Origin of the sequence: Promicromonospora sp. NPDC019610 (assembly GCF_044389365.1) — a bacterium.
Lineage (GTDB): Bacteria > Actinomycetota > Actinomycetes > Actinomycetales > Cellulomonadaceae > Promicromonospora.
Window position 1 is genome coordinate 1 of record NZ_JBIRXX010000005.1, and the last position, 55,994, is coordinate 55,994.

Below are 55,994 nucleotides of genomic sequence, written 5' to 3' on the forward strand. Positions count from 1 at the left end.
GCCCCCCCCGCGCCCACCCCCCTTTGCCCCTCCCCCCCCCCCCGGCCCCGGTGTTGGGGGTGCTCGTCCTGGCCCGGGGGTTCTCTCCCCCCCCCCCCACGTCCGGGGTGCGGGGTCAGAGCAGGTCCAGCAGGCCGCGGCCGAGGGTCGCGAGGCCGCCCGCATAGGCGAGCGTCACGAGCACCTTGCGCGTGGCGCTCGCCGAGACGCGCCCCACGAGCAGCTCGCCCAGCCCGACGGAGGCCAGGAGCGCGACGCCGATCGTCACCCACTCCCAGAGCGCGAAGGCGGGGAACGTGGCGTCGGCGAAGAGGAGCTTCGCCGTCATCGCGGCGACCGCGTTGGTGAGGAAGATCGGCTGCGCGGTGGCCGCGAAGTCGCGCGGGTCCCAGCGGTCGAGCACGGAGTAGACGGCGATGGGCGGGCCGCCGATCCCGGCGGCGACGCTGCCGAACCCCGCTGCCGCCCCTGTGACCAGCAGCGGCAGCCGCGCCTCGGGCGCGAAGGGCCGCTCGGCGCCGCGCAGGCGGGAGGTGACCAGCGCGAGCGTCATGGCGACCACGACGACGGCGCCCACGCCGATCTCCAGGGCGGACGCGCTCGCGTCCCGGATGACCAGGGCCGCCGGCACGCTCATCGCCACCGAGGCGCTCACCAGCCAGCCGTAGCGCCGCCAGTTCACGCGGCGGATGGTGCGCCCGAGCACGAGCAGCGCCATCACCGCGCCCACGAGGTTGACGAACAGGACCCCCTCGATCGGCCCGACGAGCAGCACGATGAACGGCCCGGCGACGAGCCCGAAGCCCATTCCCGCCACACGTTGCAGGGAGCCCCCGACGAGGATGGCGAGGACGAGGAGGGCGAGCACGCCCCCTACGCTAGCCACGTAGTTTCCGACCGGACTCCACGGGATTGGGGTCGTGGCGCGGGCAGACGTCGGGCCGGTGTGCAGGCCGGCGTACGGGCCGACGTGCAGGCCGACGACGGCGTCCGTACCGCAAAACCGTTGCGCCGGTGCCCGGCCCGCACGGCAGAATCGCGTCGTGGCCAAGAACTCGAAGTCCGCCCGCGCCAGCCACGGGACGCCCGCCGTCGTGACCCTCGAGAAGTCCGGCGTGCCGCACACGCTGCACCCCTACGAGCACGACCCGTCGAGCGAGATCGGCTACGGCCTGGAGGCCGCGCAGGCGATCGGCGTCGACGCGCCCCAGGTGTTCAAGACCCTGCTGGCCGACGTCGACGGGAAGCTCGTCGTGGGCATCGTGCCGGTGGACCGCAAGCTCGACCTCAAGGCGCTGGCCCGGGCGGCCGGCGGCAAGAAGGCGGCGATGGCCGAGCCCGCCGCGGCCGAGCGGGCCACCGGGTACGTGGTGGGCGGCATCTCGCCGCTGGGGCAGAAGACCCGTCACACCACGGTGCTGGACGAGTCCGCCGAGTCATTCGACGTCGTCTATGTGTCCGGCGGCCGGCGCGGGCTCGACGTGGGCCTCGCGCCGGCCGACCTGCTGACGCTCACGAACGGGACGACGGCCCCGATCGCCCGCGACTAGGTGCGACCAGGGGCGACCAGGTGTGACCAGGGGCTCGGCTCAGGCCGCCGCGGCCTGCTTGCGGTAGGTCGGCAGCAGCGCGTCGCTCGGGACGATCTGCTTGCCGAGCGGCATCAGCGAGACCGGGATGAGCTTGAGGTTGGCCCAGGCCATCGGGATGCCGATGATGGAGATCACCAGCGGGATCGCGGTGATGATGTGCCCCAGCGCGAGCCACCAGCCGGCGACGATCACCCAGATGACGTTGCCGATCAGGGAGAAGATGCCGGAGCGCGGGCTCTCGATGACCTCGCGCCCGAACGGCCACAGGGCGTATCCCGCGATGCGGAAGGACGCGACGCCGAACGGGATGGTGACGATGAGCAGGCAGCAGATGATCCCCGCGAGCATGTACCCGAGCCAGAGCCCGAACCCCGCGAAGATGACCCAGATGATGTTCAGCAGCGTTCTCATGGGACTCATCCTTCCGTAGAGCAGCAGGTCACGGAACCAGGCACCTCCCTGATCCGACCCTGAGCGTCCCGGCACGATCCGGGACTCCGCCGGGCCCGCACGCAGGCTCCCGTCCAGTCTGCCGACGTCCGCCTGCCCCGGCACCCCGAAATAGACTCGCCTCGTGCCCGACCAGCCCCAGCCCGCCACCCAGCCCCCGGCAGCAGAGCCTTTGGCAGCGCAGCCCACGGCAACAGAGCCTTTGGCAGCAGAGCCCCCGGCGACGCCCCCCAGCGCCCCCGGCACGGTCGCCGACCGGCTCGCGAGCGTCCGGGCCCGGATCGCCGCCGCGGCGGACGCCGCCGGGCGCCGCCCGGACGACGTGCGCCTGCTGGTCGCGACCAAGACGCAGACGGCGGACGCCGTGCTGGAGGCGCTGGCGGTCGGCGTCGACCTGATCGGCGAGAACCGGGTGCAGGAGCTCGTCGCGAAGGCGCCTGCCGTGGCCGACCGGGTGGCGGACGGCACGCTCCAGGTGCACATGATCGGCCATCTGCAGCGCAACAAGATCAACCAGGTGCTGGCCACCGCCACGGGTCTGGAGACGCTCGACTCGCTCGACCTGGCGCGCGCGATCTCGGAGCGCTGCGTGCGCGACGGCCGCACCGGCGACACGGCTCTGGACGTGATGGTGCAGGTCAACGTGACTGGCGAGGACAGCAAGTCCGGCGTCGGGCCGGACGACGCCGGGGCGCTCGCCACCGCCGTCGCCGCCCTGCCGGGTCTGCGCCTGACCGGGTTCATGACCATCGGCGCGCGCCTGGAGGGGTCGTCGGAGCAGACCGTCCGCGCGGGGTTCGCCCGGCTGCGCGCGATCCGCGACGAGGTGCTGGCGTCGGGGGCGCCGGGGACGGGTTCCGCGACGGAGCTGTCGATGGGCATGACCGGCGACCTGGAGCTCGCGATCGCCGAGGGCGCGACGATCGTGCGGGTGGGTACGGCGGTCTTCGGCCCGCGCCCGGCCCCCTGACGGGCGCCGTGACCGCCACCACTGTTTGACCCAGGTCACAGACGCGCGACCACCTCTGCGGCTAACGTCTTGGGGTCCCCCACCGACCCCGCCGACTCCTTGGAGTGATAGAGCCATGTCCACCGTCACCGTGCTGCGGCCCGCCACCGACGCCGACATCTCTCACCTGGTGAGTCTGAACAACGCCTCGATCCCCGCCGTCCCGGACACCCCGGCCGACGACATGACCGAGCTGCTCGACGCGTCGTCGCTCGCCCTGGTCGCCGTCGACCCGCAGGCACCGGCGGAGCCGCTCGGCTTCGTCGTGGCGCTCGACGGCGGCGAGGACTGGGACGGCGAGAACTACGCCTGGTTCGAGGAGCGCGGGCTGGACCACCTGTACGTCGACCGCATCGTGGTGGGCGAGGGTGCCCGCGGCCGCGGGATCGGCCAGCTCTTCTACGACGCGGTGTTCGACGCCGCCCGCACGGCGGGACACGACGTCGTCACCTGCGAGGTCAACCTGAACCCGCCGAACCCCGGCTCGATGCGCTTCCACGGCCGCCTCGGGTTCTCCGAGCGCGGGCAGCAGCTCACCAAGGGCGGGGACGTGCTGGTCGCCAAGCTCGCGGCCGACGTCCGCTCCGCGGGCCCGCGCCGCGCCGTCGCGGCCTGACCCATCGGGACCCGTGAGGTCGGCAGCCGGCTGCCGACCTCACGAGCCGATCCCGCTAGGCCGGCTCGATCCCCAGCCGCGCCAGCGCCTCACGCACCGACGGCCCGCTGAACCGCCCCGGCTCGACGGCCAGCGCCGTCAGCGCCGCCGACCGGTCGACGCCCGCCACGAGCATCACGAGGGCGGCCCGCAGGTCGCCGTCGGTCGCCGCGAGGGCGTTCGCGCACACGTCGGACTCCAGGTCCGTGGCCTGCGTGAGCAGGCGCACCAGGCGCTTGCGCAGCTTGGCGTTGGTCGCGAGCACCTCGACCATGAGGTTGGAGTAGGTCTTCCCGAGCCGCACCATGACCGCCGTCGAGAAGGTGTTCAGCACCATCTTCTGGGCGGTGCCCGCCTTCATGCGGGTGGAGCCCGTGATGGCCTCCGGCCCGGTGTTCACCAGGATCGGCACGTCGGCCTTGGGCGCCAGGGCGGCGAACGGGTTCGACGCGAGCAGCACGGTCCGCGCCCCGCGGTCGCGGCCCATGTCGAGCGCTCCCCCGACGTACGGGGTGTTGCCGCTGGCGGCGATGCCGAACACGACGTCCGCCGGCCCGACGTCGGACACGAGCGCGGCGCCGGCCTCGACGTCGTCCTCCGCGCCCTCGGCCGCCTTCTTGAAGGCGCCCAGGCCGCCCGCCAGGTGCGGCACGAACATCTCCTCGCCCACGCCGTACGTCGGCAAGAGCTCCGCGGCGTCCAGCAGGCCCATGCGGCCCGACGTGCCGGACCCGACGTAGTGCACCCGGCCGCCGGCGCGGATGCCGTCCACCGCCAGGTCGATCGCCTCCACGATGCGCGGGTGCGCCGCGCGTACCGCGGCGATGACGGCGGCGTCCTCGTCGGTGATCATGCGCACCATGTCCGCCGTGGAGACCACGTCGATGTCACGGGTGCGCGGGTTGCGCTCCTCGGTGGGTGAGACCGGGCGCGGCGCCGACTGTGCGTGCCGTTCGAATCCCGCCTCCGCGATCATCGGCGAGCCCCCTTCGTTCTGCTTGCGCTGTGCTCTTGGACTTCGTGCTCGTGCTGATCGATCTCGTACTGCTCGATCTCGTACTGCTCGATCTCGTGCTGCTCGATCTCGTGCTGCTCGATCTCGTGCTGCTCGATCTCGTGCTGCTCGATCTCGTACTGCTCGATCTCGTTCCGCGGCCCCACACCCCGCAGGCGCTGGACGGCCGCTGCCGCGTTCGCCCGACCTGTCCCGCACGCCACCACGACCGCCGGGCCACCACCGCTCAGCGTCCCGAACCAGTCGCCGACCGGTCCGGGAAGTCCCGTGTGCACCACCACCAGGTCCGGGCGCACCGCCCAGAGCCGCTCCAGCCGGCCCCGTTCGGCCGAACCCGGGACGGGTTCGCGGGTGATCACGACGAGCGGTTCGGCCGGGTGTGGCGCGCCCTCAGGAAATTCTGCGCCACGCTCGGTACCGATTCTGTCGAGATCCGCCGACACACCGTACCGGGTGAATCGGGCAATAAGCACTCCAAGTCCATCATCGTCCAGTCCGAGCCCCTTCGACAGGGGCTCGGGCAGGGTTCCGGGCAGCGGGTCGGGCGAACCTTCGGGCGGGACGCCGGACGGCGCGTCCTCCGGCGGCCACTGCCGCGCCCCCGGCCAGACCTCGGCGACCGCTGTCTGGACGTGCCGGGCCGTGCGGCCGGCCGCGTGGTCCAGCCGGAGGCGCAGGTCCACGACGTCGGGCCGGGCGTCCGGGCCGAGCGGCACGAGGTGCGCGCCCCGCACCCGCACGACGGCGTCCGCGATGCCCGCGCCCAGCTCGGCCAGGTCCGCGAGCGCCCGCCGCGCGGCGTCGGCGTCGGTGACCGCGCCGACGGCGGCCCGCCGGGCGCGGACCGCGGCGACGAGCGCGCGCGTCCGCGCCCCGGACTCCTCCAGCCGCTCCACGCTCACGCGTCCGGCGGCGACGGCCGCGCTCAGGGCCTCGTACGACTCGGTGTACAGGGCGGGGTCGAGGCCGAGGCAGAGCAGGTCCGCGCCGGCCTCGACGGCGCGGACGGCGGCCTCGCCGACCGAGCCGGTGAGCTCGCGCAGCGCGCCCATGTCGAGCGCGTCGGTCACGACCGGCCCGTCGTGCCCCAGCTCCCGCAGCAGGCGCGTCGCGGCCGGCTCGATCGACGCGGGCGCCGGGCCGACGGCGGGGAACAGCACGTGCGCGGTCATCACGGCGTCGAGCCGGGACTGGTCGCGGCGCGCCGCGTCGGGCCGCGCCAGGTCGCGGCGCGCCGGGTCGAGCCGCGCCGCGTCGGGCCGCGACACGTCGAGCCCGGGCTGCTCCGCCCCGGGCCGCCCCTCGGGGCACAGGGCCCGCGCGAACGGGACAAGGTCGCGGGCGCGGACGACGTCGAGCGGCTCGTCGACGACCGGCAGGCCCACGTGGGAGTCCACGGTGGTGGCGCCGTGCCCGGGGAAGTGCTTGCCGCACACGCCGACGCCCGCGCTGCGCACGCCCCGGGCGAACGCGATGCCGTGCCGGGCGACGCCGTCGGGCGTGGTGCCGAAGGCGCGCACGCCGATCACGGGGTTGTCGGGTTCCGAGACGACGTCGAGCACGGGGCCGAGCAACAGGTCGATGCCGGTCGCGGCGAGCACGCGGCCGAGCGCCCGGCCGGCGTCGAGCGAGATCGCGCCGCCCGGCAGCACGCCGAGCGCCGCCGCGCCGGGCAGGGACGAGCCGCGGGCGGCCTCCAGCCGCGACACGTCGCCGCCCTCCTCGTCGACGGCGACGACCAGGTCGGGCGAGATCGCGTGCAGCGCCGCGGACAGCGCGGCGGTGGTGGCGACGTCGGGCGTGTTCCGCGCGAAGTAGACGACGCCGGCCAGGCCGGCGCGGGCGGCGTCGGCCAGCCAGGCGGGCACGCCGGCGCCGTCGGGCCCGGCCGCGTTCTCGAACCCCGGCAGGAGCACGCCGTTGACGGCGCGCCGCGTCCGATCGGCCCCTGGCGTGGCGGTCACTCCTTCACGGCCCCCGCCGTCAGCCCCGAGGCGAGCCGGCGCTGGACCAGGATGAAGAAGACCATCACGGGCACGGTGATGATGGTGGAGGCGGCCATGATGGCGCCCCAGTCGTTGGAGTGGATGCCGAAGAACGAACGCAGGCCGATCGCCACCGTGTAGTTCTCGGTCGCCCCGCCGAGCATCGTCATCGCGAAGATGAACTCGTTCCACGCCGTGATGAAGCCGAAGATGCTGGTGGCGACCAGGCCAGGCGCCACCAGGGGCAGCAGCACGGACCAGAACATGCGGCCCCAGCTCGCGCCGTCGAGGTAGGCGGCCTCCTCCAGCTCGACCGGGACCGCCGCGACGAACCCACGCAGCATCCAGATCCCGAACGGCAGGGCGAGGGCGACGTAGACCACGATCAGGCCGGTCAGGGTCTCCAGGAGCTGGAGGTCGCGGACCTGCACGAACAGCGGGATGACGAGCGCCTCGAGGGGCACCATCTGCACGACGAGCACCAGCATCAGGATCTGGGTGCGCATCCGGAACCGGAAGCGGGCCACCGCGACGGACGCCAGCAGAGCGAGCGCCGAGGAGATGAGGACCGTGCCGAGCGCGACGAGCAGCGAGTTGCGCAGGAACGTGCCGAACCCGCCCTCCGTCAGCACGAACACGTAGTGGTCGAGCGTGGGCTCGGCGGGCCAGAAGCTGCTGGTGTGCCCGGCCTGCGCGTCGAGCGAGCTGTTCAGCATCCAGTAGACGGGGAACAGCGTGAACACGAGCAGCAGGGCGACGAGCACGCCCTTGCCGAGCTGCCGCAGGGGCGACCGGCGCGCGGTGCGGCGCAGCGGACGGCGGGCGGGCCGGGCGAGCGCGCCCCTGGTCGCCCGTACGTGGCCGGCCGAGCTCTGGCGGGTGGTGGTCATCGTTCCTCCTCCGCCAGGACGGTGCGCACGTAGACGGCGGTGATGACGAGCAGCAGCACGGTCAGCAGCACCGCGATCGCCGAGCCGAAGCCGTAGCGGTTCTGCCCGAACGACTCGACGTACGACCACACGCCCAGGTTGAGCACCGACCGGTTGGACCCTGCGCCGCCGGGCATCAGGTAGACCTGCGCGAACACCTTGAAGTCCCAGATGGTCGACAGGATGATCACGACGGCGAACACCTGGCGGAGCTGCGGCACGACGATCGAGAAGAACCGGCGGAACGACCCGGCGCCGTCCATCTCGGCGGCCTCCAGCATCTCCTTCGGCACGCCGAGCAGCCCCGCGAGCACCGTCACCGCGACGAACGGGAACCCGTGGTGGATCACGTTGAGCAGCACGATCGCGTAGAACGTCCACCGGTCGGTGAACCAGTTGGTCGGGTCGTCGAGCAGGCCGAGGCTCATCAGGACGTCGTTGAAGACCCCGCGGTCGGCGTCGAAGATCCACACCCACACGTACGTGCCGGTGACGGCGGGCATGGCCCAGGCGGCCATGATCGAGCTGGAGGTGACGGTGCGCCAGAAGGTGCCCAGCGAGGCGAGCAGGACGGCGACGGCCGTGCCGAACGCGACGGTGCCCACCACGGACAGCACGGCGAACCCGACGGTGTTGGGCAGCACCACCGTCCACAGCTCGGGCGTCGCCAGGATCTCCCGGAAGTTCTCCAGGCCGATCCAGTTCGGCTCACCCGTGGTGATCTCCCGCAGGCCGTAGTCCTGCAGCGAGAAGAGGAACACCCGCACCAGGGGCCACAGCAGCAGCACCGCCAGGACGGCCAGGGCGGGGGCGAGCAGCAGCCAGGGCCGCACGACGGCGGCCCTGGCCCTGCCCAGGCGCGGAACGGTGGCTGTCGCCAGGGTGTCAGCCAAGGGTCACTCGGAACCGTTCAGCAGGCCGGTCATCTCCTCGGCTGCGGCCGTGCTCGCCTCGGCGACGTCCGCGTCCCCGGAGAGGATCGACTGCATCATCGTGCTCGTGGTGGCCTTGGCCTGCACCGCGCCGTAGGTGGGTGCGGCCGGCACCGAGGCGCCGCCGTCCACGAACTGCTCGGCGAACGGCGCGACCAGCGGGTCGGTGCTCTGCAGCGTCTCGTCGAGCAGCGACACCTGGCCGGGGAAGTACCCGGACTGCTCCGCCCACTGCTGCGCGAACTCGCCGGTGGTCATCATCTCGACGAACGTCCAGGCGAGGTCCTTGTCGTCGGCCGTCTCGAAGACGCTCAGGTGGGAGCCGCCCAGCACCGACGGCGCGATGCCGCCGTCCTGGCCCGGGATCGGGACGGCGGCGAACTTGCCCTCCATGTCCGCGTTGGCCTCGACGATCGCGCCCGGCGTCCAGGAGCCCATGACCGCCATGCCCACGTCGCCCGCGGCGAAGGAGTCGAGCACGTCGGTCTCGCGCCACGTGGTGGCGCCGGCCGAGGAGTAGTCGCCCTCGGTGGCCAGCCCGGTCCAGAACCCGATGCCCTCCTGCGCCTCGGGGCTGTCGAGGCCCGAGGTCCAGGTGTCGCCGTCGAGCGTGGCGACCTCGCCGCCGGCGCCCCACACCCACGGGTAGACCGTGAACTCGGCGTCGCCGGGCACGGCGACGGCGATCTTGTCGGGGAACTCCTTCTTGAGCGCCGCCGCGGCGTCCTCGATCTCGGCCCACGTGGTGGGCGGCTCGACGCCGGCCTGCTCGAACAGCTCCGTGTTGTAGACCAGCGAGCGCACGCCGGCGTACCAGGGCATGCCGTAGAGCTGCCCGTCGTAGGTGCCCGCCTCGACCAGGCCCTCGACGAGGTCGTCGGTGACCCCGGCCGCGTCCACGTACTCGTCCAGCGGGGCGAGCGCGCCGGCGTCGGCGAACTCGGGGGTCCAGGTGGTGCCGGTCTCGGCGACGTCGGGAGTGGTCCCGCCGGCGATGGAGGTGACGAACCGGTCGTGGGCGTCGCCCCACTCGACGAACTCGACGTCGAGCGTCGCGCCGGTCTCCTCCTCGAACGCGGTCGAGACGTCGGCGAAGAAGTCCTCCGCGTCAGGGTTGGTGCCCTGCATGATCCACACGCTGAGGGTGCCGTCGCCCTCGCTGTCGCCCCCGCCGCCTCCACCACAGGCGGCCGTCGTGGCCGCGAGAAGCAGTGCTCCGGTGGCTGCCGCCACGGGTCGTCGCATCGCTCGAGTCATCCTTCGGCTTCCTTCCGCTGGTCCTGCACCGGGCGCCGCGAGAGTAGCCAAGTGGTATTTCTGAGAAATGAACTTCCCAATACGCGGCATTGCGTGGAGATTACTGACCGGGTGAAGTGCATGCTAGGGGTGTTACCAAACCGTGATTGCTCATCATGGCACGCCCCCTTTCACCCTCGACTAAGGCACGCGCGCGGTCCATTCCGGAGTGCCGAACTTCGACTCGACCAGCTTCCGGGCCAGCGCCCACTCGTCGGCCGTGACCTCGCCCGGCACGGTGCGGTACCGCTCGCGGAACGACGCCTCGAGCGCGTCGATCACCTCGGCCCGGCTGAGCCCCGTCTGCGAGCGCAGCGGGTCCACACGCTTGTTGGCGCTGCGGGTGCCCTTGTCGCTGAGCTTCTCCCGCCCGATGCGCAGCACGTCCGTCATCTTGCCGGCGTCCATGTCGTAGGCCATGGTCGCGTGGTGCAGCACGGCACCCCCGGCGAGCCGCTTCTGGGCGGCGCCGGCGATCTTGCCGGCGGGCGAGGCGATGTCGTTGAGGGGCACGTAGGTGGCGTCGATGCCGAGGCCGTGGAGGGCGCCGATGACCCAGTCGTCGAGGAACGCGTAGGACCGCTCGAAGCTCAGCCCGTCCACGAGCGAGCCCGGTACGTACAGGGAGTACGAGATGGTGTTGCCGGGCTCCATGAACATGGCGCCACCCCCGGAGATCCGCCGGATCACGCGGGCCCCGTGCCGTGCGGCACCCTCGGGGTCCACCTCGTTGCGCAGCGACTGGAACGATCCGATGATCACCGCGGACTCGTCCCACTCCCAGAACCGCAGGGTCGGCCCGCGGCGCCCGGCACCCAGCTCCTCGGTGAGCACCTGGTCGAGCGCGACGTTCAGCAGGGGCGAGACCGCGGGGGTGCGGATCACCTGGAACTCGTGGTCCTCCCAGGCCGTCGCGTGACCGAGCGCGCGGCGCGCGGCGACCGCCACGGCGTCCGCGTCGAAGCCCACGGCGGTGGCGCCGTCCAGGGCCCCGCGCACGGCCTCGGCGAGCTGCGCCTTGGAGGCATCGGCGGGCATCCCGTCGAGGGCCGCGCCCATGGCCTCCAGCGCCTCGTCGGGCTCGAGGAAGAAGTCCCCGCTCACCCTGGTGCCGGTCAGCCGGCCCGGTGGACCGGCCGCCCCGTCCACCCCGGCCCCGACGACCTCGGTCTCGACACGAACCAGCTTTCCGAGTGGAACCTTGAACTCTCCTCGCACGTGTTCACAGTAGGCGACGGTGCCTGTGGTGTCCGACGTCGGAGCGAGCCTTGGGTACGGAAGGTGCGGTCCGACGTCGGGCACGTCCGATATTTGGCGAGAAGAGGCGTCAGAACAGACCAGAATTTCCTCTTCTCTTTAGACAACCTTGCCCTGGTTTCGTGTCAGAATGACCTGGTGTCGGAACACTCACAGGGATTTGATGGAGTGGCGGTCGAGGGCTTTGATGCCTGGGTCGTCGCTCTCGACGTAGGCGGCAGTGGCTCGCGCCTGGTCGCAGAGTTCGGCAACTCCGTGAACCCCGAGCGCATCAGCCTCAGCGGCCGCGCCGTCAAGGTCAACCACCACGGCAGCGACGCCGCAGCCGTCGTCGCGTCCCTGTGCCAGTCGTTCAACGCGTGGGCCGCCCGCATGGGCCACCACGGCATGAGCGACGGCAGCACCGCGCCCGTCTCCTCCGCGGCGGTCGGCATCACCGGCCTGACCTCGCTGGTCGAGAAGCCGCTCGAGATCCACGACATCCTCGCCCGCGAGCTGCGGACCAACCGCACCGCCGTGGCGGGCGACGCACTCACCGCACACCTCGGCGCCCTGCGCGGGCGCGCCGGAGCCGTGCTGTCGGTCGGCACGGGCGCCGTGGCGTTCGGCTACGACGGCGTGAACCGCTGGCGCCGCGCGGACGGCTGGGGACACCTGCTCGGCGACCTGGGCGCAGGCGTCTGGGTCGGCGGCGAGGCGCTCCGCGCCGCGGGTCGGTACCACGACGGCGCGAGCCGTGGTGCGTCGAAGCGCCTGCTCGAGGCGGCCGTCGCCAAGTTCGGCCTCATCGAGAGCTGGCCAAACCAGTTCTACAAGAACGCGGAGCGTGCCAAGCAGCTCGCGTCGATGGCGCCCGAGGTGATGATCGCCGCGGCCGAGGGCGACGAGACGTCGATCCGGATCCTCGAGGAGGCCGGGCGGCACCTCGCCGACACGCTGGCGAGCGCGCTCGGCCGCGACATCCCACCGCTGGCCTCCACGACCGGTCGCCTGGTCCAGGAGGAGTCGCCGCTCACGGTGTCGCTCACCAAGCACCTCTCGGAGGACCGCCCCGACGTCTCGCTCGTGCCGAGCGGCGGCTCCCCGCTGGACGGCGCGCTCCACCTGGCCCGCCGGCTGCGCGAGGCGCCCCACTCCGTGACGGGGTTCCGGCCGTGGCTCACCATCCGAGTCGACGGCCACCACACCAGCCGGGACACCCCGGAGGACGTGGGCGGCACCGACATCCTCACCGCCCAGCTCTCGGCGACCGACCTGCCCGGTGACGAGCTTCAGTGAACGACGGCAGTTCATCCGCTTCGTCCTTCACTGATGTGCTGTGCCCGGATCCCCGGCACGGGTGTATGTTCACGACCCAGCCTCACCACACCATCCCGGGAGATGCGACATGACAGGTGACGTCCTCGTCCGACTCCGGCGCGCACTGCCGACGCTGCGGCCAGCGGAGGCGAGAGTCGCGCAGACGGTCCTCGACGACCCGAACACCGTCGTCGCCTCGACCATCACCGAGCTCGCCGGGCACGCGGACACGTCACAGGCCACCGTGGTGCGGTTCTGCCGCGCCGTCGGCTACGCCGGTTACCCCGAGTTCCGCATCGACCTGGCGCAGGCGACCAGCCGCCGCGAGGTCGAGATGGAGCGGTCCGGCATCGCCGAGGGCGAGATCAACCAGACCGACGACATCGAGGCCGTCGTCTCCAAGATCGCGTTCCACGAGGCACGCACCATCGAGGAGACCGCCCGCATGATCGACACCGAGGCGATCGAGCGGGTCGCCACGGCGATCTCCGAGGCCAAGCGGGTCGACGTCTACGGCGTCGGCTCGTCCAACCTCGCCGCCGCCGACCTCGCGATGAAGCTGCAGCGCATCGGCGTCTTCGTGTTCAGCTCGCCCGACCCGCACCAGCAGCTCGCGTCGTCGGCGCTGCTCGAGCCGGGCAACGTGGCCGTGGCCGTCTCGCACTCGGGTCAGACCCGCGAGACCAACCAGGCCCTGGAGATCGCCCGCAAGCGCGGCGCCCTCACGGCGGCGATCACGAACTTCCCCGACGCACCGATCGGCCTCGTGTCCGACGTCGTGCTGGCCACCACCGCCCGCGAGACGCAGTTCCGGGTGGGCGCCATGTCGAGCCGCATCGCGCAGCTCACGGTCGTGGACTACCTGTTCGTCCGCGTCGCGCAGCGCACCTACGACCGCTCGTCGATCGCCATCAAGGCGACGTACGACGCGGTGCGCGACCAGCGCCTCGACTTCGGGACCACCAAGGTGGACCGCGCGGCGGCCCCGGCCGCCCCGGTCGCCTGACCCCTGCTCCACCTCGCTGAGTGCGGGGTATCTGCGGACCAACAGCCGTTGATCCCGCAGATACCCCGCACTCAGCGCTGTCGTGTCAGGGACGCGGCTCCACGTCCGACTTGAGCAGGCCGTAGACGTACGCCTCCGTCACGGCCTCCCACGCGGCCTCGACCACGTTGGGGCCCACGCCGACCGTCGACCAGGACCGCTCGCCGTCGCTCGTGTCGATGAGCACCCGCGTGATCGCGTCGGTGCCGAGCTCGGTGTCGAGGATGCGCACCTTGAAGTCGATCAGCTCGAACCGCGCGAGCTCCGGGTAGACCCGGGACAGCGCGGTGCGCAGCGCCTGGTCCAGCGCGTTGACCGGGCCGTTCCCCTCCCCCGTCGTCACGATCCGCTCGCCGCCCGCCCGGATCTTGACGGTCGCCTCGGCCACCGCGGCGGCGTCGGGGGCGTGGACCGACGGCGGGGCGGCGCCCGCGGGGACGGTCTCCACGATCGTGCGCCACGACTCGACGGTGAAGAAGTCGGGCCGCTGCCCCAGCTCGGACAGCAGCAGCAGCTCGAACGAGGCGTCGGCCGCCTCGAAGGTGTAGCCCGCGGCCTCGTCGTCCTTCACGCGGTTCGTGACCCGGGAGAGCAGCTCGCCCTGGCCGGCCAGGTCGAAGCCCAGCTCGCGGCCCTTGAGCTCGATCGAGGCGCGGCCCGCCATGTCGGACACGAGCATGCGCATGTCGTTGCCCACCAGCGTCGGGTCGGTGTGCTGGTACATGTCCGGGTCCACCCGGATGGCGCTGGCGTGCAGGCCGCCCTTGTGGGCGAACGCGCTCGCCCCCACGTAGGGCTGCCGGGCGAACGGCGAGATGTTCGTGAGCTCGCTGATGGCGTGCGAGATCCGGGCGGCCTCCCGCAGGCCGCCGTCCGCCAGGAGGGACATGCCGCGCTTGAGCTCCAGGTTGGCCACCACCGTGACCAGGTCGGCGTTGCCGGTGCGCTCGCCGTACCCGTTCACCGTGCCCTGCACGTGGGTGGCCCCCGCCTCGACGGCGGCGAGCGAGTTGGCCACGGCGCAGCCGGTGTCGTTGTGCGCGTGCACGCCGAGCCGCTGGTCCGGCCCGACGGCGGTGCCCGCCCAGAGCTCGGCGACGATCTCGCCGACCCAGGTGGGCAGCATGCCGCCGTTGGTGTCGCACAGGGTGACCACCTCGGCGCCGGCCTCGAACGCGGTGTGGACGGCGCTGGTCGCGTACTGCGGGTCGTGCCGGTAGCCGTCGAAGAAGTGCTCGGCGTCCAGCACCACCCGGCGCCCCTCGGCGACGAGGAAGGAGACGGTGTCCGCGATCATGGCGAGGTTCTCGGCGCGGGTCGTCCGCAGGGCGCGCTCGACGTGCCGCACGTCCGACTTGGCCACGAGCGTGACCACGGGGGTGCTCGCGTCGAGCAGGGCGCGCACCTGCGGGTCGTCGCCCGCGCGGACGCCGGCCCGGCGGGTGGCGCCGAAGGCCGCGAGCACCGCGTTCTTCAGGGTGAGCTCGGTGGCGGCACGGGCGAAGAAGTCGGTGTCCTTCGGTACCGCCCCCGGCCAGCCGCCCTCGATGTAGCCCACGCCGAGCTCGTCGAGCAGCGCCGCGATCGCGAGCTTGTCGGAGACGGAGAGGTTCATGCCCTCCTGCTGTGCGCCGTCGCGCAGCGTCGTGTCGTACACCTGGAACGAGGCGGTGGTCATCGATGCTCCCAACGATGTGTCTGGCGATGTGTTCGGCGGCCAGGCTCGGAGCCGGGTCGTCGGACCAACAAAAAAAGACCCTCCGGGTGTGGAAGGTCTGCGCGTCCGGTGGGGTGTCGCCGGACGCGCTACAAAATGATGATCACCTGTCGCAGGGTGGAGCTCGGGGTGAGGCACTCAGTCATGCGGGTCATAGTGCCACAGCGCGGCGGCACGCGGAAGTGGTGTCCAGAGGCCGGGTCGACGGGACGTCGCGACGCCGTCGGGACCCCGCCTGGCGGCCGGCCCGGTAACTCCGGCCTTGTCGGAAATCTCTCTTCTCCCGACGATCTCGGAACTTTTGTTTGCCAATCGCCATAAGTGGGACTAGCGTGCTCGCGACGACGTCGTCGGAATGGGGAGCGATGATGCACCACGCCTCTGCACGCCACAATGCCTCCGAGCGGACCGGTATCTGGTTCGTCGGGGCCCGCGGCTCCGTGGCCAGCACGGCCACGGTGGGCCTCGCGGCCATCGCCGAGGGGCAGGCTCCGCCGACGGGCTGTGTCACCGCGCGGGAGCCCTTCGCCTCGGCCGGTCTCCCCGCGTTCGCCGACCTGGTGGTCGGCGGGCACGACATCTCCTCGGTCACGATGACCAAGCGCGCGGAGTGCCTGGTGGAGACCGGCATGATCGGTCCGCGGCTGTTCGCCGCCACGCACGACGCCCTGGAGCGGGCGGACGCCGAGGTGCGCCCCGGGTACGACCCGCACGCGGTCGCGGGCGGAGCCTCGGGCGGGGCCGCCGGCACCGCCGTCGGCGCGGGCCTCTCCCAGCAGGCGGTCGCCGAGCGGCTCGCCGCCGACATCACGTCGTTCCAGGAGCGGCACGACCTGGCGCGGGTCGTCGTGATCGACCTGTCCTCGACCGAGCCGCCCGTCGACGCGGCGCCCGAGCACGACGACGTCGACGCCCTGCTCACGGCCCTGGCCGACCCGGCACGCGCCGTGCTCCCCGCGTCCTCCGTCTCGGCGTACGCGGCGATCCTTGCCGGAGCCGCGTACGCCGCCTTCACGCCGTCGGCGGGCATGGGCCTGCCCGCGCTGACCCGGCTCGCCCGGGAGCGCGGCATCCCCGTGGCCGGGCAGGACGGCAAGACCGGGCAGACGTGGCTGCGCACCGTGCTGGCGCCCGCGTTCGCCGCCCGCGGGCTGAAGGTGCTCTCGTGGGCGGGCACCAACCTGCTGGGCGGCGGCGACGGCGCCACCCTCGCCGACCCCGACGCCGTGCGCAGCAAGCTCGCCAGCAAGAACCGCGGGCTGACGGCGCTGACCGGCAGCGACACCACTCCCCTGCACATCGACAACGTGCCCGACCTGGGCGACACCAAGGTCGCCTGGGACCACGTGCACGTCGAGGGCTTCCTCGGGTCGCGGCTCACGCTGCAGACCACGTGGAGCGCGCACGACTCGATGCTCGCCGCCCCGCTCGTGCTCGACCTGGCCCGGCTGCTCGCGCTCGCGCACGCCGCCGGGATCAGCGGGCCCGTGCCGGAGCTGGGCTTCTTCTTCAAGGACCCGTGGGGCTCCGACGTGCACGACGCCGCCGACCAGGCCCGCATCGTCGAGGACTGGGTGCGCGACGCCTCGGCCCGGGCCGGACGATGAGCCCCCGGCTGACGGGTGCTCGGCGGGCGGCGGGGCCGCCCGGGCTCGCCGACGTCGCCGAGCTGGTCCGGGCCCCCGCGGCCCTGAGCGTCGTGGGCGACACGCTGGCCGGGCTGGCCGCGGCGCGCGCGGGCACCTCGTCCGGCACCGCGGCCGGTACCACAGGCGGCGCACCGACGCCGCTGCGCGCCCGCCACCTCCTGCTGCCCGTCGCCTCCGCCTGCCTGTACCTGGGCGGCATGGCGCTGAACGACTACGGGGACCGGCACGTCGACGCCGTCGAGCGGCCCGAACGCCCCATCCCGTCCGGCCGGATCTCGCCGCGGGCCGCGCTCGCGATCGGCACGGCGCTCACCGCGGGCGGCGTGGCCGCCGCGGGCCTCGCGGGCGGACGCCGCGCGCTCGGCGTCGCCCTGCCGCTGGCCGCCTGCGTCTGGACCTACGACCTGGTCGCCAAGGACCGCCCGGCCGGTCCGTTCGTCATGGCGGCGTGCCGCGGGCTCGACGTGCTGCTCGGTGCCACACCCGGGCGCCTGCGGTCGGCGCTCCCGGCCGCCGCGGGGCTGACCGCGCACACGTTGGGCGTCACCCTGCTCTCGCGCGGCGAGGTGCACGGCACGACGCCGCAGGTCGCCGGGGCGGTCGCCGCCGGGACGGTCGCGGGCGCCGTCGCCGCCGCCGCGGTCCCGTTCACCGTCACGGCAACGCGCCCGGCCGTCCGCTGGACCACCGTCGCCGCCGCGGCCGCCTACGCCGCGGCCACCCTGCCCGGGCAGGTGCGCGCGGCCGCGCGGCCCACGGCCGCCAACGCCCGGTCCGCCACCCGGGCCGGGATCCAGGCGATGGTCCCGCTGCAGGCCGCCTGGGCGGCCCGCTCGGGGAGCCTGGGCACGACGGCGCTGCTGGCCGGCGTCGCCGCCGTCGGGCAGGGGCTCCGCCTGCTGGGCCGTGCCCGCGGCCGTGCCGGGGTGAGCATCACGTGAGACCTCCGTTCCTGCTGGGCTACGGCACCAACGGCTTCGGCGACCATCCCCTGCGGGCGGCCCTCGACGTGCTCGACGACGTGGGCTACGACGCCGTCGCGGTCACGCTCGGCTTTCCGCACCTCGACCCGTTCGCGGCGCTGGCCGGCGACGACGTCCGGACCCTGCGCGCCCACCTGCGGCGGATGCGCGGGGGCACCGGGGCCGCGGCGGTCGTGGAGACCGGCACCCGGTACCTGCTCGACCCGCTGCACAAGCACCGGCCCACGCTCGTGGACCGGGACGCCGCCCTGCGGATGCGGTACCTGGAGCGCGCGGTCGAGATCGCGGCAGACGTCGACGCCCGGTGCGTCTCGTTCTTCTCCGGCATCCTGCCCGACGACGCGAGCGCCGCCGACGGCTGGGCCCGCCTCCGGGAGCGCGTCGGTGCACTCGTCGAGTACGCCGGGGAGCGCGGGGTGCGGCTCTCGCTCGAACCCGAGCCGGGGATGCTCGTCGAGACGGTCGGCGACGCGCTGCGGCTCCTGAGCGACCTGGGGACGCCGCCCGAGCTGGGGATCACCGTCGACGTCGGGCACTGCCTGGTGGTCGAGCCGGACGGCGTCGAGGGCGCGCTGCGCGCCGCCGCGCCGCACCTCAGCAACGTACAGCTCGACGACATGCCGCGGACGCACCACGAGCACCGCCCGTTCGGGGAGGGCGACCTCGACCTGCCGCTCGTCCTCGCGACGCTCGCCGACATCGGCTACACGGGGGTCGCCGCCGTCGAGCTGCCCCGCCACTCCCACGACGCGCCCCGGCTCGCCCGCGACAGCCGGGCCGCCCTGATGCGGGCATGGGCGGACGTCACCGGCGCCCGCTCCCGCCGCCACACCGGCCCGACCGGCACGACCGGCACGACCGACACGACCGACACCGACTTGACCCAGACCGGCTCGACCAGCAGCGAAGGGGTTCTGTCATGACCGTCACCACATGCATACCCGCGGGTACGCCGGGCGCCACCTGGCTCGACGAGGCGCTCGCCGGGGTCGCACGCGACCCCGACAGCGTGACCCGCGCGTTCGCGTTCGCGGCCCGGAAGGTGGGGCGCGCACCACTGCACCCGGACACCGACCCGGCCGGCGTCGTGCACGGGACGGTGGACGACGCGGCGCGCGCCGCGCTCGTCGTCACGCTGGCCGACACCGTGGGCGTCGGCATGGGCGTGGGCACAGCCGTGGGCGCGGACGCCGACAAGGACTTCGCGGACCGCCTGGTGCTCCTGTACCGGCAGGGCGACGGCGCCGAGCGGCGGGGTGTGCTGCGGGGGCTGGACGCGCTCACCACCCTGGGCGACCTCGGCCCGGGCGGCGAGCCCACCCCCCTCGTGACCACCGGGCTGGAGCTCGCCGCCGACGCGCTGCGGGCGAACGACCCCAGCCTGGTCGCGGCCGCCGTCGGCCCGTTCGGGGCGCGGTACCTCGACCAGCACACGTGGCGGCACGCGATCCTCAAGCTCGTGTTCCAGGGCACGAGCCTGGCCGCCGCGAGCGGCCTGGACCGCCGGGCCGACGACGAGCTGGCCCGCATGGCCCGCGACTTCGCCGCGGAACGGCAGGCGGCGGGACGGTCCGTACCGGCCGACCTCGACCGCCTCACGGCTGCCCGCCCCGCGGGCACCCGCCCCACGAAGGCCCGCCCCACGAAGGCCCGGCCCACGGTCACGGCCACCACGGACACCCGGCTCAGCACCACGAAGGAGTGACGTTGCGCATCCTCGACCCGCACATCCACATGACGAGCCGCACCACCGACGACTACGAGGCCATGTACGCCGCGGGCGTGCGCGCCCTCGTCGAACCGGCGTTCTGGCTGGGTCAGCCCCGCACCAGCGTGGGCTCGTTCACCGACTACTTCGACTCCCTGCTGGGCTGGGAACGGTTCCGGGCCGCGCAGTTCGGCGTCCGGCACCACGCGACGATCGCGCTCAACCCCAAGGAGGCGAACGACCCGCGCTGCCGCGAGGTGCTCGCCGAGATCCCCCGCTACCTGCTCAAGGACGGCGTCGTGGCCGTGGGCGAGGTGGGCTACGACTCGATGACGCCCGAGGAGGACGAGGTGTTCGCCGCCCAGCTCCAGATGGCCGAGGAGGCGGAGCTGCCCGTCCTGGTGCACACGCCGCACCGCGACAAGCTCGCCGGGACGCGCCGTACGCTCGACGTCGTGCGCGAGTCCGGGCTGGCGCCCGAACGGGTGCTCGTGGACCACCTCAACGAGACCAACGTGGCCCTCGTGCGCGACGCCGGCGCATGGGCCGGGTTCTCGATCTACCCGGACACCAAGATGGACGAGCACCGCATGGTCGCGCTGCTCCAGGAGTACGGGACCGAGCGGATGATCGTGAACTCCGCCGCGGACTGGGGCCGCTCCGACCCGCTCAAGACCGTCCGGACCGGCGAGGCGATGCTGGCCGCCGGCTTCTCGGAGGACGACGTCGACCAGGTGCTGTGGCGCAACCCGGTCGCCTTCTACGGGCAGTCGGGCAACCTCGTGCTCGACCCCGTCCCGGGGTTCAGCGCGGGCGAGCCGCCGGCACCCGGCGTCGAGTTCGAGGGTTCGTCCGTGCTGCGCGGCGCGCGGGCCTGAGCGGACCGGACCAAGGGATGACGACAAAGGGATGACGACAAAGGGATGACCCAGATGCTGCTCTCCTACTGCACCAACGTGCACCCCGCCGAGGACCTCGACGGCGTCATCGACCAGCTCGCCCGGTACGCCGGGCCGGCGCGCGAGGCCGCCGGCCTCGACACGCTCGGCGTGGGCCTGTGGCTGCCCGCCGAGCTCGCGCACCGCCTGGACACCTCCCCGGCGGACCGCGACTGCCTGCGCGCGGCGCTCGCCGAGCACCGGCTCCAGGTGCACACCCTCAACGCCTTCCCCTACGGCGGGTTCCACCGCGAGGTGGTCAAGCTCGCGGTGTACTCCCCCACCTGGGCCGAGCGGGCCCGGCTGGACTACGTGCTCGCGTGCGCCCGGGTGCTGGCCGACCTGCTGCCCGACGGCGTCGACGGGTCGATCTCGACCCTGCCGCTGGCCTGGCGGGCGCCCTGGACGCGGGCCGACGACGACGAGGCCACCCGCGCCTTCGCCACCCTGTCCGCGGAGCTGCGTGACCTGGCCCGGCGCACCGGCCGCACCGTGCGGGTCGCGATCGAGCCCGAGCCCGGGTGCGTGCTCGACACGGTGGAGGACGTCGTCGCGTGGCTCGCCCCGCGCACCGGCCCCGAGTACCCGGCCGACCGGCGCATCGACCCCGAGCACGTCGGTGTCTGCCTGGACACCTGCCACCTGGCCGTCTCGTTCGCGGACCCGGCCGGCGCCGTCCGCCGGATCACGGACGCCGGCCTGCGGGTGGTCAAGGTGCAGGCGTCGGCGGCCCTGGAGGTCGCCGACCCGTCCGCGCCGGGCGCGCGGGACGCCGTCGGACGGTTCGTGGAGCAGCGCTACCTGCACCAGGTGCGCGAGCTCACGGCGGCGGGCGAGGTGCTGGCGTCCGACGACCTGCCCGTGGCGCTCGGGCACGAGCAGCGGCGGCCCGGCCTGCCGGGCGACGGCCCGTGGCGCGTGCACTTCCACGTGCCGCTGCACCACGAGCCCGCGGCGCCGCTGGTCGCGACCACTGACGTCCTGCGCCAGGCCGTCGCGGCGGTGTGCGAGGCGCCGCACGGCGCCGACGCGCACCTCGACGTCGAGACGTACACCTGGTCGGTGCTCCCGCCCGACACCCTGCCCGACGGCGCGGACGAGCTCGTCGCCGGGATCGCCGCCGAGCTCCGCTGGGCCGGCGAGCACCTTCTCGCGGCTCCGGTCGCCGCCGCCCCCGCCCCCGCCCCCGCCCCCGCCCCCGCCCCCGAAGGAGTGGACGCATGAAGCCCGTCCTGCTGCTCGACGTCGTCGGGCTGACCGCCCGCGCCCTGGCCCACATGCCGCGGCTGAGCCGGCTCGCGACGTCCGGCTGGCAGTCCGAGCTGGCCACCGTGCTGCCCGCGGTGACGTGCAGCGTGCAGTCGACGATGCTCACGGGGCTGATGCCGGCGCAGCACGGGATCGTCGGCAACGGCTGGTACTTCCGCGAGCTGGGCGACGTGTACCTGTGGCGGCAGCACAACAAGCTGGTCGCCGGCGAGAAGCTGTGGGAGGCGGGCCGCCGCCACGACGCCGACTACCGCGCCGACAACGTGTGCTGGTGGTACGCGATGGGCATGACCACGGACGTCACGGTCACGCCGCGGCCGATCTACCACGCCGACGGCCGCAAGTCCGCCGACGGGTACGTGCGGCCCGCGGCGCTGCACGACGAGCTGGTGGGCCGGTTCGGCGACTTCCCGCTGTTCCAGTACTGGGGCCCCACGGCGTCGATCGCCTCGACGCAGTGGATCGTCGACGTGACCCGGCACCTCCTGCGGACCCGGACGTCGCACCTGACGACGGCGTACCTGCCGCACCTCGACTACGACCTGCAGCGGTTCGGCCCGCGCTCGCCCGAGGCGGACCGCGCCGCGGCCGAGCTGGACGCCGCCCTCGCACCCCTGCTGGACGACGCCGAGGCGGCCGGCGTCACCGTCGTCGCCGTGTCGGAGTACGGCATCTCGCCGGCCAACCGGCCCGTGGACATCAACCGGGTGCTGCGCCGCGAGGGCCTCCTGGAGGTCTACGTGCAGGACGGCCGGGAGCAGCTCGACCCGTGGACGTCGCGCGCGTTCGCCGTCGCGGACCACCAGGTGGCGCACGTCTACGTGGACGACCCCGCCGACCTGGCCCGGGTCGCGAGCCTGCTGCGCGAGGTGCCCGGCGTCGACGAGGTGCTCGACCGCGAGGCGCAGGCCAAGTACGGCCTGGACCACGAGCGGGCGGGCGAGCTGGTGGTGGTGGCCGAGCCCGGCGCCTGGTTCACCTACTACTTCTGGCTCGACGACGACCGCGCACCCGAGTACGCGCGCGGCGTCGACATCCACCGCAAGCCCGGCTACGACCCCGCCGAGCTGTTCTTCAACCCGGCCGACCCGCTCGCCAAGGCCAAGGCCGGCCTCAACCTCGTGCGCAAGAAGCTCGGCCTGCGGTACGCGATGGGCACCACGCCGCTGGACGCCTCGTACGTGCGCGGCTCGCACGGCCGGCTGCCCGACTCGGCCGAGGACACGCCGCTCGTCCTGTGCTCGGACACGCGGATCCCCGAGGGGGTCTCGCACTGGGTGGAGGACGACGCGGGCCAGGTGCCGGCGTCGGCCGTGAAGAACCTGGTGCTGGACCTCCAGGGCGCGCGCTGACCCTGCGCACCCCACCCGTGTCAGACGCTCAGGTCCCCCGGGGGACCTGAGCGTCTGACATGTCCCGTGCGGCTGGGGCGAATTCGTGGTCTAGTGGACCTAGGGCTCACAAACCGGGAGGTAACGCGATGAGCGACCCGAACCGCCCCTACGACCCCGACTACGGCGAGCAGCCGCCGCCGGCCTATCCGCCGCCGGCCCAGGTGCCCGGCACACCGACCCAACCCGTAGGACAGCCGCCCGCCGACGCGCGGGTGCAACCGGTCACGACCGGTACGGAGAACCCGCGCCTCGGCCTGGAGGTGGGCCGGTACTGGGCGGGCGCCCTGGCCACGATGCTGGTGGCCGCCCTCATCGGGCTCGCCGCGAGCTTCATCCTCGAGGAGGTGCTGAACCTCGAGATCCAGCCGCAGGCCGACCTGCTCGCCACCGGCTCGGACACCATGGCCTGGGTCGTGGCAGGGGCGCTCTTCGCGCTCCTGGCCGCGATCGTGCTCTATCTGCTCGTCCTGAGCACACCGCGCCCGCGAGCGTTCTTCGGCTGGGTGGTCGCGCTCGCCACGGTGATCCTCGCCATGGTGCCGTTCGCCGGCCAGGCCGACCTCGTGCCGGCGGTCCTCGCCGCGGTCGTGTGGATCATCATCGGCTCCGCGGTCTACTCCCTGCTCACGGGGACGCTGAGCCGCACGGTGGTGCAACGCACCACCTGACCCTCGCGTCGAGTGCTGGATAGTTGAGTGCTGGGTATGTGTTGGGCCGAAGGCTCTGGCGCAGCACATACCCAGCACTCAATGGTGGGGCGGGTCAGGCCAGGCCCGCGTTGCGGGCCGCGATCGCCGCCTGGACCCGGGACGTCACGCCGAGCTTGGCGAGGACGCGCGACACGTGGGTCTTGGCGGTGGCCTCGCTGATCGTCAGCTCCGCGGCGAGCTCGGCGTTGGAGAGGCCGGAGCCCAGCCCCGCCAGCACGTCGCGCTCCCGCGGCGTCAGGTCGGCGGGCAGGGCCGCCGTCGCGGACCCACCCCGGTGTCCGACGCCGTTGCGGGCCGGCGCGGACAGCTCCGCGATGAGCCGCCGGGTCACTTCCGGCGCCACGACGCCGTCGCCGGCGGCGACGTGCCGGACCGCGTCCACCAGGGCGGACGCCTCCGCGGACTTCAGCAGGAAGCCGGCCGCCCCGGCGCGCAGCGCGCCGAACACGTACTCATCGAGGTCGAAGGTCGTGAGCACGAGCACCTCGGACAGCCCCTCCTCCACGATCTGGCGGGTCGCGGTCACGCCGTCGGTGCCAGGCATGCGGACGTCCATGAGCACCACGTCAGGGCGCAGGGCGCGGGCGTTGGTGACGGCGACCGCGCCGTCGCCCGCCTCGCCGACCACCTCGATGTCGCCGGCCGTGGCGAGCAGCATGCGCAGACCCGCGCGGATCGCCGCGTGGTCGTCGGCGAGCAGGACGCGGATCATGCGGTGACGCCCGGCGCGGGGCTCTGCGGGACCTGACTCTGCGGGACCTGACTCTGCGGGGCCGGGTTCTGCGGGACCTGACTCTGCGGGGAGGCCGCTCCGGCGTGGGCGGGCAGGGGCAGGACGGCGCGGACCAGCCAGCCCGTCGGCGTCGGCTCGGACCGAAGCTGAGCCGACGGCGCCCCGGCGTCCCCCGGCCCCGCCCAGAAGGATCCGCCGAGGGATTCGACGCGCTCCCGCATCGAGACCAGTCCGATCCCGGTGCCCTCGCCGACGTCCGCCTGGGGACCGGCCGCTCGGGGGTGCGCCGCTCCGACGTCGTGCAGCTCGATCTCGAGCGGCCCGTCGGCGGCGAAGCTCAGGTCGGCTCGTGCGCCCCCGTGCCTGTGGACGTTCGTCAGCGCCTCGCGGACCACCCGGTACACGGCGTGGTCCACCGCGGCAGGCAGGGGCGTCGCGCCCGTCAGGACGCCGTCCGGGTCGGACACGGCCAGGTCCAGGCCGGCGAGCCGCGCCTGCTCGATCACCGGGGCGAGCTGGGCGGCCCGCGACGCCGCCACGAGGTCGGCGCCGCGGTCCGTGCGGCCCCCGGCGTCCGTGCCCCCGGTGTGATCACCGGCGGCGCGCCAGCCGGCGCCGTCCTGCCCGGCGCCGTCCTGCCCTGCCCGCCCTGAACCGTCCGGCCCTACGGTGCCCGGCCGTGTGCCGTCCCGATCCGTGTCCGTCCGCAGCACCCGGATCATCGCCTGCATGTCCTGGAGCGAGGCGAGGCTCTCCGCACGGATGCTGCGCAGCGCGGCCCGGTCCCGCTCCGGCTCGGCGGCACCCGCGAGGGCCCCGCCGGAGGTGATGGCGATGGCGGAGAGGTGCGAGGCGACGACGTCGTGCAGGTCGCGGGCGACGGTCGCCCGCTCGGCGCGGACGGCGTCGTGCCGCTCCGACTCGGCGAGCCGGAGCAGCGCCGCGCCGCGTTCGCGTTCGAGCCGTTCCCGCTCGCGCGCGGCGGCGGTGAGCTCGCGACCCTGTCGCACGTTGGTGCCCCACCACATGGGCATGACCAGCAGGGTGACCGCCTGCAGACCGATGAGGACCGTGGGCCGGAGCTGCCCGGTGACGACGGCGATGGTGATCATCAGGGCCGTGGTGAGGAGCGCGACCCCGACGATGCTGACCCGCCGCGCGACCCGGCTGCCGTGCAGGTGGACGGCGTACAGCGCCTCCCAGAGGACGACGATGAGGCCGACGCTGCCGCCGAGCACCACGTCGAGGACGAACGCGACGGTGGCGACGCCGAGCACTGCCAGCGGGTGGACCCGCCGCCAGATCAGCGCGGTGCAGCCGATCGCGGCCGGGATCGCGAACCACCAGGACGGCACGTCCGGCAGGCCGCTCCAGGATGTCCGGATCAGGCCGAGCGCGTCGAGCGCCAGCGCGGTGACGAGGATCCCGGCCGCCGTGATCATGTCGCCGCGCCGGTCCTCGGCCGTGACGACCTTGACGACGGGCGCGATCAGCGCGGACAGGCGGGACATGCGTCCATCTCAGCACGATGCGGCGCGCGAGGGGTCATCCGAAGGATGTATCGGGTCTCGGCGGTTCGGCGGATGTGCTCGCGCGCGGCAGGCACCAGGCTGGCCGGCATGGACCTCATCTCGGGCGAGCTCACGGGTGCCGCGCTGATCGGCGCGCTGGCCGTGCTCGCGCTCATCGACTCGACGAGCTTCGGCACCCTGCTCATCCCCGTGTGGCTGCTCATGTCGCCCGGCCGGGTGCGTGTGGGGCGGATGATCGTCTACCTCGGATCGATCGCGGGTTTCTACGCCGTGGTCGGCCTGGCGATCCTCCTGGGGGCGGGAGCGCTGAGCGACACGCTGTCGTCCCTGTCGGCTGCGCGCCCGTTCCTGGTCGCACAGCTCCTGGTCGGCGTCGGCCTGTTCGTGTGGAGCTTCAAGCTGGAGCCGTCCAAGAAGAGCAAGGCGGCCGATGCGGCGGCAGCCACGGCGGTGACGGGTACAGCGAGGGGCGCGGACAGCCTGACGGCCGGGCCGGCGGCACGCCCCGGCAGGCTGAGCCGCTGGCGCGAGCGCGCGCTCGGGAGCGAGTCCGGCGGCTGGCCGGCGCTGGCCGGGCTCGCGGTCGGCGCCGGCCTGGTGGAGGTCGCGTCGATGCTGCCCTACCTCGCCGCGCTGGGCCTGATCGGCACGCAGGGCCCGGGCTGGCCGGCGTCGGGGCTGTGGGTGCTGGCGTACTGCCTGGTCATGATCCTGCCGGCGCTCGTGCTGACCGCCGCGCGGGTGTTCGCCGCGCGGCTCGTCGAGCGGCCGCTCGGCCGCATGGACGCGTGGCTCACGCGGAACGCGGCCAGCACCACGGCGTGGGTCGTCGGGATCGTGGGATTCCTCGTGGCCCGGGACGCGATCGGCCGCCTCTGGGGTTGACGACGGCGGCCGGGCTCGTCGGGGCGCCTCCCCGACGAGCCCGGCCGCGAGGCACCGTCAGGCCAGTCGGCGCATCCAGCCGTGGCGGTCTTGGGCGCGGCCGTACTGGATGTCGGTGAGCTCCTGTCGGATCGACATGGTGAGCTCGCCCGGCTCGCCGCCGTTGACCTCGTGGTCGAACGTCGAGCCCGCGAGGCGCCCCACAGGCGTGACCACGGCCGCGGTGCCGCAGGCGAAGAACTCCTTGACCGCGCCGGACTCGAGCCCGGCCACGACCTCGGCGAGCGGGATGCGCCGCTCCACCACCTCGTAGCCGCGGTCGGCCGCGAGCTGGAGCACCGAGCTGCGCGTGATCCCCTCCAGGATCGAGCCGAGCTCGGGGGTGTGCAGCGTGCCGTCCTCCATCACGAGGAAGACGTTCATGCCGCCGAGCTCCTCAAGGTAGGTGTTGGTGGCGGCGTCCAGGAAGCACACCTGGTCGAAGCCCTCCTTCTGCGCCTCGAGCTGCGGCAGCAGGCTGGCGGCGTAGTTGCCGCCGAACTTCGCGTCGCCGGTGCCTCCGGGCGGCCCGGCCCGGTGGTACTCCTGGGACACGTAGATCGACACGGGCCGCACGCCGCCCGCGAAGTACGGGCCCACGGGCGAGGCGATCACCAGGTACTCGACCTCGAGCGACGGACGCACGCCGAGGAACGCCTCCGAGGCGTACATGAAGGGCCGCAGGTAGAGGGACGAGTCCTCGCCGCCGGGCACCCAGTCGATGTCGGTGCGGACCAGCGCGGCCAGCGACCCGATGAAGTCGTCGACGCTCAGGGCGGGCAGGGCGAGACGGTGCGCGGACCGGGCGAAGCGCGCGGCGTTCTGGTCGGGGCGGAACGTCCAGACCGAGCCGTCGGCGTGCTTGTAGGCCTTGAGGCCCTCGAAGATCTCCTGCGCGTAGTGCAGCACTGCCGTCGCGGGGTCGAGCTGCAGCGGACCGTACTGCTCGATCCGCCGGTCCTTCCAGCCGTCGGCGCTGCTCCACGAGATGCGCGCCATGTGGTCGGAGAACTTGGTCCCGAACTTCGGGGCGCGGAGCGCCTCGATGCGCTCGTCGTCCGGCGTCGGCGCGTCGGTGGGCCGCACGTCGAAGAGCGCCACCAGGTCTTCGAGCCTGGTCGGGAGGATGGGGTCCGTCGTAGTTGTCATGTCGATGCCTTTCACCGGAATGCTGCTGTCAGTCTTCCACGCCCGGCAAGGCGGCGGAGCGATCCGAGCCGGACGTCTGCCCGGACGGCTCCCGACATACGAGAGCGGCGCCCGGGGATCGGTCTGCGAGACCCGGGCGCCGCTTTCGTGAAGCGTGCTACCCGATCACGCGGGCCGCGATGTCGCGGCCTACCTGGTCGGTCGTGCGTACTACGTCGCCGCGCGACGCGAGGTCGGCGGCAACGGCGTCCTGGACGCGCGCGGACTCGGCCGCGAAACCCAGGTGGTCGAGCAGCAGGGCGACGGACAGGATCGTCGCGGTGGGGTCGGCCTTGCCCTGGCCGGCGATGTCGGGCGCGGAGCCGTGCACCGGCTCGAACATCGACGGCGCGGTGCGGTCCGGGTTGATGTTGGCCGAGGCGGCCAGCCCGATGCCGCCCGAGATCGCGGCGGCCTGGTCGGTGAGGATGTCACCGAAGAGGTTGTCCGTGACGATCACGTCGAACCGGCTCGGGTTCGTCGTCAGGTAGATGGTCGCGGCGTCCACGTGCGCGTAGTCGGTGGTGACGTCGGGGAACTCGGCGTTCACGGCCTCGACCGTGCGGCGCCACAGGTGACCCGCGTGCACCAGCACGTTGTGCTTGTGCACCAGCGTGAGGTGCTTGCGCGGGCGGGCCGCGGCACGCGCGAACGCGTCCCGGACCACGCGTTCGACGCCGAACGCGGTGTTCACGCTGACCTCGGTGGCGATCTCGGCGGGCGTGCCGACGCGCAGCGCGCCGCCGTTGCCGACGTACGGGCCTTCGGTGCCCTCGCGGACCACGACGAAGTCGATCTCGCCCGGGTCGGCGAGCGGGCTGGAGACGCCCTCGTAGAGCTTGGTCGGGCGCAGGTTCACGTAGTGGTCCAGCGCGAAGCGGAGCTTGAGCAGCAGCCCGCGCTCCAGCACGCCGCTCGGGACCGACGGGTCGCCGATCGCGCCCAGCAGGATCGCGTCCTGCCCCTTGATCCGCGCGAGGTCCTCGTCTGTGAGGGTCTCGCCCGTCGCGTGCCAGCGCCGCGCACCGAGGTCGAACTCGGTGGTGGAGAGCTTGGTACCCGACGGCGCCAGTGCCGCCTCGAGGACGGAGAGACCTTGCTCCACGACCTCGGTACCGATGCCGTCACCCGCGACCACCGCGAGGTTGATGCCGTCTGTCGTACCCACCTGTGCCATGTCCGGAGCCTACGCGCGCGACCATCGGGCTGAGACGCGGGTCTCACCCAATGGACGACTTGTTGGAAGTTCGCTCAGTCGAACGTCCAGGTCGTCGCCCCGCCCTGCTCCCGGACGTAGAGCGCGGTCGCCCGGGTGGGCGTCACGCGGTACACGTGCCACGGGGCCGGGCCCGCCGACGGCGCGCTGTAGGGAGCGGTGAGTGCCGTACCGGACGCATCCGGCTCGCACGGCCAGCCGCCGTCGTTGAGCTGCCGGGAGACCCGCGCCACGCTGTCGGTGTCCGTGACCAGCTCGGCCGTGCCGTCGACCGCGGTGTCGTAGTCGGTGGTGGCCACCGCGATAGTGCACCGCGGGTCGCGCTCGAGGTTCCGGGCCTTGAGCGCCGAGCGGCCGGACACCACCCAGAAGGCGCCGTCGAGCCAGATGGCGCCGATACCGGTGACGTGCGGGCTGCCGTCCGCGTTGACAGTGGTGAGCCAGTGTGAGTGCCGGTCCGGGCCGCCGGTCCCCGGTGCCTGCGTGAGCCCGACCAGATCGGCGGCGACCGGCGCCCAGTCCAGGGTCGGGAGGTCGTAGAGCTCCGCGAGATTCTTCGTCTTCATACCTCGGTGGACGGCCCTACGGACCGGAACTCATCGGACCGCGCCGGGCCGGAGCGTGTCTCGGCTACTGGTCCCGGGCCGACAGCACGCAGAACTCGTTGCCGTCCGGGTCCGCCAGGACGGTCCAGGTCGCGTCGGCCGGCTGCCCGACGTCGATCACCGTCGCGCCCAGCTCGACCAGCCGCGCGATCTCGGCGTCCCGGTCGTCGCTCGTGTGCGGCGCGAAGTCCCAGTGCAGGCGGTTCTTCCCGGTCTTCGGGTGCTCGACCGGGACGAACACCATGCCCGGCGGCACCTGGTGGAAATCGAGCTTGTCGGACAGCTCGAGCGCCCACGGCGGCACGACGACCGACTCCGAGTCGAGCTCGAAGATGACCTCCCAGCCCAGGGCCTCGGCCCACCAGCGGGCCAGCTTCTTGTGGTCCGTGGACTCCACCACGGTCGAGTACCAGCGCAGCGCCATCGCCTTCACCTCTCGTCAGGACCTGTGCCCACACCGTAGGACGAGCCACTGACACTCCGGGCGACACGGCCGACACCCAGCCCGCGCGCGATGACTCTGCCGGCCCCGCGTCGTCCACCCCGCATGGAGCCCATCGACATCGCGCACCGCGTCATCGACGACAACCACTTCATGGTCCTCGGCACGGCCCAGCCGGACGGCACACCGCGCGTCTCGCCCGTCTTCTACAACCACGCCGCGTACCGCGACTTCTACTGGATCTCGTCGCCCGACGCGCAGCACTCGCGCAACGTCGCCGCGCAGCCCCGGGTCGAGATCGTCATCTTCAACTCGCAGGCCGACCCGGGGCCCGACACCGCCGCCGTCTACCTCGGCGCCACGGCCGCCCAGGTGCCCGACGCCGAGCTCCCGGCCGCCGTGGCCGCCGCCTTCTCGTCGGTGCGCAGCGGCGTCCGGGCCTACGGCGTCGACGAGCTCAGCGGCGACGCCGAGCTGCGCCTCTACCGCGCCACGGTGACCAGCACCGAGATCCACGTCCGCGGGAGCGACCCGGAGCGCGGGACCGGCATCGACCGCCGGCTGACCGTGGACGCCTGACCGCTGCCCCGCACCCCGCCCCGCTCAGGACCGCGCGGCTCTCAGGGCTTCGGGTACAGCAGCTCGAACCGCTCGCACACGATCGGCATGTCCGTCGCGAACTCGCGCCCCTCGGCCAGCGTCCGGCGGAAGTACGCCTCGTGCCCCGCCCGCCACGACTCCAGCGTGCGGTCGTCCTCGCCCTCCGCGGCCGCGAAGTCGTCGTCGACCTCGTCGAACGTGGTGGTCTCCACGCTCGTGGTGCGGATCAGCGCGCGCGGGTGGCGCTCGCCGTCCAGCAGGATCGACAGCTCGCCGACGACGGGGAGCGGCACGCCCTCGTCGTCGTAGTCCCACAGGGCCGACGACGTCGCCGTCTTGTCGCCCGCCAGGACCGCCGCGAGGAGCGTCTGCGCCAGCTCCGGCTCGTCGCCGAACGACCACGCCTGCGGCGGCACGGTCTCGCTCACGGTGTGGCCGACGACGATGCTCGCCTTCGCCATCCCCGCGTACTGCCGGGTGGCCGCCCAGAAGTCGAGGACCTCGGCCGCGAGCTCCTGGTCCTCCACGGGCACCGACTCGGGGTCGAAGGTCGAGGGGTCGAAGGTCGGCTCGTCGTCGTCCGCGGCCTGCGGGTTCACGTCATGGGTCACAGGAACATCCTGCCCTAACGGCAGGTGCCCGACGAAGCCCCGCCGGCACATGACGAGAACTGAACGATCCGGCACGACACAGAACGGCGCCCCACCCTCGGAGGGTGGGGCGCCGCTCTGTCTCGTGCGCTACGTGCTGCGCGCCGTCAGCCCCGAGGGGCCACGGCTCAGCGCGCGGCCGAGCCCTCGACGTAGTCCGAGTCGGCCGGCTTGATCCACGAGAACATCTTGCGCAGCTCGCGGCCGGTGGCCTCGATCGGGTGCTGCTCGCCCTTGGCGCGCAGCTCCTTGAACTCGGGAGCGCCCGCGTCCTGGTCCGCGATGAAGCGGGCCGCGAAGGTGCCGTCCTGGATGTCGGAGAGAACGGCCTTCATGTTCTCCTTGACGCGCGGGTCGATGACGCGCGGGCCGGAGACGTAGTCGCCGTACTCGGCGGTGTCCGACACGGACCAGCGCTGCTTGGCGATGCCGCCCTCGACCATGAGGTCGACGATCAGCTTCAGCTCGTGCAGCACCTCGAAGTACGCGACCTCCGGCTGGTAGCCGGCCTCGGTCAGCGTCTCGAACCCGTACTGGACCAGCTGCGAGGCGCCGCCGCACAGCACGGCCTGCTCGCCGAACAGGTCGGTCTCGGTCTCCTCGGTGAACGTCGTCTTGATACCGCCGGCGCGCAGGCCGCCGATGCCCTTGGCGTACGAGAGGGCCAGGCCCCAGGCGGAGCCGGACGCGTCCTGCTCCACGGCGACGATCACGGGCACGCCACGGCCGTCGGCGAACTCGCGGCGCACGATGTGGCCCGGGCCCTTGGGGGCGACCATGAGCACGTCGTGCCCGGCCTCGGGCTTGATGTAGCCGTAGCGGATGTTGAAGCCGTGCCCGAAGACGAGCGCGGCGCCCTCCTTGAGGTTCGGCGCGATGTCCTCGGCGTACAGGTGCCGCTGCACCTGGTCGGGGGCGAGGATCACGACCACGTCGGCGTCGCGCACGGCGTCCGGCACGGTCGCGACGGCGAGGCCCTCGTTCTCGGCCTTCGCCCGGGAGGCGGAGCCCTCGCGCAGGCCGACGGTCACCTGCACACCGGAGTCACGCAGGTTCAGGGCGTGCGCGTGGCCCTGGCTGCCGTAACCGACCACAGCAACCTTCTTCTGCTGGATGATCGACAGGTCAGCGTCGTCGTCGTAGAACAGCTCAGCCACGGTTCTTGCTCCTCAGTTGGATATCTCGGGTGGAAGAAAAGTCGGTAGGTGCCGCGATCATTCTCACGCGGACCGGACCGCGCGCTCGAACGCGCGGTCGGTGATGGACCGGGCGCCCCGGCCGATGGCCAGTGTGCCGGACTTGACGATCTCACGGACGCCGTACGGTTCCAGCGCCGCGAGGAGCGAGTCGAGCTTCGCCGCCGGTCCGGTGGCCTCGATGACCACGGAGTCCGGCACGACGTCGACCACGCGCGCCCGGAACATCTCGACGACTTCCAGCACCCCGGTTCGGGTGGCGGCGTCGGCCCGCACCTTGACGAGCAGCAGCTCGCGGTGCACTGACGACTCGGGTTCGAGCTCGACGATCTTGATCACGTGGATGAGCTTGTTGAGCTGCTTCGTGACCTGTTCCAGGGGGTGTTCCTCGACGTCGACGACCACGGTGATGCGCGAGATCTCCTCGTGCTCCGTGGGGCCGACGGCCAGGGAGTGGATGTTGAACGCGCGACGGGCGAACAGGCCGGCGACGCGCGTGAGCACGCCGGGCTTGTTCTCCACGAGCACGGACAGGGTGTGCCTCGACATGGGGGTCAGTCCTCTCGCTCCCACGCCGGCGAGATGCCGCGTGCGTACTGGATGTCGTCGTTGCTCACGCCGGCGGCGACCATGGGCCACACCATCGCGTCACGCGAGACGGTGAAGTCCACGACCACAGGCCGGTCGTCGATCTCGTTGGCCCGCTTGATCGCGGCGTCGACGTCGGAGGCGTGCTCCACGCGGATGCCCTCGCAGCCGTACGCGTCGGCGAGCTTCACGAAGTCGGGCACGCGCATGGTGCCGTGCCCCGTGTGCAGGTCGGTGTTGGAGTAACGCGACTCGTAGAAGAGCGTCTGCCACTGCCGCACCATGCCCAGCGAGCTGTTGTTGATCAGCGCCACCTTGATGGGGATGTCGTTGATCGTGCAGGTGGCGAGCTCCTGGTTGGTCATCTGGAAGCAGCCGTCGCCGTCCACGGCCCACACGGTGCGGTCCGGCTGGCCCACCTTCGCGCCCATCGCGGCCGGGATGGAGTAGCCCATCGTGCCGAGACCGCCGGAGTTGATCCAGGTGTTGGGGTGCTCGTAGCTGATGAACTGGGCGGCCCACATCTGGTGCTGGCCCACGCCGGCGACGTAGATCGCGTCCGGCCCGGTCAGCTCACCCAGGCGCTGGATCACGTGCTGCGGCGAGAGGTGACCGTCCTCGGGCTCCGTGTAGCCGCGGGGGTAGGTGCGGCGCCACTCGTCGAGCTGGCGCCACCAGCCCTCGACGTCCGGCTTGCCGTGCGCCTCGTGCTCCTTGGCCAGCTCGGGCAGCAGGTCGCCGATGACCTCGCGGAGGTCGCCCACGATCGGCACGTCGGCCTCGCGGTTCTTGCCGATCTCGGCGGGGTCGATGTCCGCGTGGATGATCGCGGCCAGCGGCGCAAAGCTCGAGAGCTTGCCGGTCACGCGGTCGTCGAACCGGGCACCGAGCGCGAACACGAGGTCCGCCTTCTGCAGCGCCGCGACGGCGGGCACCGTGCCGTGCATGCCGGGCATGCCCAGGTGCTGCGGGTGGCTGTCGGGCACCGCGCCGCGCGCCATCAGCGTGGTGACGACGGGCGCCCCGGACAGGTCGACGAGCTGGCGCAGCAGGTCCGCGGCGCCCGCGCGGATCACGCCGCCGCCCACGTACAGCACCGGCCGCCGGGCCGTGGCCAGCAGCTTCGCGGCCTCGCGGATCTGCTTGGAGTGCGGCTTGGTCACGGGGTGGTAGCCGGGCAGGTTCAGCTCCTGCGGCCACGAGAACGTGGTGCGCGACTGCATCGCCGACTTCGCGATGTCCACCAGCACCGGGCCTGGCCGGCCCGTCGAGGCGATGTGGAACGCCTCCGCGATGGTGCGCGGGATCTCCGCCGGGTCCGTGACCAGGTAGGAGTGCTTGGTGATCGGCATCGTGATGCCGACGATGTCCGCCTCCTGGAACGCGTCCGTCCCGATCGCGGCGCTCGCGACCTGGCCGGTGATCGCCACCATCGGGATCGAGTCCATGTTCGCGTCCGCGATGGGCGTCACGAGGTTGGTGGCGCCGGGGCCCGACGTCGCCATGGTGACGCCGACCCGGCCCGTCGCGTGGGCGTAGCCCGACGCCGCGTGGCCGCCGCCCTGCTCATGCCGCACGAGGATGTGCCGGAGCTTGGCGGAGTCCATCAGCGGGTCGTAGGTGGGCAGGATCGCACCGCCGGGAATGCCGAAGACGACCTCCGCCCCGACCTCTTCGAGCGAGCGGACGATCGACTGCGCGCCCGTCACCTCCTCCGGCCCGACGCGCGGTGCGGCGTTCTCAAGCTCGGCCCTGCCGCCTACGCGGGACCGAAGCTCGGTGCGCACCTGGTCACGCGCCTCGGCGCGCGCGGCGATCTGTGCGGGTGTCGGTGTGCCGGTCATGCGTTCTCCTGCCGTCGCGCCCCGTCCTGGGGCGAAAGCGAGCGTTCGTGACAACAAAAAAACCCCGGGTCCTTTGGTGAAAGGACTGCCAGGGTGAGCGCGCGGACGATGCCTGTGCTGGGGCTTAGGCCGCGCGCTCAGGAAGTACTACAAGAATGATCGTCTGCACGTCACGCACGTTACGCCGAAAAGTCGCCGGTGTCACTCAGCGGGCCAAAGGTCCCACGATCCGAGACACGAGGCCGTCCGGCCCGCGGTATCCCGGGCCTCGCGGAGAGCCGGCCCGCCGTGCTCAGCGTACGTCGCGATGCCGGAACACCACCGAACCGAGCACCGCCAGCACCACCGTGACGCCGAGCAGCAGGAGCCCGCTGTGCACGTACGGGGCCGCCAGGATCCCGTCGCCGGCGAGCACGGTCCGCGTGCCGCGGACCCACGAGTCGGCGTTGGTGAACGGCAGCCAGTCCCGGACGCCGGACGACGCGCTCAGCGCCACCTGCTCCTCGACCACGAACCACACCGCAGCGAGGCCGACCGCCACCCACCAGCGCCGCACAAGCACCCCGAGCGCGGCGCCGCCGACCGCCGCCGACACCGCGAGGGCGATCACGCGGACGCCGCACCACGTCAGCGCCTCCACCAGGTCGGACGGCGAACCGCCCAGCACCCCGGCGCGCGCGTGCGCCCAGTACATGCCGAACCCCAGCAGCGCACAGGCCGCCGCGATGCCGGGCACCACGGCCAGCCCGGCCGCCGCCAGCTTGCTCCAGTAGACGCGGCCGCGGCGCGGCTCGACGGTCAGCAGCGCGCGCGTCCCGCCCTGCGCCGCGGACCCGGTCACCAGCAGCACGCCCGCCACGTAGGCGAGGAACACCGACGTCATCGCGTAGAACGAGATCTGCCCCTGGTCGAGCATCGCCGCGAGCGTGAACGCCTCCGGCTCGAACGCCGTCACCGCGACCGCGAGCGCGACGTGCGCGAGCATCGCCACGGCGATCCACCGGATCGCCGGCCGCACGGCGAACCTGCGCAGCTCGGCCCACAGCAGGCCCGTCATCGCCTTCCCTTCGAACGCTTCTTGTTCCGGCCTGATCCCTGCTGCCCCGGGCGGGGCCGCCCCGCCCCCGCACCGGTGCGCGGGCCCGGCTCCCGTGCGGCGGTGTCGTCCGAGCCGGGGTCGTTCGAGCCGGTGTACTCCGGTGCGGGGCTGTCCTGCACCGCGTCGTCGGTCTCGGAACCGCCTGGTTCGAGGTCGCCCGGTTCGGTGTCGTCCGGTGCGTCCGCGTCCGGTTCGAGGTCGTCCGGCTCGAGGTCGTCGAGCATCGGCTCCTCCGCCTCGATGCGCTCCAGCTCGAGGTCGTCCGGTTCCCGATCCTCCGCCTCCCGGGCGTCAGGCTCAAGGCCCCCGTCCCGGCCGCCGGACGTCTCGGCCGCGCGCCGGCCCAGGAGCGCCCGGGCACCCTCCGTGCGGTGCGCGAGCCGGGCCGCCCTGGCGTCGGCGGCCTCCTGCTTCCGGGCGGCCTTCTCGTCGAGCGCCTCCTGCCTGGCGTCGAGGGCGGCCTGCTTCGCGTCGGCGCGCGCCTGCTCCGCGGCGGCCTTCTCGGCCGCCCTCTGCCGTGTCGCGGCCTCCTTGGCGTCGAGCTCCGCCTGCTTCTGCGCGGCCCGGTCGTCGATCCTGGCCTGCCGCGCGTCCGCCTTGCCCTGCCGGGCATCGGCCTTGTCCTGCTTCGCGGCCGCCCTGGCGTCCGCCGCCGCCTGCTTCTCGGCCGCCTTCGCGTCGGCGGCCGCCTGGCGCTCCACGATCCGTGCCTCGGCCGCCGCCTGCTTCTCCGCGACCTTGGCGTCGAACGCCGCCCGCCGCTGAGCGAACCTCGACTGCTTGAGCGGGGCGTCGGCATCGGCCGGCGCCGTGCTGGTCGGCCCGGGCTTGCCCGGCTTCGCTACCGTGCCCGGCTTCGCTACCGTGCCCGGCGTCGCGGAGGGCTTGGGGGCGGAGGGCTTGGGGGCCGCGGTCTTGGGCGTCACAGTCCTGGGGCCGGAAGGCTCCACGGCCGCCGACTTCGAGGTGGCGGACGGAGCATCGGACGGCTTCGGGACGGCGGCCGCGGAAGCGGTTGCCTTCGACCCGCCGGCCTTCGACGCGCCGGCCTGCGGAGCACCAGCCTTCGAGGCGCCCGCCTTCGACGAGACCACCGAGCCGCCCGACGTCGCCGCACCCGCCGCCGCGACCGCCTTCACCCCGCCGTCCCGCTCCCCCGCACCCGCATCCCCCGCACCTGCATCCCCACCGCCCGCCCCCGGCCCGGCCGGTCGCCCCGCCGACCGCCGGTTCTCCTTCGCGGCCGCCCGCTCCGCGCGCGCGGCCTCCTTGGCGGCGGCCCGCGCGTCGATCGCCGCCTGCTTCGCCGCGGCCTCCTCGGTCGCCCGCGCCTCTGCCGCCGTCTGCCGCGCGGCCGCCTCCTTGTCGGCCTTGCGCTGGTCGGCGGCCTTCTTCCGGTCCGCCGCCTTCCGTTCGGCGGCCTTGCGCGCCGCCCGTTCCTCGGCGCGGCTCGGCGGCACGGGCACCGGTGGCACCACGGGACGCAGCCGGCCGACGACGGCGGCCAGGTCCTCCCGCAGCGGCACGAGCTCGCCCGCGAAGAGCTTCTGCTTCGCGAGCGCTCGCGAGATCTCGGCGGGCTCGGCGACGTCGTCGACGTGGAGCGTGTCGCCGTCGGCCCGGACCTTGAACCCCGCGGCCCGCAGGACCGTCGCGGCCTTGCCCGGCTCGTCGACGCCCACGCGGACGCTGACCCGCGCGTCGCCCAGAAGTTCGCTGGTGCTCCCCTGCGCGAGGATGCAGCCGCCGTCGAGCACCGTGACCGTGTCCGCGATCTGCTGCGCCTCGGTGAGCACGCTGGTGGCGACCAGGACGGTCTTGCCCTGGTCGGCGAGCCGGCGCAGTGCCTGGCGGATCTCGCGCGTGCCGACGGCGTCGAGCCCCGCGCTCGGGTCGTCGACGACGAGGAGGTCGGGGTCGCGCAGCAGCGCCGCCGCGAGCGCCAGCCGGCGTTCCTCGTCGGGCGTGTACGTGGCGTAGGCGGCCCGGGCGCGGTCGGCGAGGACCACGCGGGTGAGCACCTCGTCCACGCGGGCGCGCGGTACGCCGGCCGCGCTCGCGAGCAGGGCGAGGTTGCGGCGTCCGCTGAGCCGCCCGTGGAACCCGGGGTCGCCGACGACGGCGCCGATGCGACCGGCGAGGTCGGGCAGGCCGTCCGGGACGTGGGTGCCGAAGATCTTCATGGCGCCCCCGTCCGCGTGGGCGAGGCCGGTGAGCAGGCGCAACGTCGTGGTCTTGCCCGAACCCGCCAGCCCGAGGAGCGCGTGCACGCCACCCGCCGGGACACGCAGGTCGAGCCCGTCCACGCCCATGCCGCGGCCGCGCACCGAGCGGTACGCCTTGCGCAGCCCGAGCGTCTCGATCGCGACGTCGTTCCCTGGAATCACCCGCACAGGGTAGGGCATTCCGGACAGCCCCCGAACGTGTCAGACGTACGGGTCACGGACAGCCCCCGTCTGACACGTTCGCGGGCTACCAGCTCATGGCGCCGTGCAGCGACGTCGGCGCCGGGTCCACGCCGAGGCGTTCCCGCAGCACGGTGAGGTCGTAGGTGCGCTCCATCGCGAGGTGGCTGATGGCGTACCGGGACAGGCGCGGCTCACGCCCGGTCCACCGCGCCAGGCGTTCGCCCGCCCAGGCCAGGACGTGGGCCAGCCGCAGCGGGATCCCCACCACCTGCACCGGCCGGAACCGGGCGAACATCAGCAGCTCGATGGTCTCGTCGAGGTCGACGGGGCTGGCATCGGCCACGTTGGCGACGAGCGGCCGTCCCGCGGCGATCTCGGGCGCGAGGTCCACGTCCAGGGCGGCCCGCACCGCCCGGGCCAGCGTGTCGACGTGCGTGAGGTGCTGCCGCACCTTGCCGCCGCCCGGCAGCGGCAGCCAGGCGCCGATCGCCGCGGACTCCAGCCGCGGCAGCAGCGTGGTGTCGCCCGGCCCGTAGACCGCGTGCGGCCGCAGCACGACGACGGGGCCGCGGTCCTCACGCACGGCGTCCGCCGCGAGGTAGCGCTCGGCGGCGGCCTTGGTGGACCCGTACGGGTTGACGTACCCGCGGGCGGGCGCCTCCGCCTCGGTGGCCGCGACGCTCGGCGTCCGGGGGTCGTAGACGCTGCCCGACGACAGGTGGACAAAACGCGCGCCGGGGAACGTCTCGCGCACCGCGCGCGTGCCCTCGACGTTGACCACCCAGGCCCGCGCGTGGCTGCCGCCGTCCCCGACGGAGGCACCGCAGTGCACCACGACGTCGACGTCCTCGGGCCGGTCCTCCTTCGCCAGCGGGCCGTCCCGCAGGTCCCAGAACTGGTGGGCGACCCGGTCGAGCAGCTCGGCCGGTATGCGCGGGACGCGGCGCGAGAACGCGATCACCTCGTGCCCGTGCGCCGCGAGGTCCCGCACCACAGCCCCGCCAACAAACCCCGACGAACCGGTCACTGCCACCCTCATGCGCGCACTGTACCCGCGAGAGGTGAAACCAGGTCGACCAGGGCATGACGGTCCGGTTTCCGGGACCGGCCCGCGAGCGGCACGTGCGACGCCTCGACCACCAGGTCGGGCAGGGCGCCGTGGTCCAGCACCCGTCCGGCCTGGTCGGCGACGGCCCGGGCCAGCTCGCTGTCCGCCCGGACCCGCGGCGCGCCGACTCCGGGCTCCGCGCCCTCGGGCGTCACCACGAGCACCACCCGCTCGTCGCCGTCCGGCATCGGGACGCCGACCATGACGGCGTCGGCCACCCCCGGCAGGTCCCGCAGCCGGGGCTCGAACAGGCCCGGGTAGATGTTCACCGTGCCGCGGATGATCATGTCCCGGTTGCGGCCGACCAGCACGATCCGGCCGTCCGCGTCCCGGTAGGCGAGGTCACCGGTGCGGTGCTCGGCCGCCCGCGGCTTGCCGGCGTCCAGGTCGGACAGGTAGCCCGCCATCAGCGAGGGCCCGGTCAGCACCAGCTCGCCCACCACGGGTCCGTCGCCGGGGTCCGCGCCCGGTTCGCCGCCGGGGTCCGCGCCGGGTTCGTCCCCGGGTTCGTCGCCGGACGGGCCAGGCGCCTCGTCCAGGCCGACGACGGCGGTGTCGATGCGGACGCCGATCCCCGCCAGCGGACGACCCACGAGATCGCCCCGCACGCCGCCGCCGTACCCGGCGCTCGCCGTACCCCCGGCGTCCGCCGACGCCGCGGCGCTCGCCGTCGCCGCGGCACTCGCCGTCGCCGCGCCGCCCCTGGCAGCCGCGATCTTCTCGTCCGCCTCGGTCATCGCGGCGGGCAGGATCTCGGTGGCCCCGTACACGGCGATCCAGCGCGTGCCCGGCAGCACCCGGCGGCCGCGCTCCAGCAGCGCGGCGGTGACGGGGGCCGCGCCGACCGCCAGCACCGCGGGGCCGACGGCGGGTTCCGCACCGCCGTCCGCGGCCCGAGCCTCCAGGACGTCGAGCAGCGCCGTCACGTCGGCGGGCACCAGGAACGACGAGTCCGCGCCCGCGACGCCGCGCGCGAACGCCCCCGGGTCGTCCTTCGGTGTCTTCGCCGGGATCTCCCACGTGCCGCCCGCGAGCAGCGCCGGGAGCCCCAGGAACATCTGGTCGGTGTGTGCGCGCTGCCCGGCCCGCAGCCCGCCCACCTGCGCGAACAGGTCCAGCATGCCGCCGAGCGTGCCCGCGGTGTGCACCACGGCCTTCGGTTCGGCGGTGGTCCCGGACGTGAAGACCACCAGCGCCTCGGGATCGTCCGCGGTCCACCCGGGCCGCGGCGCCGGTTCCGGCACGCGCGTCGCTTCCGACTCCGGTGTCGGCTCCGACCCCGGCGCGAAACTCCGCGTCCCCGCCGCCACCCGCCGCGCCCCGCGCGGCACCCCGGGCAGCCACCGCCCCGTGTACAGGTGCCGCACGGGCAGCCGGCCGTAGTCCGGGAGCAGCAGCCCGCGCGAGCGCGCGATCCCGCGCAGCGGCCCCGACGTCGCCGCGTACAGCAGCGCCTCCGTCGCGGCCCACCGCGGCCCGGCCGCCGCGATCCGTGCGGCGAACAGCTCCGGCGTCGAGCCCGGGTCCACGAAGACGACGGAGCCGCCCGCACGCAGGATCGCGAGGCACAGGACCACGCCCTCGGGCCGGGGCCGGACGCTGAACAGCACCCGGTCGCCGGGCCGCAGGCCCTGGGCCCGCAGGCCGGACGCCGTCCGCCCGACGCGCTCGGCGAGGCCGCGGAACGTGACCTCCTCGCGCACGCGAGCGCCACCACGGCCCCCGAACCAGCGCAGCGCCACGACGTCGGGCGCCTCCCGGGCCAGCGCGGGCAGGCGCTCCAGGAAGTGGGTCATCTCGTCTCCTCCGTGTCCGGTCCCAGCCGCAGCTCCAACGACCGGTACGCCGGGACCAGCACGCCGCGCGCGGCCGAGCGCCGGCCCACGACGGGCACCCGGCCGTCGGCCGACGCGGCGGCGAGCGCGTCCAGGACGGCGTCCACCTGGGCGATCGCCAGCGGCATGCCGAGGCAGAAGTGCGGCCCGGCGCCGAACCACAGGTGCCGCACGGCGGGGTCGACCGGCCGGCCGGGATCGAAGCCGCCGGCCGCCCGGCAGCAGTTGACCGTGGCGATCACCACGCGCTCCCCGGCGGCGACCCGCAGGCTGCCCACCGACGCGTCGGCCCGTACGGCGCGCAGCATCGCCGGCGTCGGCACCGTGACGCGCAGCCCCTCCTCGACGGCACGCCGCCGCACCTGGGCGTCGCCGGTCAGCAGCCGCCCGGTCCACCCGGTGTCGTGGGCGATCGCGACGAGCCGCGGCACGAACGACTGGACGGTCTCCGTCCCGGTGAGCACGAACGCGCCGACGGCGCCCATCGCCTCGCGCTCGGACAGCCCCAGGTCGCGCATCCGCCCGGGCACCGTCGCCGGGTCGCCCGCGCGGTAGGCCGTACGGGCGGGCGCCGTCAGCCGCTCCAGCACCGCCCGCGCCCGGGTGACCTGGGACCGCGTGAGCCCGTGCCGGTGCAGCCGCACCATCCCGGTGATCGTCCCGGCGGCGGCCATCGCGGAGCGCACGGCCTGATCCGTCGGCGGCAGCCCGACCATCCCGCAGATCACCGCGCCGGCCTGCGCCGTCACCGCGGCGGCGAGGTCGACGGTCTCGCCCGCGGCCAGGCGCCGCGTCAGGTCCGGCAGCACGCCGTCGTCGTCCCCGGCTCCGGCCCCGCCCCCGCCCACCAGCTCCCGCACCGCCCGGGGCGCGAACAGCGGCCCCAGCGCGCGCCTCAGCGCGGCGTGCTCCGCGCCCTCCATGTTGAGCAGCACGGACGGTCCGAGCACCGGCGTCCACAGGTCCGACGGCGCCCCCGGGCCCACCTTGGAGAAGTGGTCCAGGTCGAGCAGCACCTCCCGCGCCACCGCGGCGTCGTTCACCACGACGCCGACGCCCGGGACGCGCACCACGGGCCGGTGCCGCGCGGACCGGAGCGCCGGGTAGGCGAGCGGGTGCGCGGCCCGCTGCACCCGCTCCTCCCAGGGCGCCTCGGGCGCGGCGGCCGTCATCGGATGTCCACCACCTCGGGGCGGTAGCGGTGGTCGGCGTACCAGCCGAGCGTGCGCACCAGGCCCCACGCGTGCACGCGGCGCGTCGAGGCGCGCACCCAGACCTCGCGGTGCTCCGCGTACCGGGTGGTCAGCCGGCGCACGGCGTTGACCAGGGCACGATCCTCGTGCACGTCCTCGATCCGGGTGCGCGGGAACCCACCGGCCCGCTCGTACAGGGACGCCGTGATCGCCATGTTGCAGCCGGGCGTCATCACGTACGGCCCCAGGTACCCGTCGTCCCTGTTGCCGGGCCGGACCTTGCCGAACGCGCTGGACGCCCACAGCGCGAACGACAGCACACCCTGCTGGACCCGCGAGACCGGCAGGTCGTCGGTGCGCGGCAGCAGCCGCCCGGCGACCAGCTCGTCGCCCGACGCGAACGCCTGGCGCACCGCCAGCGTCCACCCGGGCGGCGGCAGGCAGTCGGCGTCGGTCCGGGCCAGCAGCTCGGCACCGAGCGCGATGGCGGCCCGCATCCCCGTGTCCGCCGCGGCCCCGGTCCCCTTCTCGGGCTCCGTGACGACCTGCCAGCGCAGCCGCCCCCACTCCGCGATCGCCTTGCGGACGACGTCGGGCGTGCCGTCCGTGGAGCCGTTGTCCACCACCACGAGGTCGAAGTCGTCGTCCTCCTGCGCGTGCAGCGCTTCCAGGGTGCGCAGGATCCCGTGCTCGTGCGCCTCGTTCAGCGCGGGCACGACGACGGCGAGGCGGGCTCTACCTTCTGCCGCGCCTTCGCTGCGCTCCGCTCCCGGCGCGTGCCTCGTCCCTCGGCCCCCACCGTCCGCTGCGCTCCGCATGCGGCGCGGTCCTGTCACCACCGGACCACCATCGCGCCCATGCTGATCCCGCCCGCCAGCCCGAGGAGCAGCACCACGTCGCCCCGGCGCAGCCGGCCGGACTCCAGCGCCGTCACGAGCTGCAGCGGCAGGGTCGCCGACGCGAGGTTGCCGTGGTCGGCCACGGTGACGATCGTGCGGTCGGCCGGCACGCCGAGCGCCGCGTGCACGTCCGCGAGGTAGCCGACCGCGACCTGGTGCACCGCGACGAGCGCGACGTCGTCCATCGTCACGCCGGCCTGCTCCAGCGCCTCGTCGACCGGTCCCGGCCCGAGCGCGAGGAACGCCTCGCGCAGGCGCGACCCGTCGATCTCGAAGTAGCTGCGCTCCGGGTCGCGCGGGTTGAACGTGCCGCCGCCGGGCAGCATGCCCACGTCCCAGTGCTGCGACTCGGCGGTGAACGCCGAGCCGAGGATGCCCGACGGCGGAGCCGCGGGCTCGACGAGGCCGGCGAGCTCGGCGGCCAGCTCGTCCTCGAAGCCGGACGGTGCCTCGACCGCCTCGACGAGCACCGCCGCCCCGGCGTCGGACATCGTGTAGCCGGCCGCGGACAGGGCGTACGTCGACCGGTCGGGCACGTCCCACCGGACGCCCCGCGTCGGCATCTCGCCGGATGCGACCAGCACGCGGCGGTACCGGCCGGTCCCGATGAGGGCCTCGGCCACCTCGATCCCGTTGAGCACGGAGTTGCAGGCGTTCTTGACGTCCATCACCGGCGCCCGGACGCCGAGCTTGGCCGCGGCGATGTGACTGGTGGCGGGCTCGATCATGTCCTGGGTGGCCGAGGCGAAGATCAGGAGGTCCACGTCCTGCGGCCCCAGGCCCGCCCGGTCCAGGAGGGTGCGGGAGGCGGCGACGGCGAGATCGGAGGCCTGCTGGTCGGCGTCGGCCACGTGGGTCCGGCGCACGCCGGTCAGGCGCGACACCATCGGGACGCGCGGCGCGACCCTCGGGTTCCTGCGGTGCAGGTCGCGCTCGGCCTCGGCCATGTCCCGGGTGCGTTCGGGCAGGTGAACCGCCACCTCGGCGATCCGGGCGACGGGGTGCGGCACCTGCCGGGACGACCGCGGGGTCGACGGCGCGGGCTCGGGGGATCGGGCGGGAACCGGGCTCAGCACGGCGGCTGGTTCGGGAAGCACCCGGCACACGGTAGCGGGCCGCTCGCCGAGCGCGGGAGGGCTAGACGTATTAACGTCTAGGCATGCGATCGACAGGAGCAGCGATGAGCCATGACACCACGGCTGCCCGTTGTTACCGTGTTCCCATGACTCAGCTCCCCGACTGGATGCGCCCGCCGCGCCCGGAGGGCTGGCTCGCCGAGGACCTGGACAATCTGCCGGACGCTCCCCGCCACACCGAGCTGATCGACGGAGCCCTCGTCTTCATGATGTCCCCACAACGTCGCTGGCACAGCAGCGTCATCTTCGCCCTCCGCTCCGGCCTGACCAGCCAGGCACCGGAGGGAACCGTCATCGACAGTGAGATGACCGTTCTCCTCGACAAGCACAACCGGCCCGAGCCCGACGTGATCGCGTCGACGGCGGCGATCGACGGAGACGCGACCTGGTACGACGTCGAGGACATCGTGCTCGCGGTCGAGGTGGTCTCGCCAGAGTCCGAGCACCGCGACAAGGCCGTCAAGCCCCACAAGTACGCCGAGGCCGGCATCCACCACTTCTGGCGCGTCGAGGATGCCGACGGCAACGGGGCGACGACGATCCACGTCTACGAGCTTGACGACCTCACCAGGACGTACGTGCCGACCGGCATCTACCGCGAGACCCTCAAGGTCGACCTGCCGTTCCCGATCGAGCTCGACGTCCAGTCGCTGTACGGCTGAGCCAAGACCGGCGGCACCCGGCCGGCTACCGCCGCGTGGCGCGGTAGATCTCGCGCACCACGTCCTCGATGTCCGGCTCGGCGATCGACAGGTCCAGCACCTCGGCGCGCTCGGAGATCGCGGCGAGCACCCGCGCCGCCGTCGTGCGCTGCGGGTCGAAGGCGAACCGCTGCCGCAGGCCGTCCGAGTCGCTGCGGACGTGCTCCGCACCCGGCACGTCGGTGAGGTCGGGGGTCGCGACGGCGAGGTCGACGACGAGCTCCCGCCGGGCGCCGACCGTGCGCGCGAGCCCGTCGAGCGTGCCGTCGAACGCCAGGCGGCCGTGGTCCACCACCAGGATCCGGTCGCACAGCCGCTCGACGTCGCCCATGTCGTGCGTCGTCAGCAGCAGCGTGGTGCCGTGCTCGCGCCGTTGCGCCCCGAGGAACTCGCGCAGGCGCTGCTTGGACAGCACGTCCAGGCCGATCGTCGGCTCGTCGAGGATCACCAGGTCCGGGCGGTGCAGCAGCGCGGCCGCGACCTCGGCCCGCATGCGCTGCCCCAGGGAGAGCTGCCGCACGGGCGTGGCCAGGAACTCCCCCATCTCCAGCATGTCGACCAGCTCGGCGGTCCGGGCGCGCTCGTCGGCCGCGGTCAGGGAGTGGATCGCGGACAGGATCGAGAACGACTCCCGCACCGGGAGGTCCCACCAGAGCTGCGAGCGCTGCCCGAACACCACGCCGATCCGGCGGGCGAGCGCGCGCCGCTGCTTCAAGGGGTGCAGCCCCATGGTCGTCACGGTGCCGCTCGTGGGCACCAGGATGCCGACGAGCATCTTGATGGTCGTCGACTTCCCGGCCCCGTTCGCGCCGATGTAGCCGACGGACTCGCCCGCCTCGACGGTCAGGTCGAGGTCGTCGACGGCGACGTGCCGCGAGCGCCGCAGCCGGTTCCCGCGTTCCGGCCGCCCGGTGAACACCCGGGTCAGCCCCTCGGTCTCGATGACGTTCATCCACCCGCTCCTCGGTAGTGACGAAGGCCCCACCGCCAGGACAGCCCCGCGACGACAACCGCCCAGAGCGCCGCGACCGGCGCCAACCAGCCCAGCCAGACCGGCAGACCCGCGACGCCCGGCGTGCCGAGCAGCGTGGAGACCGGCAGGAAGGCCGCGAACGCCACCGGGAAGACGACGCCGAAGACCACGAGCAGGCTGCGCGGCCACACGCTCGTGGGCTGCGTGGCCGCGTACCGCCCGCCGTACACGAACGCGTTGGTCATCTCGGCGCCGTTGACCAGGAAGAACTGCAGCCCGGCCGCCGTGACGAACTGGGCCGTGAAGATGACGAAGCCGCTGGCCAGCGCGAGCAGGAGCAGCCCGACGGTGCCGGCGGTCCAGTCGATGTCGTTGAGCACCAGGCCGACCGTGAGCGACGTGGCGCCCACCAGGCAGCGCCCGATCCGGCGCAGGCTGAGGTCGCTCGTGACGAGCTGCGCCAGCACCGGCTGCGGGCGCAGGAAGAACACGTCGAGCGTGCCGGCGCGCACGTACAGCGGCAGGTTGTCGCAGTGCCCAGCCACCAGGTCGGCCAGGGAGAAGGCGAGGTCGGACAGGCCGAACACGAGCATGATCTGCGCGAGCGTGAACCCGCCGATCTGGTCGGTCGCCGAGTAGAGCACCCAGATCTCGCCGAACTCGACGAGGCCGACGATCAGCGCACCGACGAGGTCCAGGCGGAAGCTGGCACGGTGGCTCGCCTGCGAGCGCGCCCGGCTGGCGACCACGGCGCGATAGGCGCGCAGTGTCTCACCCAGCGCCTTCGTGTGGCTGAGCCTGCGGCTCCGCTCCGGCTCACCCACCCTGCACCTCCAGCCGGCGGCGTCCCGCCCGCGTGGTGAGGTGCCCGACGGCGAGCACGATCGCGAGCCACAGCGCCTGCACGCCGAGGTGCTGCCAGGCGCCGGCCCCGGTGACCTGGCCGGAGAGCACGTCGACCGGGAGCTGCATCATCGACGGGAACGGCGTGAGCAGCGCGAACGTCAGCAGCCAGTCCGGGAACAGGTAGATGGGCGTGTAGAGGCCGGCGAACAGCCCGGAGAACGACATGTAGAACACGGCGACACCACGGGACTCCACGAGCCAGAAGCCCGACGTGCCCACGGCGTAGACGCAGGCGTGCGAGACGGCGATGCCGAGCAGCAGGCTGATCAGGCCGAGCGCGTAGGCGCTCGGGTCGGACGGCAGCACCATGCCGCCGATGACGACCCCGATGAGCACGCTCGGCAGCCCGCGCGGCAGCAGGCCGAACAGCCCCTTGCCGACGTCGGTCAGCACGTGCGAGGCCTGGACGCTCACGGGCCGCAGGAAGTCGACGGCGACGTCGCCGGACTTGATCCGGGTCTGCAGGTCGCTGCCGCCCCAGAAGTTCACCGACCCGAGCAGTCCCTGCCCCAGCCAGACGAACGCGGCCATGCTGCCGGCGGTGTACCCGGCCAGCTCACCGCCCGAGCTCTCGACCGCGGCCCCCATGATCGAGCCCTTGAGCACACCGAACGTCGCGTTCGCGACCAGGCCGGCGAGGGTCGCGAGCGGGTAGGCGGACTGCCCGCGGAAGCCCGCCAGGAGGAACCGCCAGTAGGGGTTCCGGGCGGGTGGGGTGAGCGGGCGCACAAGCGCGAGACACTACCCGTCCCCGGGCCGGGGTTCATCCTCTTTTTCGGTGGGTCAGAAGTCGCCCTGCCAGGTGCACACGCAGGCCTCGTTGCCCTCGGCGTCGGCCAGCACCCACCACGACGGCGCGTACTTGTCCGTGACGAGCCGCCCGCCCGCGGCGACCGCCGCCGCCACGCGCGCCTCGGCCAGGTCGTGCGGCACCCAGACGTCCACGTGGATGCGGTTGCGCTGCTCCCGGCGCTCGTCGCTCTGCTGGAACCAGAACAGCGGCTCGCGCCCGTCCGTGTCGACCAGCCGGCCCGCGGCCGTGTTGCCGCCGCGGTAGGGCTGCGCCTCGTGACCCAGCACCGCCTGCCAGAAGGCCTGGACGGCAGGCCCGACCACGGCGTCGACCGCGATCGCCACCTCGCGCAGCCCGGTCACGTCCGCCGCGACGCCCACGTTGCGGGCGGCGGCCGAGATCGCGCGCGCGAGGCCGAGATCCCGCTCGGACAGCCCGCCGATGTCGTGCGACCACGTCCGCACCGTCACGCTGCCGTAGCGCAGGTCGACGTCGGGATGATGGTTCGCGGCCTCGGCGAGCTCACCGATGCGGGCGACCAGCACCAGCCCGGTGGCGAACGAGCCGGTGGTGAACCGCGCGAGCGCCGCGTCGTGGAGCACCCGCCAGTCCTCCGTGCCTTCCGCCGCGGTGAACTCGGCGGCGGTGATCTCGTCACTCATGGGTCGCGCCCTCTTTCGTGCGTCCTGCGGTCCGGGTCCCACCACCATGGCACGAGTCACCGACACCCGACAGGCCCCCTGGCGTCCCTCCTGGCGTCCCTCCTGGCGTCCCCCTGGCGTCACCGCTCGTCAGTGCGTCGCCCGACGGCGGACCCGGCTTCAGGTCCGCCGTCGGGCAAAGGGTCACGCCCGGGCGTCAGCCGCGCCGCAGGCGCGCGACGTCGCGCACGGCCCCACGGTCCGCCGACGTCGCCAGGGCCGCGTAGGCCTGCAGCGCCGGGGACACGTACCGGTCGCGGGCGACGGGCTGCCAGGGCCGCTCGGACGACTCCATCTTGGCGCGCCGCTCGGCGAGCACCTCGTCCGGCACGTTGATCCGGATCAGCCGGGTGTCGACGTCGATCTCGATCTCGTCGCCGTCCTCGACCAGGCCGATGGTGCCGCCCGCCGCGGCCTCCGGGGAGACGTGCCCCACGGAGATGCCGCTGGACCCGCCGGAGAACCGGCCGTCCGTGATCAGCGCGACGACCTTGCCCAGCCCGCGGCCCTTGATGTACGAGGTGGGGTAGAGCATCTCCTGCATGCCCGGCCCGCCGGACGGCCCCTCGTAGCGCACGACGACGACGTGGCCCGGCTCGACCTGCTTGGTCAGGATCTTCTCGACGGCCTCGTCCTGCGACTCGCAGACGAGCGCCTTGCCCACGAAGTGGAAGACGTCGGGGTCGACGCCCGCCGTCTTGAACACGGCGCCGTCCTCGGCGAGGTTGCCGCGCAGCACGGCCAGTCCGCCCTCGACGGTGTACGCGTGCTCGACGTCGCGGATGCAGCCGCCCGCGCCGTCGGTGTCGAGCGTCTCCCACTGGTTGTTCGTGGAGAACGCCTTCGTGGTGCGCACGCCGCCCGGCGCGGCGTGGAACAGGCCGAGCGCCCGGTCGGTGGCCTTGCCGCCGCGGATGTCCCAGTCGTCGAGCCACGCGCGCAGCGTCGGCGTGTGCACCGACGTGACGTCGTGGTCCAGCAGGCCGCCGCGGTCGAGCTCGCCCAGCAGCGCGGGGATGCCGCCCGCCCGGTGCACGTCCTCCATGTGGTAGTCCGGGTGGTTGGGCGCCACCTTGGACAGGCACGGCACCCGGCGGCTGATGTCCTCGATGTCGGCGAGCGTGAAGTCGACCTCCGCCTCCTGGGCGGCGGCGAGGATGTGCAGCACCGTGTTGGTGGAGCCGCCCATGGCCACGTCGAGCGCCATCGCGTTCGCGAACGCCGCCTTGGTGGCGATCCCGCGGGGCGCCGCGGAGTCGTCCTCGTCCTCGTAGTACCGGCGGGCCAGGTCCACGATGGTGCGGCCGGCCTCCAGGAACAGCTCCTTGCGGGCGGCGTGCGTCGCCAGCGTCGAGCCGTTACCCGGGAGCGACAGGCCCAGGGCCTCGGTCAGGCAGTTCATCGAGTTCGCGGTGAACATGCCGGAGCACGAGCCGCACGTGGGGCACGCGTTCTCCTCGACGAGGCCGAGCGCGGCGTCGTCCACGTTCTCGTCCGCCGAGTAGTTGATCGCGTTGATCAGGTTCAGCGGCGTCTTCGCGACGCCGTTCGCCACCACCGCCTTGCCGGCCTCCATGGGGCCGCCCGACACGAAGATCACCGGGATGTTCAGCCGCAGCGCGGCGTTCAGCATGCCCGGCGTGATCTTGTCGCAGTTCGAGATGCAGACGAGGGCGTCGGCGGTGTGCGCCTGGACCATGTACTCCACGGAGTCCGCGATCAGGTCGCGGCTCGGCAGGGAGTAGAGCATGCCGGCGTGGCCCATCGCGATGCCGTCGTCGACGGCGATGGTGTTGAACTCCTTGGCGACGCCACCGGCCTCGCGGATGGCCGAGGCCACGAGGTCGCCCATGTCCTTGAGGTGTACGTGCCCCGGTACGAACTGCGTGTACGAGTTCGCGATCGCGATGATCGGCTTCCCGAAGTCCTCGGAACCCATGCCGGTGGCGCGCCAGAGCGCGCGGGCTCCGGCCATGTTGCGGCCGTGGGTGGACGTCCGGGAGCGCAGGGGACGACTCATGACTGTTCAGCTCCTTCGATGCTGGGTGGCCGTGCGCGATGCGGGCGAACGGCCTCGTCACGCTACCTCCGGTCCGCCGGGACCGACAGGCGGCGTCCACAGGGTGACCCCCTCACCCCTGGGGAAATTTCGCCCGGTGCCGTACCGTCGTAGTCAGGAGGCCGCAACGACGCGGTCTCCGCCGTGCACTCGATGGAGGTATCCCGATGCGAGTGACAGAGGCTCTGCGCCGCAAGGGTGGCTCCGTGGTCACCATCGCCAAGGACCGGAGCGTGCGCGAGCTGCTCGCGGTCCTCGCCGAGCACCGGATCGGCGCCGTCGTGGTGTCCGACGACGGTGTCACCGTCGACGGCATCGTCAGCGAGCGCGACGTCGTGCGCCGACTGCACTCGGACGGGGACGACATCCTGGACGGCACGGTCGAGGCGATCATGACGGTCGCCGTGCACACCTGCGGCCCCGACGCCACGCTCGACGAGCTCATGCCCGTGATGACGGAGCACCGCGTGCGGCACGTGCCCGTGCTCGTGGACGCGCGGCTCACGGGGATCGTGAGCATCGGCGACGTGGTCAAGCACCGGATCGCCGAGGTGCAGGCCGAGCGGGACCAGCTCACCGCCTACATCACCGGCGGCCCCTGACCCGGGACGGGACAGGGGCCGGGACAGCTGGGCCGGGACCCGGCGGCGCTCAGTCCCGCAGCGCCCGGTACTCGTCCTCGAGGATGCTCATCACGATGGCGTCCGCCCAGGTGTCGCCGTCGCGGTAGACGTCCCGCAGCCGGCCCTCCTGGCGGAACCCGAGCGACTCGTAGAGGGCCTGGGCGCGCGGGTTGATGCTGAGCACGTCGAGGCTCACCCGGTGCAGGTGCGGGCCGGGATCACCCTCGACGCCCTCGAACGCGAACCGCAGGACCTCGTCGATGGCCTCCCGGCCGTACCCGCGGCCCCGGTAGTTCGGCAGGAGCTGGAGCCGCAGGTTGGCCGAGCCGACGGCCTCGTCGAGGTCGTTCAGCACGATCTCGCCGATCATGTCGTCGCTGATCGGCTTGCCGTCCCGGACGGCGGCCGGGCAGATCGCCCAGTCGTACCGGCCGGGCCGGTCGCTGACGGTGCGCGCCCACTCGTCGATCTGGTCGCGCGTGAAGACGGCGGTGGTGCCGGTCAGACGGGTGCCCTCCGGGTCCTGGACTGCCTCCCACAGGCGCTCCGAGTCGCGGGCCTCGATGGGCCGCAACCGGGTCATGTCGCCGTGCAGGAGGGGTCCGCGGGTCACCGGCCCGGCCTCGCAGCCGGGATCGGCACCGCTGGAGCCGTCACAGCCCGATCCGATCCAGCACGAGCTCCCGGACCCGCTTGGCGTCGGCCTGGCCCTTGGTCGCCTTCATGACGGCGCCGATGATCGCGCCGACCGGACCCTGGTTGCCCCCGCGGACCTTCTCGACGATGTCGGGCTGAGCCGCCAGCGCCTCGTCGATCGCGGTGAGCAGGGCGCCGTCGTCGGACACGACCTCGAGGCCGCGGGCCGCGACGACCGCCTCCGGGTCGCCCTCGCCGGCGAGCACGCCGTCGAGCACCTGGCGGGCGATCTTGTCGTTGATCCGGCCGGACTCCACGAGCTGCTGGAGCTGCGCGATCTGCGCCGGGGTGACGGACAGGTCCTCGAGCGAGACCTCGTCCTGCTTCGCCCGGCGGGCGAGCTCGCCCATCCACCACTTGCGGGCGCCCGCGGCGCTCGTGCCGGCGGCGACGGTCGCCTCGATGAGGTCGATCGCACCCGCGTTGACGACGTCGCGCATCTCGGCGTCGGCGTAGCCCCACTCCCCCTGGAGCCGACGGCGGCGCGCGACCGGGAGCTCCGGCAGGGTCGCCCGGATCTCCTCGATCCACTCGCGGCTCGGGGCCACGGGGACCAGGTCGGGCTCGGGGAAGTAGCGGTAGTCCTCGGCGTCCGACTTCACGCGGCCCGACGACGTGGTGCCGTCCTCCTCGTGGAAGTGGCGCGTCTCCTGGATCACCGGCAGCCCGGCGTCGAGCACGCCCGCCTGGCGGGACACCTCGTAGCGGACCGCACGCTCGACCGAGCGGAACGAGTTCACGTTCTTGGTCTCGGTGCGCGTGCCCAGGGGCGACTCGGGCGTGGGCCGCAGCGACAGGTTCACGTCCGCGCGGACGTTGCCGCGCTCCATGCGGGCCTCGGAGACCCCCAGCGAGCGGAAGATGTCGCGCAGCGTCTGCACGTAGGCCCGCGCGACCTCGGGGGCGCGGTCGCCGACGCCCTCGATGGGCCGCGTCACGATCTCCACCAGCGGGATGCCGGCGCGGTTGTAGTCCACCAGCGAGTACTCGGCGCCCTGGATGCGGCCGGTCGAGCCACCCACGTGGGTGTTCTTGCCGGCGTCCTCCTCCATGTGCGCGCGCTCGATCTCCACGCGGAACACCGCGCCGTCCTCCAGCTCGACGTCGATCCAGCCGTCGTAGGCGATCGGCTCGTCGTACTGCGACGTCTGGAAGTTCTTCGGCACGTCCGGGTAGAAGTAGTTCTTCCGGGCGAACCGGCAGCTCTCGGCGATGCTGCAGTTCAGCGCGAGGCCGATACGGATCGCGTACTCGACGGCCTTGCCGTTGACCACCGGCAGCGCGCCCGGCAGGCCGAGGCTCACCGGGGTCACCTGGGTGTTGGGCTCGCCGCCGTAGGCGACCTCGGCCGCGCAGAACATCTTGGTGAGCGTACCGAGCTCCACGTGCACCTCGATGCCCAGCACCGGGTCGTAGCGGCGGACGGCGTCCTCGTAGGCGACCAGGCTCGTGGCCGTGGCGGTCGACGGTGCGGTCATCGGGCGAGCTCCGTGGTCTTGAGTTCGGGTGCCTGGTTCAGGAGGGGGCCGCCCCAGCTGCTCTCGAGGGCTGCCTCGAGGGCGGCGCCGACGCGGTACATGCGGTCGTCCGCCTTGGCGGGGGCGAGGATCTGGAAGCCGACGGGCAGGCCGTCGTCCGAGAGGCCGTTCGGCAGCGACATCCCGGGGACCCCGGCAAGGTTCGCGGGGATGGTCGCGACGTCGTTGAGGTACATCGCCAGCGGGTCGTCGAGCTTCTCGCCGAACTTGAACGCCGTGGTCGGCGCCGTGGGCGAGACCAGCACGTCGGCCTGCTCGAACGCGGCCGCGAAGTCGCGCTGGATCAGCGTGCGGACCTTCTGCGCGCTGCCGTAGTAGGCGTCGTAGTAGCCCGCGGACAGGGCGTAGGTGCCGAGGATGACGCGACGCTTGACCTCGTCGCCGAAGCCCGCACCGCGCGTGGCGCCCATGACGCGCTCCGCGGTGACCGGACCCTCGGCCGGCTCGACCCGCAGGCCGAAGCGCATGCCGTCGAACTTGGCCAGGTTGCTGGACGCCTCGGCGGGCATGATCAGGTAGTACGCGTCGAGCGCGTACGTGAAGCTCGGGCAGGACACCTCGACGATCTCGGCGCCGAGTGCGCGCAGCTGGTCGAGCGACTCCTCGAACCGCGCGGAGACGCCGGCCTGGTAGCCCTCGCCCGAGAGCTCCTTGACGACGCCGACGCGCAGGCCCTTCAGGTCGCCCTTCGCGCCCTGCTGGGCTGCGGCGACGACGCCGGGGACCGGCTCGTTGATCGACGTCGAGTCGTGGTGGTCGTACCCGCCGATCAGCTCGTGCAGCAGCGCGGCGTCGAGCACGGTGCGGGTCACGGGGCCGGCCTGGTCGAGCGACGACGCCATGGCGATGAGGCCGTAGCGGGAGACGCCACCGTAGGTGGGCTTGACGCCGACGGTGCCGGTGACGGCGCCGGGCTGGCGGATGGAGCCGCCGGTGTCGGTGCCGATCGCGAGCGGGGCCTCGAAGCCGGCCACCGCGGCGGCGGAGCCACCGCCGGACCCGCCGGGGATCCGGTCGAGGTCCCAGGGGTTCTTCGTGTTGCCGAACGCCGAGTGCTCCGTCGAGGAGCCCATGGCGAACTCGTCCATGTTGGTCTTGCCGAGGATCGGCAGGCCCGCGGCCTTGATGCGCTCCACGAGGGTCGCGTCGTACGGCGGGACCCAGTGCTCGAGGATCTTCGACCCCGCGGTCGTCGGCAGGCCCTTGGTCACGACGACGTCCTTGACCGCGATGGGCACGCCCGCGAGCGGGTGCAGTTCCTCGCCGGCGGCGCGCTTCGCGTCCACCTCGGCGGCCGTGGCCAGCGCCTCCGCGGAGGAGACGTGCAGGAACGCGTGCAGGTCGCCGTCGACGGCGGCGATGCGGTCCAGGTGGGCCTGCGTAGCCTCGACGCTGGTGAGGGTCTTGTCGCGCAGCGCGGACGCGAGGTCGGACGCGCTGAGCCGGGTGATGTCGTTCGTCATGTCGCTGGTACCCATCTCACTCTTCGCCAAGGATCTGCGGGACGGCGAACCGGCCGTTCTCCTGCTGCGGGGCTCCGGCCAGGACGTCCTCGACCGGCAGCGGGGCCTCGGGCACGTCGTCTCGGAACACGTTGGTCAGCGGGAGCGGGTGGCTCGTCGCGGGCACGTCTGCGGTGGCGACCTCGCTGATGCGAGCGACCGACTCGACGATCACGTCGAGCTCACCGGCAAGGCGGTCGACCTCGTCCGGTCGCAGATCGATTCGTGCCAGCGCAGCCACGCGCGCGACCTCGTCGCGGGAGATGGTGGACATGGCCGCCAGTCTAGTCGCCGCACGGCCTCGGCTCGCCCGGATCCCCGCCCGTCGCGTGTGAAATCTTCCCCGGAAATGCAGGAAGGGGGTGGGGTCAGGGTCGCTGTTGCGACCCTGACCCCACCCCCTTGCTGGGAATGGTTGTCCGGCGGCCGGCAAAACACCCACCCCCACACCACGGCAGTAACATAGGCCCGTTA

Annotated in this window: 52 protein-coding genes; 17 read left to right on the forward strand and 35 right to left on the reverse strand. The window is 73.2% G+C overall.

All coding sequences use genetic code 11. From position 1 onward, the window contains the following. Nucleotides 1-115: 115 nt before the first annotated feature. The gene (locus ACH45N_RS27745; protein WP_397399522.1) at nt 116-868 is read right to left on the reverse strand and encodes a TSUP family transporter; all 753 of its coding nucleotides are present in this window, start codon (nt 866-868) and stop codon (nt 116-118) included. A 175-nt stretch (nt 869-1,043) separates the two neighbouring features. Between ACH45N_RS27745 and ybaK the strand changes: the two genes are divergently transcribed. Further along, nucleotides 1,044-1,550: a Cys-tRNA(Pro) deacylase gene (ybaK, locus tag ACH45N_RS27750; RefSeq protein WP_397399524.1), complete on the forward strand. Its 507-nt coding sequence runs from the start codon at nt 1,044-1,046 to the stop codon at nt 1,548-1,550. A gap of 39 nt (nt 1,551-1,589) precedes the next feature. Here the strand turns inward: ybaK and ACH45N_RS27755 are convergent, their stop codons facing one another. Then, complete coding sequence (locus ACH45N_RS27755; RefSeq protein ID WP_377231007.1) at nt 1,590-2,003, reverse strand: YccF domain-containing protein; 414 nt, start codon at nt 2,001-2,003, stop codon at nt 1,590-1,592. A gap of 241 nt (nt 2,004-2,244) precedes the next feature. Here ACH45N_RS27755 and ACH45N_RS27760 point away from each other — a divergent pair, with 241 nt between their 5' ends. After that, the gene (locus tag ACH45N_RS27760; protein ID WP_397399616.1) at nt 2,245-3,012 is read left to right on the forward strand and encodes a YggS family pyridoxal phosphate-dependent enzyme; all 768 of its coding nucleotides are present in this window, start codon (nt 2,245-2,247) and stop codon (nt 3,010-3,012) included. A 115-nt stretch (nt 3,013-3,127) separates the two neighbouring features. Further along, nucleotides 3,128-3,667: a GNAT family N-acetyltransferase gene (locus ACH45N_RS27765; RefSeq protein WP_397399526.1), complete on the forward strand. Its 540-nt coding sequence runs from the start codon at nt 3,128-3,130 to the stop codon at nt 3,665-3,667. Nucleotides 3,668-3,722: 55 nt separating this feature from the next. Here ACH45N_RS27765 and murQ read toward each other — a convergent pair whose 3' ends face one another. From murQ to ACH45N_RS27795, 6 genes are all read right to left on the reverse strand, one after another. Beyond that, nucleotides 3,723-4,682, reverse strand: coding sequence for an N-acetylmuramic acid 6-phosphate etherase (murQ, locus tag ACH45N_RS27770; protein ID WP_397399528.1), 960 nt, complete (start codon nt 4,680-4,682; stop codon nt 3,723-3,725). Beyond that, nucleotides 4,679-6,685 carry a glycoside hydrolase family 3 N-terminal domain-containing protein gene (locus ACH45N_RS27775; protein WP_397399530.1) on the reverse strand — a complete coding sequence of 669 codons (2,007 nt, stop codon included), beginning with the start codon at nt 6,683-6,685 and terminating at the stop codon, nt 4,679-4,681. The genes murQ and ACH45N_RS27775 overlap by 4 nt, the downstream gene beginning before the upstream one ends. Beyond that, a complete protein-coding gene (locus ACH45N_RS27780) occupies nt 6,682-7,596 on the reverse strand; it encodes a carbohydrate ABC transporter permease (RefSeq protein ID WP_397399532.1) in 915 nt (304 codons plus the stop codon). Before ACH45N_RS27780 ends, ACH45N_RS27775 begins: the two co-directional genes overlap by 4 nt. Further along, nucleotides 7,593-8,516, reverse strand: a complete 924-nt coding sequence (locus tag ACH45N_RS27785) for a carbohydrate ABC transporter permease (RefSeq protein WP_397399618.1) — start codon at nt 8,514-8,516, stop codon at nt 7,593-7,595. The genes ACH45N_RS27780 and ACH45N_RS27785 overlap by 4 nt, the downstream gene beginning before the upstream one ends. 15 nt (nt 8,517-8,531) lie before the next feature. Further along, entirely contained in the window at nt 8,532-9,812 is a 1,281-nt protein-coding gene (locus ACH45N_RS27790; protein WP_397399534.1) for a sugar ABC transporter substrate-binding protein, read from the reverse strand. A 192-nt stretch (nt 9,813-10,004) separates the two neighbouring features. Continuing rightward, complete coding sequence (locus ACH45N_RS27795) at nt 10,005-11,081, reverse strand: biotin/lipoate A/B protein ligase family protein (RefSeq protein WP_397399536.1); 1,077 nt, start codon at nt 11,079-11,081, stop codon at nt 10,005-10,007. 177 nt (nt 11,082-11,258) lie between these two features. Here ACH45N_RS27795 and ACH45N_RS27800 point away from each other — a divergent pair, with 177 nt between their 5' ends. Together ACH45N_RS27800 and ACH45N_RS27805 are read left to right on the forward strand one after the other, a co-directional pair. Beyond that, the gene (locus tag ACH45N_RS27800; protein WP_397399538.1) at nt 11,259-12,398 is read left to right on the forward strand and encodes an N-acetylglucosamine kinase; all 1,140 of its coding nucleotides are present in this window, start codon (nt 11,259-11,261) and stop codon (nt 12,396-12,398) included. Nucleotides 12,399-12,507: 109 nt separating this feature from the next. After that, entirely contained in the window at nt 12,508-13,425 is a 918-nt protein-coding gene (locus ACH45N_RS27805; RefSeq protein ID WP_397399540.1) for a MurR/RpiR family transcriptional regulator, read from the forward strand. 85 nt (nt 13,426-13,510) lie between these two features. Here the strand turns inward: ACH45N_RS27805 and cimA are convergent, their stop codons facing one another. After that, nucleotides 13,511-15,142, reverse strand: a complete 1,632-nt coding sequence (gene cimA, locus ACH45N_RS27810) for a citramalate synthase (RefSeq protein WP_397399542.1) — start codon at nt 15,140-15,142, stop codon at nt 13,511-13,513. Between the two features lie 407 nt (nt 15,143-15,549). On the opposite strand from cimA, the gene ACH45N_RS27815 reads away from it, so the two are divergent. From ACH45N_RS27815 to ACH45N_RS27850, 8 genes are all read left to right on the forward strand, one after another. Then, nucleotides 15,550-16,788: an inositol-3-phosphate synthase gene (locus tag ACH45N_RS27815; RefSeq protein WP_397399544.1), complete on the forward strand. Its 1,239-nt coding sequence runs from the start codon at nt 15,550-15,552 to the stop codon at nt 16,786-16,788. Beyond that, nucleotides 16,785-17,771: an SCO3242 family prenyltransferase gene (locus ACH45N_RS27820; protein WP_397399546.1), complete on the forward strand. Its 987-nt coding sequence runs from the start codon at nt 16,785-16,787 to the stop codon at nt 17,769-17,771. Before ACH45N_RS27815 ends, ACH45N_RS27820 begins: the two co-directional genes overlap by 4 nt. Continuing rightward, nucleotides 17,768-18,736, forward strand: a complete 969-nt coding sequence (locus tag ACH45N_RS27825) for a sugar phosphate isomerase/epimerase family protein (protein WP_397399548.1) — start codon at nt 17,768-17,770, stop codon at nt 18,734-18,736. Before ACH45N_RS27820 ends, ACH45N_RS27825 begins: the two co-directional genes overlap by 4 nt. After that, the gene (locus ACH45N_RS27830) at nt 18,733-19,518 is read left to right on the forward strand and encodes an EboA domain-containing protein (RefSeq protein ID WP_397399550.1); all 786 of its coding nucleotides are present in this window, start codon (nt 18,733-18,735) and stop codon (nt 19,516-19,518) included. Before ACH45N_RS27825 ends, ACH45N_RS27830 begins: the two co-directional genes overlap by 4 nt. After that, nucleotides 19,515-20,399 carry a TatD family hydrolase gene (locus ACH45N_RS27835; RefSeq protein WP_397399552.1) on the forward strand — a complete coding sequence of 295 codons (885 nt, stop codon included), beginning with the start codon at nt 19,515-19,517 and terminating at the stop codon, nt 20,397-20,399. Before ACH45N_RS27830 ends, ACH45N_RS27835 begins: the two co-directional genes overlap by 4 nt. A 45-nt stretch (nt 20,400-20,444) precedes the next feature. Continuing rightward, nucleotides 20,445-21,683, forward strand: a complete 1,239-nt coding sequence (eboE, locus tag ACH45N_RS27840) for a metabolite traffic protein EboE (protein WP_397399554.1) — start codon at nt 20,445-20,447, stop codon at nt 21,681-21,683. Further along, the gene (locus tag ACH45N_RS27845) at nt 21,680-23,080 is read left to right on the forward strand and encodes an alkaline phosphatase family protein (protein ID WP_397399556.1); all 1,401 of its coding nucleotides are present in this window, start codon (nt 21,680-21,682) and stop codon (nt 23,078-23,080) included. The genes eboE and ACH45N_RS27845 overlap by 4 nt, the downstream gene beginning before the upstream one ends. Nucleotides 23,081-23,208: 128 nt before the next feature. After that, the gene (locus ACH45N_RS27850) at nt 23,209-23,790 is read left to right on the forward strand and encodes a hypothetical protein (RefSeq protein ID WP_397399558.1); all 582 of its coding nucleotides are present in this window, start codon (nt 23,209-23,211) and stop codon (nt 23,788-23,790) included. Nucleotides 23,791-23,884: 94 nt separating this feature from the next. Here ACH45N_RS27850 and ACH45N_RS27855 read toward each other — a convergent pair whose 3' ends face one another. Together ACH45N_RS27855 and ACH45N_RS27860 are read right to left on the reverse strand one after the other, a co-directional pair. Further along, nucleotides 23,885-24,544, reverse strand: coding sequence for a response regulator (locus ACH45N_RS27855; protein ID WP_397399560.1), 660 nt, complete (start codon nt 24,542-24,544; stop codon nt 23,885-23,887). Next, a complete protein-coding gene (locus ACH45N_RS27860; protein WP_397399562.1) occupies nt 24,541-26,076 on the reverse strand; it encodes a sensor histidine kinase in 1,536 nt (511 codons plus the stop codon). The genes ACH45N_RS27855 and ACH45N_RS27860 overlap by 4 nt, the downstream gene beginning before the upstream one ends. A 108-nt stretch (nt 26,077-26,184) precedes the next feature. On the opposite strand from ACH45N_RS27860, the gene ACH45N_RS27865 reads away from it, so the two are divergent. Beyond that, complete coding sequence (locus tag ACH45N_RS27865) at nt 26,185-26,982, forward strand: GAP family protein (RefSeq protein ID WP_397399564.1); 798 nt, start codon at nt 26,185-26,187, stop codon at nt 26,980-26,982. A gap of 57 nt (nt 26,983-27,039) precedes the next feature. On the opposite strand, the gene ACH45N_RS27870 is transcribed toward ACH45N_RS27865, so the two are convergent. The 4 genes from ACH45N_RS27870 to ACH45N_RS27885 form a co-directional block, all read right to left on the reverse strand. Then, nucleotides 27,040-28,170 (reverse strand): branched-chain amino acid aminotransferase, encoded by a 1,131-nt coding sequence (locus tag ACH45N_RS27870; RefSeq protein WP_397399566.1) that lies wholly within the window; start codon nt 28,168-28,170, stop codon nt 27,040-27,042. Nucleotides 28,171-28,327: 157 nt separating this feature from the next. Further along, on the reverse strand, nt 28,328-29,386 hold the full coding sequence (locus ACH45N_RS27875; protein ID WP_397399568.1) for a 3-isopropylmalate dehydrogenase: 1,059 nt from the start codon (nt 29,384-29,386) through the stop codon (nt 28,328-28,330). A gap of 74 nt (nt 29,387-29,460) precedes the next feature. Continuing rightward, nucleotides 29,461-29,991 (reverse strand): pyridoxamine 5'-phosphate oxidase family protein, encoded by a 531-nt coding sequence (locus ACH45N_RS27880; RefSeq protein ID WP_397399570.1) that lies wholly within the window; start codon nt 29,989-29,991, stop codon nt 29,461-29,463. Nucleotides 29,992-30,055: 64 nt separating this feature from the next. Beyond that, nucleotides 30,056-30,454, reverse strand: a complete 399-nt coding sequence (locus ACH45N_RS27885) for a VOC family protein (RefSeq protein ID WP_397399572.1) — start codon at nt 30,452-30,454, stop codon at nt 30,056-30,058. A 90-nt stretch (nt 30,455-30,544) separates the two neighbouring features. Between ACH45N_RS27885 and ACH45N_RS27890 the strand changes: the two genes are divergently transcribed. Next, nucleotides 30,545-31,051, forward strand: coding sequence for a pyridoxamine 5'-phosphate oxidase family protein (locus ACH45N_RS27890; protein ID WP_397399574.1), 507 nt, complete (start codon nt 30,545-30,547; stop codon nt 31,049-31,051). 41 nt (nt 31,052-31,092) lie between these two features. Here the strand turns inward: ACH45N_RS27890 and ACH45N_RS27895 are convergent, their stop codons facing one another. From ACH45N_RS27895 to ACH45N_RS27945, 11 genes are all read right to left on the reverse strand, one after another. Then, nucleotides 31,093-31,683, reverse strand: a complete 591-nt coding sequence (locus ACH45N_RS27895) for an ASCH domain-containing protein (protein ID WP_397399576.1) — start codon at nt 31,681-31,683, stop codon at nt 31,093-31,095. Between the two features lie 167 nt (nt 31,684-31,850). Next, nucleotides 31,851-32,879 (reverse strand): ketol-acid reductoisomerase, encoded by a 1,029-nt coding sequence (gene ilvC / locus ACH45N_RS27900; protein ID WP_285107123.1) that lies wholly within the window; start codon nt 32,877-32,879, stop codon nt 31,851-31,853. Nucleotides 32,880-32,942: 63 nt separating this feature from the next. Next, complete coding sequence (ilvN, locus tag ACH45N_RS27905; protein ID WP_020013644.1) at nt 32,943-33,467, reverse strand: acetolactate synthase small subunit; 525 nt, start codon at nt 33,465-33,467, stop codon at nt 32,943-32,945. 5 nt (nt 33,468-33,472) lie between these two features. After that, entirely contained in the window at nt 33,473-35,350 is a 1,878-nt protein-coding gene (locus tag ACH45N_RS27910; protein ID WP_397399578.1) for an acetolactate synthase large subunit, read from the reverse strand. A gap of 292 nt (nt 35,351-35,642) precedes the next feature. Next, the gene (locus tag ACH45N_RS27915) at nt 35,643-36,407 is read right to left on the reverse strand and encodes a hypothetical protein (RefSeq protein WP_397399580.1); all 765 of its coding nucleotides are present in this window, start codon (nt 36,405-36,407) and stop codon (nt 35,643-35,645) included. Continuing rightward, entirely contained in the window at nt 36,404-38,836 is a 2,433-nt protein-coding gene (locus tag ACH45N_RS27920) for an ATP-binding cassette domain-containing protein (RefSeq protein ID WP_397399582.1), read from the reverse strand. Before ACH45N_RS27920 ends, ACH45N_RS27915 begins: the two co-directional genes overlap by 4 nt. Nucleotides 38,837-38,921: 85 nt before the next feature. Beyond that, nucleotides 38,922-39,896, reverse strand: coding sequence for an NAD-dependent epimerase/dehydratase family protein (locus tag ACH45N_RS27925; protein WP_397399584.1), 975 nt, complete (start codon nt 39,894-39,896; stop codon nt 38,922-38,924). After that, nucleotides 39,893-41,761, reverse strand: a complete 1,869-nt coding sequence (locus ACH45N_RS27930; RefSeq protein WP_397399586.1) for an AMP-binding protein — start codon at nt 41,759-41,761, stop codon at nt 39,893-39,895. The genes ACH45N_RS27925 and ACH45N_RS27930 overlap by 4 nt, the downstream gene beginning before the upstream one ends. Further along, on the reverse strand, nt 41,758-42,972 hold the full coding sequence (locus tag ACH45N_RS27935) for a cytochrome P450 (protein WP_397399588.1): 1,215 nt from the start codon (nt 42,970-42,972) through the stop codon (nt 41,758-41,760). The genes ACH45N_RS27930 and ACH45N_RS27935 overlap by 4 nt, the downstream gene beginning before the upstream one ends. Continuing rightward, nucleotides 42,969-43,811: a glycosyltransferase gene (locus ACH45N_RS27940; protein WP_397399590.1), complete on the reverse strand. Its 843-nt coding sequence runs from the start codon at nt 43,809-43,811 to the stop codon at nt 42,969-42,971. The genes ACH45N_RS27935 and ACH45N_RS27940 overlap by 4 nt, the downstream gene beginning before the upstream one ends. A 14-nt stretch (nt 43,812-43,825) precedes the next feature. Then, complete coding sequence (locus tag ACH45N_RS27945; RefSeq protein WP_397399592.1) at nt 43,826-44,989, reverse strand: 3-oxoacyl-ACP synthase III family protein; 1,164 nt, start codon at nt 44,987-44,989, stop codon at nt 43,826-43,828. 125 nt (nt 44,990-45,114) lie between these two features. Between ACH45N_RS27945 and ACH45N_RS27950 the strand changes: the two genes are divergently transcribed. Next, nucleotides 45,115-45,690 (forward strand): Uma2 family endonuclease, encoded by a 576-nt coding sequence (locus ACH45N_RS27950; protein WP_397399594.1) that lies wholly within the window; start codon nt 45,115-45,117, stop codon nt 45,688-45,690. A 25-nt stretch (nt 45,691-45,715) separates the two neighbouring features. Here ACH45N_RS27950 and ACH45N_RS27955 read toward each other — a convergent pair whose 3' ends face one another. The 5 genes from ACH45N_RS27955 to ilvD form a co-directional block, all read right to left on the reverse strand. Continuing rightward, on the reverse strand, nt 45,716-46,681 hold the full coding sequence (locus ACH45N_RS27955; RefSeq protein WP_397399596.1) for an ATP-binding cassette domain-containing protein: 966 nt from the start codon (nt 46,679-46,681) through the stop codon (nt 45,716-45,718). Beyond that, nucleotides 46,678-47,526 (reverse strand): ABC transporter permease, encoded by an 849-nt coding sequence (locus ACH45N_RS27960; protein ID WP_397399598.1) that lies wholly within the window; start codon nt 47,524-47,526, stop codon nt 46,678-46,680. Before ACH45N_RS27960 ends, ACH45N_RS27955 begins: the two co-directional genes overlap by 4 nt. Then, nucleotides 47,519-48,337, reverse strand: coding sequence for an ABC transporter permease (locus tag ACH45N_RS27965; RefSeq protein ID WP_397399600.1), 819 nt, complete (start codon nt 48,335-48,337; stop codon nt 47,519-47,521). The genes ACH45N_RS27960 and ACH45N_RS27965 overlap by 8 nt, the downstream gene beginning before the upstream one ends. A gap of 54 nt (nt 48,338-48,391) precedes the next feature. Beyond that, complete coding sequence (locus ACH45N_RS27970; RefSeq protein WP_397399602.1) at nt 48,392-49,063, reverse strand: VOC family protein; 672 nt, start codon at nt 49,061-49,063, stop codon at nt 48,392-48,394. A gap of 196 nt (nt 49,064-49,259) precedes the next feature. Further along, nucleotides 49,260-51,122, reverse strand: a complete 1,863-nt coding sequence (gene ilvD / locus ACH45N_RS27975; protein WP_397399604.1) for a dihydroxy-acid dehydratase — start codon at nt 51,120-51,122, stop codon at nt 49,260-49,262. A 206-nt stretch (nt 51,123-51,328) separates the two neighbouring features. Between ilvD and ACH45N_RS27980 the strand changes: the two genes are divergently transcribed. Next, the gene (locus ACH45N_RS27980; RefSeq protein ID WP_397399606.1) at nt 51,329-51,763 is read left to right on the forward strand and encodes a CBS domain-containing protein; all 435 of its coding nucleotides are present in this window, start codon (nt 51,329-51,331) and stop codon (nt 51,761-51,763) included. A gap of 49 nt (nt 51,764-51,812) precedes the next feature. Here the strand turns inward: ACH45N_RS27980 and ACH45N_RS27985 are convergent, their stop codons facing one another. Genes ACH45N_RS27985 through gatC form a run of 4 tightly spaced genes read right to left on the reverse strand, consistent with a single transcriptional unit; the run spans nt 51,813 to nt 55,794 of the window. Next, nucleotides 51,813-52,397 (reverse strand): GNAT family N-acetyltransferase, encoded by a 585-nt coding sequence (locus ACH45N_RS27985; RefSeq protein ID WP_397399608.1) that lies wholly within the window; start codon nt 52,395-52,397, stop codon nt 51,813-51,815. 40 nt (nt 52,398-52,437) lie between these two features. Then, nucleotides 52,438-53,958 carry an Asp-tRNA(Asn)/Glu-tRNA(Gln) amidotransferase subunit GatB gene (gene gatB, locus ACH45N_RS27990; RefSeq protein ID WP_397399612.1) on the reverse strand — a complete coding sequence of 507 codons (1,521 nt, stop codon included), beginning with the start codon at nt 53,956-53,958 and terminating at the stop codon, nt 52,438-52,440. Next, nucleotides 53,955-55,496 carry an Asp-tRNA(Asn)/Glu-tRNA(Gln) amidotransferase subunit GatA gene (gatA, locus tag ACH45N_RS27995; protein WP_397399614.1) on the reverse strand — a complete coding sequence of 514 codons (1,542 nt, stop codon included), beginning with the start codon at nt 55,494-55,496 and terminating at the stop codon, nt 53,955-53,957. Before gatA ends, gatB begins: the two co-directional genes overlap by 4 nt. A 1-nt stretch (nt 55,497) precedes the next feature. Further along, a complete protein-coding gene (gene gatC / locus ACH45N_RS28000) occupies nt 55,498-55,794 on the reverse strand; it encodes an Asp-tRNA(Asn)/Glu-tRNA(Gln) amidotransferase subunit GatC (RefSeq protein ID WP_020013625.1) in 297 nt (98 codons plus the stop codon). Between the last annotated feature and the right edge of the window lie 200 nt (nt 55,795-55,994).

Coding starts and splice junctions, on each gene's coding strand:
- ACH45N_RS27885 (WP_397399572.1), bottom strand. CDS start 30,454: ATGGCGCTGCGCTGGTACTCGACCGTGGTGGAGTCCACGGACCACAAG.
- ACH45N_RS27940 (WP_397399590.1), bottom strand. CDS start 43,811: ATGCGGAGCGCAGCGGACGGTGGGGGCCGAGGGACGAGGCACGCGCCG.
- ACH45N_RS27790 (WP_397399534.1), bottom strand. CDS start 9,812: ATGCGACGACCCGTGGCGGCAGCCACCGGAGCACTGCTTCTCGCGGCC.
- gatA (WP_397399614.1), bottom strand. CDS start 55,496: ATGGGTACCAGCGACATGACGAACGACATCACCCGGCTCAGCGCGTCC.
- ACH45N_RS27890 (WP_397399574.1), top strand. CDS start 30,545: ATGACTCTGCCGGCCCCGCGTCGTCCACCCCGCATGGAGCCCATCGAC.
- ACH45N_RS27915 (WP_397399580.1), bottom strand. CDS start 36,407: ATGACGGGCCTGCTGTGGGCCGAGCTGCGCAGGTTCGCCGTGCGGCCG.
- ACH45N_RS27860 (WP_397399562.1), bottom strand. CDS start 26,076: ATGTCCCGCCTGTCCGCGCTGATCGCGCCCGTCGTCAAGGTCGTCACG.
- ACH45N_RS27815 (WP_397399544.1), top strand. CDS start 15,550: ATGCACCACGCCTCTGCACGCCACAATGCCTCCGAGCGGACCGGTATC.
- ACH45N_RS27925 (WP_397399584.1), bottom strand. CDS start 39,896: ATGAGGGTGGCAGTGACCGGTTCGTCGGGGTTTGTTGGCGGGGCTGTG.
- ACH45N_RS27980 (WP_397399606.1), top strand. CDS start 51,329: ATGCGAGTGACAGAGGCTCTGCGCCGCAAGGGTGGCTCCGTGGTCACC.
- ACH45N_RS27930 (WP_397399586.1), bottom strand. CDS start 41,761: ATGACCCACTTCCTGGAGCGCCTGCCCGCGCTGGCCCGGGAGGCGCCC.
- ACH45N_RS27805 (WP_397399540.1), top strand. CDS start 12,508: ATGACAGGTGACGTCCTCGTCCGACTCCGGCGCGCACTGCCGACGCTG.
- ACH45N_RS27865 (WP_397399564.1), top strand. CDS start 26,185: ATGGACCTCATCTCGGGCGAGCTCACGGGTGCCGCGCTGATCGGCGCG.
- ACH45N_RS27970 (WP_397399602.1), bottom strand. CDS start 49,063: ATGAGTGACGAGATCACCGCCGCCGAGTTCACCGCGGCGGAAGGCACG.
- ACH45N_RS27870 (WP_397399566.1), bottom strand. CDS start 28,170: ATGACAACTACGACGGACCCCATCCTCCCGACCAGGCTCGAAGACCTG.
- gatB (WP_397399612.1), bottom strand. CDS start 53,958: ATGACCGCACCGTCGACCGCCACGGCCACGAGCCTGGTCGCCTACGAG.
- ACH45N_RS27910 (WP_397399578.1), bottom strand. CDS start 35,350: ATGACCGGCACACCGACACCCGCACAGATCGCCGCGCGCGCCGAGGCG.
- ACH45N_RS27845 (WP_397399556.1), top strand. CDS start 21,680: ATGAAGCCCGTCCTGCTGCTCGACGTCGTCGGGCTGACCGCCCGCGCC.
- ACH45N_RS27830 (WP_397399550.1), top strand. CDS start 18,733: ATGACCGTCACCACATGCATACCCGCGGGTACGCCGGGCGCCACCTGG.
- ACH45N_RS27765 (WP_397399526.1), top strand. CDS start 3,128: ATGTCCACCGTCACCGTGCTGCGGCCCGCCACCGACGCCGACATCTCT.
- ACH45N_RS27950 (WP_397399594.1), top strand. CDS start 45,115: ATGACTCAGCTCCCCGACTGGATGCGCCCGCCGCGCCCGGAGGGCTGG.
- ilvN (WP_020013644.1), bottom strand. CDS start 33,467: ATGTCGAGGCACACCCTGTCCGTGCTCGTGGAGAACAAGCCCGGCGTG.
- ACH45N_RS27955 (WP_397399596.1), bottom strand. CDS start 46,681: ATGAACGTCATCGAGACCGAGGGGCTGACCCGGGTGTTCACCGGGCGG.
- ACH45N_RS27880 (WP_397399570.1), bottom strand. CDS start 29,991: ATGAAGACGAAGAATCTCGCGGAGCTCTACGACCTCCCGACCCTGGAC.
- ACH45N_RS27935 (WP_397399588.1), bottom strand. CDS start 42,972: ATGACGGCCGCCGCGCCCGAGGCGCCCTGGGAGGAGCGGGTGCAGCGG.
- ACH45N_RS27755 (WP_377231007.1), bottom strand. CDS start 2,003: ATGAGAACGCTGCTGAACATCATCTGGGTCATCTTCGCGGGGTTCGGG.
- ACH45N_RS27855 (WP_397399560.1), bottom strand. CDS start 24,544: ATGATCCGCGTCCTGCTCGCCGACGACCACGCGGCGATCCGCGCGGGT.
- gatC (WP_020013625.1), bottom strand. CDS start 55,794: ATGTCCACCATCTCCCGCGACGAGGTCGCGCGCGTGGCTGCGCTGGCA.
- ilvD (WP_397399604.1), bottom strand. CDS start 51,122: ATGAGTCGTCCCCTGCGCTCCCGGACGTCCACCCACGGCCGCAACATG.
- ACH45N_RS27850 (WP_397399558.1), top strand. CDS start 23,209: ATGAGCGACCCGAACCGCCCCTACGACCCCGACTACGGCGAGCAGCCG.
- ACH45N_RS27820 (WP_397399546.1), top strand. CDS start 16,785: ATGAGCCCCCGGCTGACGGGTGCTCGGCGGGCGGCGGGGCCGCCCGGG.
- cimA (WP_397399542.1), bottom strand. CDS start 15,142: ATGACCACCGCCTCGTTCCAGGTGTACGACACGACGCTGCGCGACGGC.
- eboE (WP_397399554.1), top strand. CDS start 20,445: ATGACCCAGATGCTGCTCTCCTACTGCACCAACGTGCACCCCGCCGAG.
- murQ (WP_397399528.1), bottom strand. CDS start 4,682: ATGATCGCGGAGGCGGGATTCGAACGGCACGCACAGTCGGCGCCGCGC.
- ACH45N_RS27875 (WP_397399568.1), bottom strand. CDS start 29,386: ATGGCACAGGTGGGTACGACAGACGGCATCAACCTCGCGGTGGTCGCG.
- ACH45N_RS27780 (WP_397399532.1), bottom strand. CDS start 7,596: ATGACCACCACCCGCCAGAGCTCGGCCGGCCACGTACGGGCGACCAGG.